This is a genomic window from Paenibacillus sp. MMS18-CY102, from assembly GCF_009789195.1.
Classification (GTDB): Bacteria; Bacillota; Bacilli; order Paenibacillales; family Paenibacillaceae; genus Paenibacillus_T.
In genome coordinates this window covers 1-57671 of the sequence record NZ_WSTC01000017.1, presented here as the reverse complement: position 1 = coordinate 57671, position 57671 = coordinate 1, and the positions used below count along the sequence as shown (strand labels likewise).

Below are 57671 nucleotides of genomic sequence, written 5' to 3'. Positions count from 1 at the left end.
TTCGATCCAGTTGCTGGTCCCAATCGTTAATCGGATAGTAGCCGCTGGAGGAGATCACGTCGACGGCATCCCACCATTGCACATGGCTTTCTTGATATTTGTCGCAATTGTAAGTAACGATTCCGCTATATACCGCTCTAATCTTCTTAATCAATGCGCGCCATTCGGATTCCCTGCGGTCTGTCTGTACCATCTCGCAGCCGATGCACAGCATCTCGCAACCCATTTCTTCAGCAATTGCGGCGTAGTGCAGCATGAATGCCGTATAGGATGCGAACCACTCGGACCACTTCGGCTCACAAGGAACATCGTTGTCAAAAAAGTTAATATGGGCGCGCCATGTGCCATCTGTGCAATTAACGACAGGTTTAAGGCATACTTTTAGGCCGTGCCGCTTGGCTTCCGTTATCATGCTGCGTACTTCCGCGTCGGTTACGGTTGGTGCTTCTTGATAAGCGATATTCGTTGCTTGCGGATGCGCTTGCATGGCAGCAAATGTGATAGCCGTCCAATTCACGTTCAGGCGTTCCACCATGCGTGCCATCGATTGGCGTGCTTCATCGTTCCCCCAAGTGCCTCTAACGCCAGTCCAGCCCCATGTCATCCCACCGATAAAATGATCCAGCTTGCTCATAAACATTAAACATCTCTCCATTACTCATAATGAAATGCTAAGGTGAATGCAAACTTAATTGAAGTTAGCATAACAAAATATTGTTTTGTTATCATAAGTAAACATCATGGCACATCGTTTGGCAATAGGATCGGCATAAAAAAATAATGTAAGCGAATAAATGAGGTGAGGCAGCAGGAGGATTACATATATAAATGATTTATTGGCAATTTACAGCGCTTACACAAAAACTTGTTGGTGAAATATTAGATTTGAACCAAAAGGTAAATTGAAGACTAGAAAACAAAATACAGACCATTTTTTCTGTTTCGATTAGGTTATATACTCGAAATGCAAGCGGTAACAAAACGAAAAGAGGGGGATAAATAAGTGAAGAAATCATTATCGTTATTTCTAGTTAGTGTTATTATGCTAACAATGTTAGTGGCGTGTGGCGGAAAAGATAATGCAAACAATGAAGTTAAGCCTGCTGACGATGGCAAAGCGCCGGTGACAGAAGCAACGAACAACACGGGCGGGGAAGAGATCAAAGGCAAAGTCACCTTCCTGACGCAGCGCACGGACATGGTCGGAAAAGAGTTTAAGGAATACAAAAAACGTTTCGAAGAAAAGTACCCAGGCGTAGAGATTCAATTCGAAGCCGTGCTCGATTACGAGAAAACGTCGAAAGTACGGATCGCTTCCGGCAAATATCCAGACGTTATTCTGATCGGCCCTGGCATCGCAAACTCGGAATTCCCGAAATATTTTGCGCCACTTGATGATATTCCGTTTTCCGGCGACATTCGCTTCAAGGACCTGAAAGCGTTTGAAGGCAAAATGTATGGCGTTTCGTCGGGCAACAGCACGGTAGGCATCGTGTATAACAAAAAAGCGTTTGCTAAAGCAGGCATCACGGCAATTCCTAAAACGCTTGACGAGTTTTATGCAGCAGCGCAAAAGCTGAAGGACGCGGGCATCATTCCGCTGGCTTCGAACTTCAAAGATAAATGGCCGCTGGATGCATGGGTATACGACGTGCCGACGATGATTGGCGGCGCTTCGGACCACCAAAACAAACGTGCCGAAACCGACACGCCTTACACGATGGATGGCGTATACGGCCAATCATGGTCCATTCTTCGTACGCTGCACGAGAAAGACTTGCTGGAGAAGGACATCAATTCGTCGAACTGGGAAAAATCGAAAAAAGATGTTGCGCAAGGCAAGTTCGGCATGTACCTGCTTGGCAACTGGGTCATTAACCAAGTTATCGAGAATGGCGCAGCGTCCGAAGATATCGGCTTCTTCCCATTCCCTGTCGACAACTCGGGCTCACTTAAGGCTCCATTGAATCCGGACTGGTTCTATGCAGTTAACAAAGACGGCAATGTTCCAGCGGCTAAAGCATTCGTGAAATGGATGGTTGAGGAATCCGGTTATGAGGACTTTGCAGGCTTTATTCCGACTCTGGCGGCCAAAGAATCGAAGCTGCCACAACTCGCTGAGTTCAACAGCTATAACCCGCAATTTATCGAGCTTGGCGCATCGAACGACTTGGCGACTTCGATCCAAAACGCGGCGCAAATTGATCAAGGCAAATTCCTGCAAGAGTTCGTGCTGGCGAAAGACCCGCAAACGGTTCTGGACAAGCTGAACAAGCAATGGGCGAAAGCAAAAAGCTCGGTAAGCAAGTAACGCAAGCTGTATCCCACGCTTTGAAACGGGCGCTCTGCTGGAGCGTCCGTTCCCAAGGCGCGGTACTGTCGAGGAGAGATATCTAGAGATTTAGGAGAGGATGGGATCCCATGCTCAGCAGGCTTCCTTTTGAAACGCAAAAAAGAATTATTATTATCTCGTTTATCGCACTGCCCCTTCTCCTGCTGCTGACGTTCTCCTATTATCCAGCGCTTGAGCTTATTCGGCTTAGCTTTACGAACTGGGATGGCATGAGCCAGGAGAAAGATTGGATCGGGTTCTCCAATTATCGTGAAGTGTTTACTAATCCCGAAATTTTTGGCGTTTTTAAACATAATGTCGCTTACTTCGTTGTAGGGGTTGTCCAAAATATCGCAGCGATCTATTTTGCAATCGTATTGAACGGCAAGCTCAAAGGGCGTTATTTTTTCCGTCTGCTGTTATTTCTTCCGTATATATTGAATGGCGTTGCAGTCGCTTATTTGTTCGGTTATGTATTCGATACGACCGACGGATCGCTTAACTTTTTGTTAGGAAAGCTTGGGCTTGGTTCGGAAACGAGCTGGCTCGGTTCGGAATCGTTTGTAAACTACACGTTGGCTTCTATCGGCTTCTGGCGGTTTATGGGCTTTAATATGGTTATCTATCTAGCGGCGCTTCAGTCAATTCCGGCTGACCTGTACGAAGCAGCGTCGATCGACGGCGCGAACAATTGGCAAAAATTCCGTTTCATTACCGTGCCTAACATTTATAAAATCATTGAGCTGAACCTGTTCCTGACCGTTACGGGCGCATTGGAAGTATTTGATCTTCCATTCGTATTAACGAACGGTGGGCCGGCAGGGGCGAGCGAAACCTTTGTTATGAAAATTATCGAGACCGCCTTCCAGTTTAACAACTACGGGCTAGCATCGGCCATGAGTGTGGTCTTGTTGATAGCAGTTGTCGCCGTGTTGTCCATTCAGCGGTATTTCTTGAATAGAGGGAGAGGCTAGCGATGGCGAAAGCAAATCCGATTTGGATCGGCATCAAATATATCTCGTTAATCATCGCAGCGTTCGTGGTATTGTTCCCGCCGTATATCATCGTGGCGAATGCGTTTAAGACCCCGGATGAGTATTTGGCGAAGCCAACGATGTCAATGCCGGACAGCTTTTTGCATCTTCACAACTTTGCGGATGCATTCGTGCAAGCGGATATGGGCCGTGCGTTCGGGAATACACTTGTTATAGTTGGCGTAACGCTAATCCTGAACGTATTGATTGGGGCTTCCTTCTGTTATGCCGTAACCCGCTTTAAATTTAAGCTGCAAGGCCCATTAGTAGGGCTGTTCCTGTTCGCGACGATCATCCCCCAAATCACGACGCAGGTCATTAACTACAAAACGATTCAAGGTCTCGGGCTGACGAATCATCTCATGGGCCCAACCTTGCTGTACGTTGGTGCGGATATTTTGCAGATTTACATCTATATGCAGTTTATTCGCAACATTCCCTATGACTTAGATGAAGCAGCGATGATGGAAGGCGCTTCGTTGTTCAAAATCTTTTATGCGGTCATATTGCCACTGCTTGGCCCGGCGACAGCGACGATCGTTATTTTGAAGACGATCTCCATTTATAATGACATGTTCACGCCATTCCTGTACTTGACCAAGCCGGAGCTTGTCGTCGTATCGACATCGCTTATGCGCTTCTTCGGCTCGAACAGCGGGAATTGGCAAATGGTCTCCGCGGCAATTCTGATCATTATGATTCCAACCGCAATAATGTATCTGTTCCTGCAACGGTACATTTTCGCGGGTGTCACGAATGGGGCTGTAAAGTAACGTTTAATGAAAGCTTTTGCCAGGTTTCGACCTGGCGAAAGCTTTTTTTGATTTAATTAGCGTGTTAGTGTGAATTGTTAGGTGAAAACGAGCGCCAGATAATAACGAATGAGTGCATAGGGTATGTAAATGTCGTATAATGTAGAAGTTATTTGCCACAACAATTGGCCGGAAGGAATGGCGTGATGGAAGCGAGACAGTGGTCAAAAATGATAAGGTCCACGTTTAGTGACATGCCGATGGAGCGCAAGCTGTTGATTGTGTTTTTAGGCGTCATTTCATTGCCCCTGACCTTTATCGGCTATATATCTTATTCGAATTACACGAATTCAATTGAGCGAACGACGGTATCGTATTCGACGAATTTGCAGGAAGCGATGATGGAGCGGGTCGATGATTATATCGAAGATATGATGCGCATCTCATCGATTCCCGCCTATCAAGCTGAGATTAAACAAAACCTGATTCGGTCCAACAACTATTACGAACAGCGAATGACAGCTCAATCTACGCCAGGGATGGAGCCTGTCCCTGACGATTTTAATCAATTGTTATCGATTCAACGGGGCATCCAATCCTCGGTCAAATTTATTAATAACATCAAGCGGGGAGCGAACGTTGTCTATATTTTTGATAAGTATGGCAACGGATATTTCTCGACTGAGGCAGGCGCTGTCCGGTTGGATTTGGAGAAGAGCTATCAGCAATGGCGGGCAAAATCGGAGCAATCTGGCGGAGAAGCGTTATTATTCGGTACGGAAACCTATACGAGCAATCTTAATAGTGCCAGAAGCGCCTTTACGGTCGTCCGCAAAATCGTAGATGAAGCCTCGTTGCAGCCTATCGGGCTTATCGCAGTTGATGCAGACATTCGGGTAATTGAGGATCAAATGATTGATTTGGACAAGCTGACGCATGGCAAATCGTTTATTATCGATGTTCATGGCGGGGTAATCTACGATAGCGATAAGCGCCAATTAGCGAAGCAGATCGATAGCCCTGTCGTGCGACAAGCAGGCGGCACCAACGGCAGTTTTTATCATACGGTTGATGGGCAAAAGCAGCTCGTCATCTATACAACATCGCCCAATACCAATTGGAAGCTGTTTATTCTTATCCCCGAGCGGGAATTGAACAAGGATTCGATTCGAATTCGGAATGCGACTTGGGCGGCTACTTTTGTAACGATCGGAATTGCGTTACTCATCTCCATTCTGTTGTCTTTTGCCTTAACGAAGCCGCTGCGCAAAATGATGCGGCTGATGCGATCCGTTCAAGAAGGGAATTTCAAGGTGCAGTTTCCAGTGAAACGCCGGGACGAAATCGGGCAGTTAGGCCATCAATTTAACCGAATGATTGTCCGAATCGATCAATTAATTCAGGACATCTATGAGATGGAGACGAAGAAGAACGAGGCGGAGATGCATGCGCTGCAAAATCAGATCAACCCTCATTTCATGTACAACACGCTCGAAACGATCCGAATGGTAGCTGAGCTTAATGACGATGATGCGGCGGCGGATATGTTATCGGTATTTGGCAAGCTGCTTCGTTACAGCATCGGCGATGTGCGGGAGAAGACGACCGTTGCGGCGGAATTGGAGCATGTTCGAAACTATGTCGAGATGCTCAACTATCGGTATCCGAATCGGTTTGACCTGCGGATGCATGCAGATCCAGCGCATGAAGGCGTTCTTACGCTTAAGCTGCTGCTTCAGCCAATTGTGGAAAATGCGATATACCACGGCCTGGACGACCGTAAGGCGCAGATGCGAATCTCCATCCTTATCGAGAGTACCGAACGCTACTTATTGGTGCGTGTCGTGGATAACGGGCTGGGCATGGCAGCAGAAACGCGCGAACGGCTCAACCGTTCCTTCTCAGGTCTTAATGGCAGTGGCAGCGGGGAGAAGCGTGGCGGGATTGGTTTGAAAAATGTAAATGAACGGATCAAGCTTCACTACGGCCACAGCTACGGCATGGAAGCGCTAGAAGGAGAAGAAGGCGGTACGGAAATCATCCTCCGCTTGCCGCTTCCTCATTCTGATAACGGCACGCTGTCCAATAATGGGGGGAAGACGAGTGACTAAAAAAGTAACGATGCAGCAAATTGCGGACCATCTCGGCGTATCGAAATATGTGATTTCCAAAGCGCTCTCCGGCAAAAAAGGCGTTAGCGGCGCAACGAGAGACCGCGTGATCCAGACGGCTTCCCAACTCGGCTATTTCTCGCAAACTAGCGGATATGTGAAGCCGATCAAGAGCGGCCGTCCTGAGGAAGCGCCAGATGAATCGGAAGTGAAGCAATCGATGTTTGTGCTCATGCCGAATATACGTTTCCAAACGAAGGACTCCGAGTATTGGGGCAAAATACTGGATGGCATCACAAAACGATTGGAAGATAAAGGGATTGGCATGTTCATCGTGATGGAGCAAAATGTTGAAAGCTTTCTCCACCTGTTGAATCCAGAAGGCATTATGGGGTTAATCGGCGTGGGTGAGATCGCTACGCCTATGCTGCTCGAAATTCATCGATTGGGCGTTCCGATGGTTTTGGTCGACCATGAAGACCCGCTTATTCCTTCTGATACTGTCTTTGCTAACAATTATGATTGTATGTATCGTCTGGCCAAACATCTGATCGGTGTCGGGCACCGCAACATTAGCTTTATTGGCAATAGCCGTTATTCGAGAAGCTTCTTCGACCGTTGGAACGGGTTTAGAAACGCGATGGAAGAGTTCGGCCTGTGGATAAAGGATGAGCATCTGACGGCCTTGGACAATATGGAGCATTACGATGAGCCAATTAAAGCTTGGGCAATGCGCAAGAAGAAGCTGGGAACGCTGCCGACGGCTGTTGTCTGTGCGAATGACTCACTGGCAATGGACGCTGCAAGAGCATTTCGGGAATTAGATATCGACGTGCCCGGCGAGATTTCAATTACAGGTTTTGATAATATTGATACGCGCCATCATTCCCCGTCTTTAACGACAGTGAACGTGCCCAAAGAAACGCTAGGTGCGCGCGCAGTCGATAAGGTGCTTGAACGAATCAATTATCCGAAGGAGCCGTTCGAGAAAATATTAATCAGTGGAGAAATGGTTTATCGCGATTCCATTGGTTCAGCCAATCGGCAGCCCCGCGTAGACTCGTAACGACTTGCTCCGAAGAAGGAGTGCGATGCCATGAAAGTGATGATCGTAGATGATGAAGAAATGATCCGGCTTGGGCTGGAGAAGATATTGTGCAAGCTGCATCCAAACCTAACCGTTGCCGGTTCATTTAGTAACGGCGCAGTTGCATGGGATAACTTTAATAGGCTGCATAGCGAAGGATTGGATCTTGTTATTACGGATATCAAAATGCCCTTTATGGACGGCATTAAGCTCATAGAGAAGATTAGGGAAGTTGCGCTCGATGTTCAAATTATCGTGTTGAGCGGTTTTGAAGAGTTCGAGTATGCAAGAGCTGCAGTGCGCTTCGGCGTGAAGGACTATTTGTTAAAGCCGGTCGATAAAGCGCAACTGCAAGGGCTGCTTACAGAAATTGATCGCTTGCGAAATAAAACATTGACGCCTAAGCAGGATGATGCCGCTGCGCCAATGGAAGACCGTGAGCATCATGCAGTGGAGCAGGTTAAGCAAGAGCTGGAGAAATCGTATGATCAGCCATTCGAGCTGGAGAAGCTCGCAATATCGGTAGGGATGAATGGCAGCTATCTGAGCAGGCTGTTTCGTTCCAAGACGAATATGACGATGACGGATTATATTATCCAGCTTCGCATCGAGAAAGCGAAAGAGCTGCTGATCGGCAATCCTGCGCTGCGGAATTACGAAATTTCGCAGATGGTCGGTTATCATGATCCTGTCTACTTCAATAAGCTATTTAAGAAAACGGTAGGCGTTACCCCGAAGGATTACAAGGAAGGAAAGCGTTAAGTTACGGATGCTGCTGGATGCTAGGCGGTTAACTAGGCCATTTTGCTTAAGTGCGCGTGGCGTGAGTTTGATCGTGGTGATCTATTGCCGATGGGCGAACCCATCGGTTATACTTTAGTACAACTTGTCTGACAACCTGATATTAAAGCTGCTGATCATGTAGCCAAGCGGGGTGCGCTATGAAAGTATCATTGTTCATTACATGTTTAAGCGATGCCATTTATCCGAATGTTGGGGAAGCCATGGTTCGCCTGCTGGCCGAATACGGCGTTCAACTGGATTTTCCCCAAGTGCAAACCTGCTGCGGGCAACCAGCATTTAATAGCGGCTACTGGGATGATGCGAGGAAAACCGCTACAACGATTATTAAGGCGTTTGAGGATTGTGATTTTGTTATCTCGCCATCAGGCTCCTGTACCGGCATGATCCATCATTATCCGAAGCTGTTCGAGCATGATGCCCAGATGCTGGAGAAAGCGAAGCAATTGCAAAGGAAAAGCTACGAGTTCACGCAATTTATCGTGCAAGTGCTCGGGATTACCGATCTTGGGGCATCATTTCCCCATAAAGTTACGTATCACCCGTCTTGCCATGGCAGCCGGTTACTGGGCGTGAAGGACGAACCGCTTGCCCTTATGGAAAACGTGCGGGGGCTAGAGTTGGTGCCCCTTCCTTTTGCCGAGGATTGCTGTGGTTTCGGAGGGACGTTCGCGGTGAAGATGTCACATATTTCAGGTGCGATGGTAACGGAAAAGGCCGACCATGTGCTAGAGACGGAAGCGGAAGTGTTAGTTGGCCTCGATATGGCCTGCCTCATGAATATTGGCGGCAATTTGCGGTACCGCAACAAGCCGGTACGCATTATGCATCTCGCTGAGCTTCTATATGAAGGGGTGAAAAACACGTGAGCGGAATGCAACCGAATGCGAAGGGCTCGACGGTTAAAGAGCGTGCAGAGCTGGCGCTGAATGATGACTTTCTGCGCAAGGCGGTTAAATTTACGACGGAGCGGCTTCGTTCCGGCAAAAAATCAGCAGCCGAGGAGCATGGGAATTGGGAGGAATGGCGGGAGCGCGGCAGGCAAATTCGCTTGCATACGATCGCACATCTCGACTATTACTTGAATTTGTTTGCTGACAATGCGCGGGCGAACGGCGTCCATGTCCATTTTGCGGAGACGGATGTAGAAGCAGTGAAAATTTCTTTAGCGATCGCTCAGCAGAAACAGTCGAAGTCGGTTGTGAAGTCCAAATCGATGGTGACCGAAGAGCTGCATCTGAACCATGCCTTGGCGGGCATCGGAGTTGAGGCGATTGAGACTGATCTTGGCGAATACATCATTCAGCTTGCCGGAGAAACGCCTTCCCATATTATCATTCCGGCGATTCATAAGAACCGGTACCAGATCGCAGAGCTGCTCTCCGCAGATGCGGGCGAAGCGCTGGCGCCAGATACGCAGATTTTAGCTGGCTTCGTTCGGAAGAAGCTGCGCGAGAAGTTTCTGGAAGCGGACATCGGCATGACGGGCTGCAATTTTGCAATAGCAGAGACGGGTTCCATGGTACTATTCGAAAATGAAGGAAACGCGCGAATGGTCACGACCGTCCCGCGGACGCAAATCACGCTGATGGGGATGGAGCGGATCATTCCTTCGTTCGAAGACCTTGAAGTAATGGCGACGCTGCTGCCGCGCTCTGCGACAGGCCAGAAGCTTACGGTCTATATGTCTGGCATCACGGGCCCTCGTCGGGAAGCGGATGCGGATGGTCCCGATGAGATGCACATCATCATTGTTGATAATGGGCGATCCAACCAATTAGGCGATCCGGAATTCCAAGAGCTGCTTAATTGCATACGCTGCGGCGCCTGCTTGAATGCTTGCCCGGTCTATCGGCATATTGGCGGACATGCTTACGGCGGCACGTATAGCGGGCCGATTGGAGCTGTATTGACGCCAGCACTGCAGAAAAATGTTGCGGAGTGGGACGATATCGCGAATGCTTCGAGCTTATGCGGCGCTTGTTACGAAGCATGCCCGGTCAAAATTCCGCTCCATGATATGCTCGTATACTTGCGCAGGCGGAAGGTAGAGGCTGGCCATGGCAATATGCTGGAGTCTGTCGGCATGAAAGGCTTTTCGGCTGTCATGGGCAATTCCAAAATGATGCGCGGTGCTTTGCGGATCGGCCAGCTCGGCCAGAAGCTCGTCGTTCGCGACGGGGCGATTCGGTCGAAGCTTGGGCCGTTGAAAGGCTGGAACAGCTATCGGGTAGCGCCGAGCTTGCCGAAGCAGGGCTTCCGTGACCGCTGGACGGAGATGGAACGGGATGGATTGGCGAACGCCAAGCCAATGGCAGCATCGATGAAAGCCCGAATGGAAACGATTTTGCAAGAGCGGAAGGAAGGGGACGGAGGAAATGGCGGGCACGCATGACGAATGGCTGGAACAGATGGAAACAGCTTCGCGTGCCAAGCAGCAGGCGTTTATTGATGGGCTTGCAGCGAAGTTGAAGCGGCCGCGCATTGTCGAACCGCCGCACCATCCGTTTCGGGGCGCTCCTGATTTTTGGCGCAGCTTCGAGTGGCCGATAGAGGAGCGGATTGATCGGTTTGGGGCGAATTTTCGAGCAGCGGGCGGTTATGTTGAGCGTCTGGCTGATTTGGAGGAAGCCAAGCGGTTTATCGCAGATAAAGCTGCGGAACTGGGTGCGCGGCATGTCGTGCGCCAACGGCAGCCTGAGCTGGATGCGATGGGACTAGAGGAAGCGCTGCCACAAGCGCAAGTAAAAGTGTGGAATAGCGATGGGGAAGATGATTGGTTAGCGCGAGCGGCCGAAGCGGATTTTGGCATCGTCGCTGCTGATTACGCGGTCGCTTACACAGGCTCACTCGCTGTGTTATCATCGAAGGACAAAGGGCGATCGGTTAGCTTGCTGCCCACTGTTCTGTTCGCCCTTATTTCGATTGAACGGTTGAAAACGCGCATAGGCGAGCCGTTGAAGGAGTTGGATAGGATCGGACGGGAGCAGTTGCCAGCAGGCATCCATTTTATTTCAGGACCGAGCCGCTCGGCAGACATCGAGAATGACCTAACGATTGGCGTTCATGGGCCTGGCATTGTGTATGCACTAATTATCGGGTAATTCAGCTGTAAAGCTGGCGGAATAGGAGAATTAGGTATGGATGTTGCGAAGCTGGATAAACGCAATCATTATGAGGAAATTGCGGAGCAGATTAGAACGCTTATTGAGAGCGGCAAGCTGAAGGTTGGCGATAAGCTCCCTTCGACCAAAGAGATGTCAGAGCGATTTGGGGTTGGGCGGTCAACGATGCGTGAAGCGCTAAGCGGCCTGAAAGCGATGGGCTTAATCGAAATTAGGCAAGGGGGTGGCTGCACAGTCGTGCGGACTCAGCCGTTGGCTGAATCATCGGGGCTTACGCCTACGCCTACGCTGCTAGACGGCACCTCACTGTTAGAACTGCTGGAAGCGCGGCAATCGTTAGAAGTATCCTATGCAGCAATAGCTGCCAGCAAGCGGAGCGAATCCGATGTTGAGCAGCTTCGCCTTATTATTGCACACATGGTGGAAGCCGCAGGGGATGAGGAGGCCGGCGAAAAGCTTGATGTTGCTTTTCATCAGGCGATCGCCCATGCAACGGGCAATTCTGTCATGATGCGGCTATTCGAAACGATTATGCAGCAGACAGAGACGGCGATTCGCGCCGTTCGCCGTATAGAAATGTACACGAATAAATCCGTAGCAGACCAGTTGCTGTGCGAGCACAACATTATATGTGAGGCGATTGCTGCTGGCGATGGGGAGCTTGCCGCATCAGCAATGCAAGAGCATTTGCAGCATGTCGCACGAATTGTTTCCAAACATACGGCGTAGCTGGATAACTAACTTGCGTTGATTAAGGAAAGCGAAGAGACCATAACCTTGCCTAATTGTGCAAGGTTATGGTCTCTTCCTGTCTGGATGCCCTCAGATGGCGCGGAATGCATAGAGCCGTCCTTGGGCATTCGTGTTGTTGCTGCCATCCGTTGCCCATGCAGACTCATATTCGCCTGCGAAGGAATAGCCGCAATCCCTAACCGTTCGGGTAATAGGGGCCAGGTCAGGCGATTGTTCTTCAAAGGTAAGCACGAGCAATCCGCCGGTTTTGAGTGTTCGGCGAAATTCCAGCAATGCCTCTCTTGCATCTGTCTGTTCGAGTGCTTCAATAACGGATAAGCAGAATACGGTATCGAACTTTTCATCTTCATAAGGCAATTGGGTAATGTCCGCCCGGATGAATCGAAGCGCATCGCGCTCCAATCGCTCCTGCACTGCTAGAGCATCAAGAGCGGGTTCATCGTCCGGCTGCATTTGCTCGAAAACGGATTGCAAGGAAACGATTCGAGGGCTGTGGCGGGATTCGTAATCAAGCGTGTTAGAACGAATAATGCCGCGGCTAAGCGAGGAATCCAAGACGACACGGTCAGGATGAACAAAAAGGCCCGACCAAGCCCATTCATCGGACCGGGTCCACCAAGCTGTTGGCACTTTAAAAACAAATGGGCGGTTCGCGGTGTCGGAATCGACTTGCTCCTCGTCTACCCAACGTGCTTTCCAATTGTGATCAGCATTCATGTTCGGCTTGATCCTCCTTCATCGCCGCCAGTGGAAATCGGTAGGCGTACTATTACGATATGTTTGATTGTTTTCGTCTTATGCAATAATACTGACAATCCGTCGTCAACTTTGCTGATATATGCTTAGAATCGAGAATGGATACCAGAGGGAGTGGGGAAGCAAGATGAAAGCAATGAAAACATTAGTGGGTAAAGTTGCAGTCGTAGCAGGCGCTACCCGAGGAGCTGGGCGTGCCATAGCAGTATCGTTAGGAGAGAGAGGGGCATGAAGCACGAAGCGCCGGCTAGGCAAAAGGCGGCGAGTGAAGTATAGTTAGTCTAATTGCGCGAACAAACCTGTGCGTAAAGGAGGAAGAGACCGGTGACGGCGAATCGTAAACCGTGCCCGCCAAGTTTCCGTACATTTGGCCTTGCCATACAGGCGCTTGCCGTACTCGCCAGCAATGAGCAAACATGCCCAAGCTGTACAATAGCGGATCAATTGCAATCAGAAGCGACGCTGCTTCGCAAAATATTAGCGACATTAGCGCGAGCGCAGCTGATTGAAACAAGAGAAGGGCGAGATGGCGGATATCGGCTGCTGCGTGCAGCGGATCAAATTACGTTAGCAGAAGTTTATCAAGTGCTGCAGATTAGCGAAGAGCTGGGGCGGAACATGGAAGAGGCAACAGGGCCACATCCCTACGGGATCACAATGAAGGGCGCTTTTGCCGGCTTATTGGCCGAATTAGACGAAAGTATGTTGAGGGTGCTAGAGAAGCATACTATTGCTGAATATATCGTTAGGCACTAGGGTTTTTAGCGCCAATCTGCGGCATAGGCGTGTGCTATTGACAGCATCTTTTGTTTGGACTATACTGTGTACAGAAATGAACAGTTAAATCACGTTTTTTTAAAGTTAACTGAGCGAATTTATACACAGATTATTGGAGGGATTATTAATGAGTGCAAACCAAGCTGTGAAACAAGATTTTATGACGATTATTAGTGAACGCCATTCCGTTCGTAAGTATGACCCAACTGTGAAAATTTCCCGTGAAGAGCTGACAACGATGCTGCAAGAAGCAACGCTGGCACCTTCTTCGAGCAATATGCAGCCATGGCGCTTCCTGGTCATCGAAGACCAGAAGCTGAAGGAAGAGCTTCTTCCAATTGCATTCAACCAACAACAAGTGGTTGATGCGTCGCATGTGATCGCCGTTCTGGCTGACAAAGAGTCGTACCGTCTAGCCGAGACGATCTATGATCGCGCTGAGCAAGCGGGCGTTATGGATAGCGTAACGAAACAACGTATGCTTGGCAACATCACAGGTGAGCAATCCCCGTACCGCAAAGAAGCGATCGCTAAGGACATCGGCCTTGTTGACGCGGGTTTAATTTCGATGCAGCTGATGCTCGTAGCTAAAGCTCATGGCTATGACACAGTTCCAATGGGTGGCTTCGTTAAATCGCAATTTAACGAGAAGTTCGCGGTGCCAGATCGTTATGAGACGGTAATGCTCATTGCGATCGGCAAAGCAGCTGTTCAAGCTCATGCATCGGTTCGTTTGACAGTTGACGAAGTAACATTCTGGAACAGCCTGACTTAATCCATTCTTTTCGAAAAGAAAGAACTTCTTTCTATAGATTAGAAGCCACAGGGACGTAGCATCATGCTTCGTCCCTGTGGCTTTTTGAGCTGTTAACTTTCAACAGGTTGATAAACTGAACCGGTGAACAGCCATAAGCCGCTCTTTACATCCTCGATCAAAAAGAAGAATGGACGGTCAATTCGCATATCGAACGGTTCAGGCAATGGTGTGGCTGCACCAGCCTCTCCCACAGCGATCGAAGTTACTGCTGCTGCCTCCGTTCCTTGTTCCGCTACCTCAATAATACTTTTGTGAATAACGCTATCGATGTATAGGCCAGGTACTCCTGTAATGCCAGATAGGTCAGCGTCTGCGGGAGAGAATGCAGCATGGATCCCCAGCGCCTCCAGCGATTGATTAAGTGAAGAAGCATACTCAATTTTAAATTTCGGAAGATGAACAGCCCCGTACTCCCGTTCCCAACGTTTTCCAAGCGGCAGCTTTCCTTCTGTTATTTGTTTCTCGATTTCAGCTAATGGGGTTTTCGGGCCGGGCAACACGATAAGCATTGACATCTGTCCTTCGCCATATGGCAGGCGGATAGCTTCATAACCTTCTCCTCTTGTATGCTCATATCTTCCGGATTGATTCATGTAGGAGGCGGTTGCCGTACGGCCGCTGCCCATATGGAAGGGAGCTTCTTTCGTTAAGGTTTTTTCGAAGGGAGTTTGCCACTCGCCTTTGAAGTAGATGGCATTAAGCAACATCATGACAACGCTAGGGTCAATGGCATTAGGGTCAAGCAGGGTAGGAATCATGCCATTCGTATGTTTGGATACCCAGTTGTTTATTTGGTTGGCAGTGTCTTCTGCATTCGTCCAATCCACCTCACTTGCTTGGGCATCATAACTGTTTTGCAAGGCTTGTTGAAAAGGCTTTTGAATTTTCATTTTAGGCTTTAACCACATCGAGTTAGCAAGTTGCAAGTCAATGCCGGTGCCAGGCTGTACTTGCAAATCGAGTATTTGGCTGTAACTCGAATTAATCGCATTCAGCGTATGTTTCGTCCAACCCATCGTTGCGGCAATTTCTCTCTGTGTAGCGCCGTTGGCGCCATTGTAGGCCATTGCTATAGCAGTTGAGATGCTGAGCGGACAAATAAACAGATTTTGCTCTTGATTAGCTTGTGCCAACTGTTCATGCAATCGGATGCCGAATTGATTCGACGCTTGAACTAGGGAAGAATCAATGTTGGTTGCAATGGCATCTCGTTGATTGTTTGACAGTGCGTTTATCCTGGCATTAGCACCATTGCTGTCACTCTTGCCACAGCCGCTTGGCAGTAACATTGCTATACATGCGAATGCGGCTATCCATCCCCTCAAGCGTTTCGTTCCCATATCGAGTGTCCCCCTGCTTTTTATTCTGATTTTCCTTCAAGATGGAACTATACATTCAAACGCTCAGCTGTAAGAAAATGTTGCTTAGAAACGTTTTGAAATCGATTGCAACCGATGCTATTCCATACGTATAATAGATTTTGTGGGCAGATGGACCGAATAGGCTGGTTTACATATAATAAATTCAATATGGCATAGGAGCAGTGATGATCGCATGGCATACGAAGTAACGGAAGGGTTATTTAATGGAGAGAAGGCGATATGGCTCCGAGCGGGCAAATACGAAGCCGCATTACTGCCTGAAATCGGCGCCAACCTCATCGCATTTCGCGATATAGAAGCAGGATATAAGTTTTTGCGTGAGCCAGCAGAGCAAGAGATGGACCTATTCCGCGAAAGCCCGGCTGTATACGGCATCCCGGTGCTTTTCCCGCCGAATCGTTATAGGGATGGCAAGTTTGAGGTGGCGGGCATCAAGTATGAGCTGCCTGTGAATGAGGCGTCCACAGGCAACCACCTGCACGGCTTTTTCTACGATAAACCATGGACAGTCGTGGAGAAGGGGACAAATGGGCAGGAGAGCTTCGTTGTTGTCAGTTATCTGGTTGATGAGAACGATTCAATTTACCAATACTTGCCACACCGTTTCGAAATCCGTCTCCGTTACTGCTTGTCGTCCGAGGGCCTTACCCAAACAAGCACCGTCACGAATTTAGGCAACAAAGTGATGCCTAATATGCTTGGATTCCATACAGCTTTGAATGCGCCTTTCTCATCAGAGAGCAAGCGCGAAGACGTAACGGCACATGTTACGACAGGCGTAAGGTGGGAGCTGGATGAGCGGATGCTGCCAACGGGCAGAACGATTCCGATGACGCCACTTGAGCAAGCGATGAAATCGCCAGAAGGCGGCTGGCCATATGCGGAAGCGTTAGATAATCATTATTCAGCTGAGCCAGTGAATGGCCGCAATTTGGCTGAAATTGTGGATCATCGCCTTGGACTAAAGCTTGTTTACGATGCCGGGACGAAATATAAGCAATGGATGGTTTGGAACAATAAAGCATCCGCTGGCTATATTTGCCCCGAGCCTCAAATTAATATGGTAGATGCGCCGAACGTGAATCTTCCAGATGAGACCAAAGGCTTAGTTGTTTTGCGTCCAGGAGAAGCGTGGAGCGAAACGAGTCGTTTTTATGTGGAGCGGGCATAGCGAAGCTTGTCGCAAATAAGCAGAAAAAAAGCAAGCAAATCGCATGCGCGAATGCTTGCTTTTTCCGTTATTTAACGTGTTTCTTCTATTATAATGGTGCTTCGTGCAGCTACCTTAATTTGTTTGTTTGCCAACTGGCCGCTCAACAATTCGACACCTTGTACGTCTCCAAGTTCAATCGTTTGCGCAGTGTCATGATGGTTCAAGATAAATACATAAGATTGGTTGTTTTTGGTTCTGCGTGTCGTTTCGATGCCCGATTTCGCTGGCACAATCGACAAAATTCCGTGCTTTTCGCAAATTTGCCCAAGCAATCCTTGCAGGAAGGCTGGCTCCGGGCTGGAGGCTACGTACCACGCTTCGCCTTGGCCGAACCGATTGCGGGTAACGACAGGCATTCCAGCGTAGAAATCTTGGCCGTACTCGGCAATAATGTCAGCTCCCTCTGTATGGAGAAGGTCACATAACAATCCACACGAATAGCTGCCAGCCAATGTGCCTAATGGAGCTTTCATCACGATCTCATTCCGCTGTTCTGGATATAGGGCATCGATTTCTTCAACCCAAATGCCAAGCATGTTGCGCAGCTCGCCAGGGTATCCGCCAAGCGTTACGATATCATTTTCATTGACGATGCCACTGAAGAAGGTTGTGATAAACGTGCCGCCGGCTTGGGTGAAGCGCTCCAGCTTCGCAGCTAATCCAGGCTTCACCATATATAGCACAGGTGCGATAAGCACGTCATATTGGCTGAAATCTGCATCAAGGCCGACCAGATCAGCTGCTATATTTTGCTGATAGAGCGCATCGTAATACTTGTGCACTTCGTCCGTATATTGGAGTGCAGCGGATGGGCCGCTGGAGTATTCGGTCGCCCACCAATTGTCCCAATCAAATAAAAGGCCGACCTTCGCATCGCTGCGTGCATCTAGCAGTTTATCGCCAAGTTGCTGAAGCTCGCTCCCTAACTGTGCGCATTCACGGAAGACGCGTGTGTGCTCATGTCCAGCATGCTCGATTAGTGCGCCGTGATACTTCTCGCAAGCGCCTATCGAGCGGCGAAGCTGAAAGAACATGACGCTATCTGCGCCATGAGCAACTGCTTGATAACTCCATAGCGCCATGACGCCGGGCCGCTTCAACGAGTTGTACGCTTGCCAATTTTGCTGGCTTGGCGTCTGCTCCATGAGCAGGAACGGTTGGCCTTCTTTTAGTCCGCGCATTAGGCCATGCATCATTGCCGTATAGCTTACGGGCGTATCGGCTGAAGGGTAGTTGTCCCACGAGACGATGTCCATATATTTGGCCCATTTAAAATAATCAAGCGGCTTGTAGGCGCCCATCAAATTTGTGGTGACCGGAATGTTAGGCGTATGTTTCTTCAATTCCGCATATTCTAGCCTATAGCAGTCAAGCATGCTGTCTGAGTTGAAACGTGTGTAATCGAGCGAAATGCCTTGGAAGCAGGTATGCCGGTTGGACCATTGCTCGCTAAGCATATTCGGCGGAACAATTTCTTCCCAATCATAGAAGGTATGGCCCCAAAATCGTGTATTCCATTGCTCATTAAGCTTGTCCAGTGTGCCGTATTTGTTACGCAGCCAACTGCGGAAAGCTGCAGCGCAATTGTCGCAATAACATTCACCGCCATACTCATTGGAAATATGCCAAAGCAATAACGAAGGATGGTTCTTATAGCGCTCCGCGATTTTTGCTGCTAATTTTGTCGAATACGTGCGATAAGCAAGGCTGTTCGGGCATGAGTTGTGCCGTCCGCCGAATTTGCGCTTGCGGCCTTCGAAGTCGGTGCGCAAGATGCCAGGATATTTGCGCGCCATCCATGCGGGATGGGCGCCAGTGCTGGTTGCAAGGCAAGCGTGGATGCCATTGTCTTGTAGCATCGCCATTATTTCATCTAAAGTGGAGAAATCATACGTTTCCTCGTCGGGCTGCAGCATCGCCCATGAGAATACGTTCACGGTAACGATATCCATGCCCGCCAGACGGATCATCCGCATATCTTCTGGCCACACGCTCTTGTCCCATTGCTCAGGATTATAATCGCCGCCATATAAGATTTTGGTTAGTTTTGACGAAACCAAACCATCAGCTCCTTAGTCGTTATATGTGTATTCTACAGCAATAAACTGGCGTCATACATATAACAATCAAAGGGTACCATATAATAATACGGAACATTAGGATAGCTGAAAGCTGCTTATCTGCGCCCGACTTCTGGCCATATATCTGTAATTTCAACACGCAGTTCGGAGGCAATCAGCTCTGCAGTCAAGCGCTGTGGTTTCGTGATTTTGCCATTGCGAAGCTTAGAGATGGTTTGGATCGATATGCCAGTCGATAATGATAGTTGGCTTGTCGAAATATCTCGTTTCGCCATCCATATTTTGAGTTTCATGCCAGGTTGCCCCGAGTCATTCGCTTCCTTCAGATCCCAGACAGAAAACGCATATTCTTGAATTGCGCCGAATCCGTCGAATATAGGACAAATTGTAGCACGCATCTCCAGCCCGCTTATGTCCTCGAAGCTAATCGTACGTACGACAATATCGCATGAATTGCTCTCTGTGCTTGCGGTGGATAACTGCGTTTTAATCATCTCGTGCTCATTCGGATCCAAGAAGTCGAAGATCGACTGGTGCAAGGGCGAATGGTCTACGTTAGAAAGCGGCGAGTAGTTTTGGTGAAACTTGCGCACGATATATTCATTATCGCAAATGCCGATGTTAAGCGCTTTTTTAACCGTGGATTGTTGTTCTAGCCATTTGTCCGCACTCATATCCTTGGCAATAATCAAATAATAGGTGCGGCCGCTGTCTTCTTCACCCAAATAGGGAAGCGGCTTAGTTTCCATCGTAATGGATTTGGTGTTGCCAAAACTAGGCTGGAGTGTCGTTTCAATAATCCCATTGGCCAGGGCAGGCTGCTTGTTGCTATAAAGCCTTGGGAAAAGCTGTCGAATCTGCATCGCCTGCAATCTATCGATCTCGTAACCGGTCATTCGTATAAAAGCAGGGTTGGCTTCGGTTATCGTAAGGGAACGGCCGGACCGTCGAACGACGGCTAGTGGCTGCTCAATCGTGTCGAAAATATGCCGAAATATGTCCTACCATTCCTCTCTGAATTTATTTCTATCAAGGTTCAAGTATAGGCTTATTGGACCTTACGGACAATGATTCTTTTTAGCTAAAATGGTAATTGATTTGTTTCGTAAAGGGGTTGATGATTTAAAAAATTAAACCCGCCCATAGATAAACGACGATAACTTGCCAAAAGGGCCCAATCACCGGATGACACGGCCACTTTCGTCTCTGAGCGTGCTTTATCGTCGTAAGCTTTACCGATAAGATAGGATATACCCATGGGACAATACGTCCCCGGCGAGCCATCAGGGGGTCAGACATCATGAATGAATTGAATGAATTAACATGCATTATCGAAGGTTGCAGCAAGACAGTTAAGGCAAAAGGATTGTGTGCCATGCATCATCAACGCATGCTGCGGCACGGCGATCCGCAAATTGTGAAGACCCGAAGCGCCAAGCAGCCCGTCCGGTGCAATTGGATCGGTTGTGTGCGCTCAGCAATCAGTAAGGGGTGGTGTTCCAAACATTATTACATCAATCGAACATATGGGGGAGATAGTCGTAAGCAAAATTAACGGTTATGTTATGTGAACGTTAATTATATGTTAGATAGGGGTAAATAAAGTTAACTTAAATTATGAAAATGGGGTTTCAAATTTTCAACGTTCTTGTATAATGGGTTTAATTAACGCCGACAGGGGGTGTGACCTTTGCCGAGACTAGCTGCGCCGCCTTATGGCATTACGATGCATGACTTGTATTTGTACAATGAAGGTGCGTTGTATCAAAGCTATCGGACATTCGGTGCCCACCGAATGAAGTGGAAAAGAAAGCTCGGTGTACGTTTCACCGTATGGGCTCCCAATGCAGTCAGCGTTAGAGTAGCGGGTGACTTTAACGATTGGGATGGGACGAATGATGAGTTGGAGAAATTCGGAACATCCGGCGTATGGTCAGGGTTTGTGCCTGGCCTCAAAGAAGGCGCAAGATACAAGTATGAGATCATTGCTTCTGATGGAACCAAATTGCTCAAAGCCGATCCCTATGCTTTCGGTGCTGAATTAAGGCCAAATACCGCATCAATCGTTACAGACCTGAACGGGTACGAATGGAACGACTCAGCATGGATGGACAATAAGCGAAGCACCTTCGATCGACCGCTCCTCATTTATGAAGTGCATGCCGGCTCCTGGAAAATCCATGGCAAGGAGCAATTCCTCTCCTACACCGAGCTGGCCGACCAATTAGTCGACTATGCAGCTTCAATGGGCTACACCCATATTGAGCTGATGCCGCTCGCCGAGCATCCTTTTGATCGGTCATGGGGTTACCAGATTACCGGGTTCTACGCTGCTACCAGCCGATATGGCTCGCCGAAGCAGTTGATGCATTTCATTGATCGTTGTCATCAAATGGGCTTAGGCGTCATCCTCGATTGGGTGCCGGGCCATTTTGTCAAAGATGAACATGGGCTGCGTGAATTCGATGGGACACCGCTTTACGAAGGGCCGAACTGGCGCAAAGCCGAAAAGCCGTTATGGGGCACGTTGTCCTTTGATTTTGGCAGAAGCGAGGTTGTCGGCTATCTTGTATCGAATGCGTTGTTCTGGTTAGATTATTTCCACATTGACGGCTTGCGAGTGGATGCTGTCGCTCACATGGTGGATCTCCACATGGATAAACCGCCCGATTATTGCACACTTAACCCCTATGGCGGCAAAGAAGACCTGGACGCTCTCCGGTTTCTGCGCACGCTGAACGAAGTTGTCTTTCACTACTATCCCGAGACGCTAATGATTGCCGAAGACTCCTCTGCCCAACCGGCTGTCACATCGCCTACCTACCTCGGCGGACTCGGATTCAACTACAAATGGAATATGGGCTGGATGAACGACATCCTGCGCTATATGCGCCTTGATCCAGCTGAACGCAAACATCACCATAATCTCATCACGTTCTCACTCCTATATGCATTCTCCGAAAACTATGTTTTGCCGCTCTCGCATGACGAAGTCGTGCATGGCAAACGTTCTTTACTCCACAAAATGCCTGGCTCCTATGAAGATAAATTCGCACAGTTACGGTTGTTATATGGATATTGGATTGCTCACCCCGGGAAAAAGCTGCTTTTCATGGGCAGTGAATGGGGGCAATTCGACGAATGGAAAGATCTCGACCAGCTCGATTGGATGATCTTGGATTACCCGTTGCACGCAAGCATGCATCGTTATGTTCGGCGGCTGAACGGCGTTTATCGCTCAACTCCATCGTTATGGGAACGCGATCAAGCTCCTGATAGCTTCCGTTGGATCGATGTACATAACACAGAACAAAGCGTTATCTGCTTTGAACGCCGCGGCAGAGAGTGGGATGAGATTTCTGTTATCATCTGTAACTTCTCTAGCAATGATTATGGGCACTACCGGATCGGCGTTCCTGAAGAAGGTTACTATGAATTAGCGATTCATAGCGGCGAAGATGGATCAGAAGATGGCGGCACGACGTCAGCCTGGGCAGTGCATAGCGATCCGATCCCGTACCATGGCCGCGAGCAAAGCATTGAATTCCGGCTTATGCCGTTTTCATTTTTATTGTTCACCTACGAGGGCGAGAGGTAACAACATATTTTAACTGGGGGTTGATGTCTATGGGGCGTAAAGAAATGGTCGCCATGCTGCTCGCCGGGGGAGAAGGAAAGAGACTCGGTGTACTGACGAAAGACTTGGCAAAGCCGGCCGTTTACTTTGGCGGGAAATATCGCATTATTGATTTCACGCTAAGCAATTGCGCTCATTCAGGCATAGACACTGTAGGGGTGTTAACACAATATCAGCCACTGGTGTTAAACCGGTATCTTGGTATTGGGAGCCCGTGGGGACTTGACCGCCGTGATGGCGGAATGGCTGTACTGCCGCCGTTCGTGAAGCAAAAGGGCGGCGTTTGGTACAAGGGAACAGCTAACGCAATCTATCAAAATATGGGCTTCATCGACCGTTCTGATCCGGATTATGTTCTCATTATTTCAGGTGATCACATCTACAAGATGGATTACGAGAAAATGCTTGCGCATCACAAAAAGACTGGCGCGGATGTGACGATCGCCGGCTTAGAAGTGCCTTGGAAGGAAGCGAGCCGATTTGGCATCATGCACGCTGATGATGAAGACCGGATCACGGCGTTTGAGGAAAAACCGAAGGTGCCGACAAGCAACACGGCGTCGATGGGAATCTATATATTCTCCTGGCCTGTCCTACAGCGTTATCTGATTCGCGACGAGGCGAATCGCCATTCGACGAACGATTTTGGCAAAGATATATTGCCTGCGATGTTAAGGGACGGCATGAATATGTTCGTCTATCCGTTCCGTGGCTACTGGAAGGATGTTGGCACGATCGAGAGCTTATGGGAAGCGAATATGGATTTGCTGGATGATCGGCCGCCGCTCGATCTCACGGATCCGGAATGGCGCATCTACTCCGTCAGCCCGAATCGTCCTGCTCAATATATAGCGCCTCAAGCTTCTGTTGTCTCATCCATCGTAACAGAGGGATGCTTGATTGAAGGCGAAGTGAACCGATCCGTTATTTTCTATGGTGTCCACGCGGCTAGGGACAGCGTCATACGTGAATCAGTCGTCATGCCGAATGCGAAGATCGGTGTCGGTGCGCGGTTGTACCGAACGATTGTTGGAGATGGGGCGGTCATTGCGGACGGCGTAACGATCGGCCACCCGGACCAGGCTTCCATTACGGTCGTAGGAAGCGATGAATTCATTTCTAACTACAAAGCGCTGCTGGAGGTGGAGCCTTCATGAAAAATAAAGTAATGGGCGTCATTAACTTGATCCATGAGCCAGACGAATTGGAAATATTAACGGCTGGCCGTTGCCCGGCTACCGTCCCGTTCGGCGGACGTTACCGCTTGATCGATTTTATGCTGTCCAACATGGTGAACAGCGGGATTTCCCGAGTAGCCGTGTTTGCGCATACCAAATATCGGTCGCTGATGGATCATCTTGGCTCCGGCAAGCATTGGGATTTGCACAATCGGCAGAGCGGGCTCTTTATTCTGCCGCCTTCCTCCGATGACCAACAGGAGCTGCGCCGCGGTGACCTTTATCATATGTTCCAAAATCGGGATTATTTCACGCGCAGCCAACAGGAATTTGTTGTTATTTCGCGCAGTCACGTCATTTGCAATATTGACTTGAGGCCTGTTATCGACTTCCACGAACGCCAAGACGCTGACATTACCGTCGTATGCAAACGGCAAACGGATTTGATTCCGGGCAAAAGCCGCAAAGTGGAGCTCAATAGCGCAGGGCGAGTAATTGGCATGCAGGATCATTATGGCCGAATGAACAGTGATCTGCTCTCTACCGAAATCTATGTGATGCGTCGTGAGTTTCTTATGGAGCTCGTTGAAACATCACTGGCACAAGGGCAAGAGCATCTCGTTCGCCATGCGATTATGTCCCGGCTGGACCGGCTAAATGTTTATGGATATTTGTTCGAAGGGTATCTCGGCATGGTTAATACGCTAGACAGCTACTATTGGAACAACATGCAAATGCTCCGTTCCGATGTGTGGAAAGAGGTATTCTTCCGTCCGGGCCCGATCTACACGAAAGTGAAGGATGAGCCTCCTGCAAGGTATTTGGAAGGGGCGAAGGTAACGGGTTCGCTAATCGCCAACGGCTGCGTAGTCGAAGGCATGGTCATAAACAGTGTGTTGTTCCGCGGGGTTAAGGTGCGTAAAGGCGCAATAATTCGCAACAGCATTGTGATGCAGAACGGCATAATTGGCGAGAACAGCGTCTTGGATTATGCAATATTGGATAAGGATGTCGTCATCGATCAAGGGCGCGATATTCGCGGTGCGGCAGGTTCGCCGTTTCTAGCGGGCAAGCGCAAAGTTATTTAAAGCAGAGAGGGGGAAGTGCAGTGAACGTATTGTTTGCCACTTCGGAGGCTGTGCCTTTGGCTAAATCCGGCGGGTTAGGCGATGTAGCTGGCGCATTGCCTAAGGCACTTAACGAACGGGGAGCCGATACGCGTGTCGTGCTTCCCAAGTACGCGGATATTCCTTTGGCTTATCTTGAACGGTTCGAGACGATTCACACTTTTTCGTTCCGTTTCGGTTGGCGCCATCAATATTGCGGCTTGCTGCGCGGTGAAATCGATGGGGTTATTTTCTACCTCATCGATAATGAGCAGTACTTCTTGCGAGGCGGTTTGTACGGGTATGATGATGACCCGGAACGATTCGTTTTCTTCAACTTTGCAATAGCGGAATGCTTGCCTCATCTTGGCTTCGTGCCAGATGTGATTCACTGCCATGACTGGCAGACGGCGTTGCTTCCGTTTCTGCTCAAGACCCGTTATGCCTATGATCCATTATGCCGGTCCGTCCGTACGGTATTTACGATTCATAACCTTAGGTACCAGGGCGTATTTGGCCAAAAGCTGCTTCAGGATCTCGTCGGGATGGACGATTTTTGGTTTTGGACAAGCGGCCTCGAGTTTTATGGTGCGGCCAACTGCATGAAAGCAGGGCTTCAATATGCGGACAAGCTGACGACCGTAAGCGAGACATACGCGCAAGAAATCCAAACCGAATATTGGGGCGAGCGGCTCGATGGCGTGATTCGCTGGCGTGCCTCGGATCTTCACGGCATCCTTAACGGCATTGATACAGACAGCTTTGATCCGATGAATGACCCTGCGGTACATACCCCGTATAGGGGCTCGATTAGCCGCAAACGCAAAAATAAACTAATCCTGCAGCGTGAATTAGGCTTGCCCGAATCAGAATCAACGCCGGTAATCGGGGTTGTGACGAGGCTTGTGGAACAAAAAGGGATCGATCTGATCGATCGCGTGCTGGGCGATTTGTTGGATGAAGGGATACAGCTTGTGTTTCTTGGTGCAGGGGATTACCGGTATGAGGAAATGCTGCGTGGCGCTGCAGCTTGGAGGCCGGAGCAGCTCGCCGTTCGGCTAGGTTACGATGATGGGTTGGCTAGGCGCATATATGCGGGATCGGACATGTTCCTGATGCCGTCATTGTTCGAACCATGCGGGTTGAGCCAATTGATCTCGCTCCGCTATCGTACCGTTCCGATCGTAAGGGAAACCGGAGGGCTGCGTGACACGGTACAGCCATACGACGAATATACGAAAACAGGAAACGGTTTCACATTCGCCAACTACAATGCGCATGATATGCTTCATACCGTACGCCGGGCGGTGCAGCTGTACCGCGAGGATGAGGAAGCATGGAAGGCGATCGTAGCTAATGGTGCGAAAGAAGATTACAGCTGGAGCCGTTCAGCAAAGTCGTATATGTCCCTCTACGAAGAACTTCTGCCTTTGCGAAAGGAGACAGAACAATGGCCCGTCACCTCGTAATCGGAAATGGCAAGATGCTTCTTAACATCGACAACCATTGTTTTATTCGGGATATTTACTATCCTTTCGTTGGACAGCTTAACCATGTGGGGGGCCAGACCTGCCGTTTCGGCATCTGGGCTTCCGGCCGGTTCGTATGGTTGGACGACCCAGGCTGGAAATTCGAGCTTGAATACATCGAAGGCTCTCTCGTTACGAACGTCATTGCAAGGCATGAAGCGTTAGGCGTTCAACTCCACATCAATGATGGCATTCATCAGCGTGAATGTATTTATATTAAACGTGTGGTCGTCCGCAATCTTGCGGGCGAACCACGCGAATTCCGCCTATTTTTCCACCAGGACCTTATGATCGACGGCTCAGAGGTAGGGGATACGGCCGCTTATTATCCAGAGAACCATACGCTTCTCCACTATAAGCGTTCGTCCTACTTTATGTTTAACGGCTTCTCTGACGAGGGTGGCATTATGCAGTATTCGACCGGTATCAAACGTTTTCATTCGGCTGAAGGCACATGGCGGGATGCAGAGGATGGCGTGTTGATGGGCAATGCTATTGCGCAGGGCTCAGTTGACAGTACGCTTAGCTTCCGAACTGTCGTGCCGCCAGGCGGAGAGAAGACGGTCTATTACTGGATGTCAATCGGCAAGAGCTTGGAGGAAGTAAAGGAATTAAACCAGTATGTGCAGGAGAACCATCCGGAAAAGCTGCTTAGCCGAATCGTAATCTACTGGAAGCATTGGCTGAATCGTGCGGACAAAGATATGGGCGACCTGCCTGCCGAAGTTGTAAGCAGCTTCAGGCAGAGCCTGCTTATGGTACGGACACAGACGGATGAGAATGGCGCCATCATTGCGGCGAATGATACCGATATTTTGCAATACAATCGGGATCATTATAGCTATATGTGGCCACGTGACGGCGCGTTAATCGCGGAGGCGATGTCGGCTGCAGGCTTCCAAAGCGTGATTGCCCCGTTTTTCCATTTTTGTGCGCAGGCGTTGGCACCAGAAGGATATTTGTACCATAAGTACAACCCTGATGGAACGGTTGGATCTAGCTGGCATCCTTATATCGTCCAAGGGAGCCGGAGGCTGCCGATCCAAGAAGACGAGACGGCGCTCGTCCTGTTTGCGTTATGGAAGGATTACACGAGGCATCAGGTCATTGAGCTGCCGCAGTCGCTATATTCGAACCTGATTCGCAAATCAGCCCATTTTCTAACGGAATATATGGAGCACAGCCTGTCGCTGCCTAGACCGAGTTATGATCTGTGGGAGGAGCGCTACGGGATCTGGACGTATACGGCCTCTTCGGTGTATGGCGGATTGATGGCGGCAGCCTTTTTTACAGAGCTATTCGGGGACTATGAACGCAGCGACCATTACCGGGATACGGCGCAGTCGATTAAACGCGGCATTCTCACCCATCTGTGGGACGAAGAATCCGGGCGGTTCGCACGGGGCCTCGTCCAGAAGGACAACCGCTGGGTTAAGGATATGACGCTAGAGAGCAGCCTGTTTGCCATTTGGGAGTTCGGTGTTCTGCCGGTCGATGACGAGCGGGTTGTGCGGACGATGCAGGCCATTAAGGAAGGGCTGAGCATACGGACGCAAGTAGGCGGCATTGCCCGTTATACGAACGATTATTACTTCCAGCAATCTGGCGATATCGAGAAAGTGCCGGGCAATCCATGGATTATATGTACATTGTGGGTAGCTAACTATGAGATCGAAGCCGCGCAAAGCCTTGAAGATTTGGAAGGGCCATGCCGGACGCTGCAATGGGTAGTGGAGCACGCGCTTCAGAGCGGCGTGCTGCCTGAGCAGCTTAATCCGTACGATGGAGCGCCGTTGTCGGTAGCGCCGCTGACATGGTCGCATGCCACGTTCGTTCAGAGCGTGACGAAGTATGCGCGAAAATACAGGTCGCTAAAAGGTTAGCCAAAAGCCGTTTCTGCTGCTGATGATTCAGTTGCAGAAACGGCTTTTATTTTGGGGAAAAGTGGTATGGGAATTGAGCTGGCAAACGGTAGAGCTGTGCCGGATGGATATGCAATAATAAGGAGGACAACGGGTTGCAAGCTTTGCTTGCTTGCGAATGGAGGCAATAACAATGGGACTAGCGCTCGAGGTAAAGAATGCAACAGAGCAGGATCTGCCTGCCATTGTGGAAATTTATAACTCGACGGTCGCGAGCCGGATGGTGACGGCGGATTTGGAGCCCGTGACGGTCGAAAGCCGGATGAAATGGTTTCATGAAAGGGATTGGCAAACGCGCCCGATCTGGGTAGCGCGCCAAAGCGGCCAAATCGTCGGCTGGGTCAGTTTTCAGCCGTATTATGCGCGTGAGGCTTATCGTGCAACGGCTGAACTGAGCATATATATTGGACCGGATTACCGGGGAACAGGAATTGGCGGAGCGCTGCTGCAGGAGGCGATTCGTGGTTGTGCGAAGCTGGGCATTAAGACGCTGATCGGGCTCGTATTCGGGCATAATGCCCCAAGCCTTCGCCTGCTCGCCAAATTCGGTTTCGAGCAATGGGGGCTCCTTCCAGGAGCATGCGAACTCGATGGCGTAGAACGGGATGTCGTGTTAATGGGGCGTAAAGTGTAGCGGCATCATCCGTTTGGGCAGCTAATCAAAGAACAAGGGCTTCCGCCGCGCCGTAGCGCAAGCGGAAGCCCTTGTTCGCTTTAGTGGATGTTAATCGGCTTAGAACCAGCCAGCGCGAAGAACGATTACGAGAAGAATATAGAGAACGAGAATAACGCCGATGCTAGTGCAAATTGTGCCCACTCCGCCAAGACCGCCGTATCCGTGTCCCGTAGCGCCTGCAACAGGGTATCCCATAGTTCATGACCTCCTAATTGGTACTGTGTGGTGATTGATGTCTCATATCACATTGTTAATATATGTAGATGCAGGGCATATGTTATGGACGTTTATACCGGTTTTTGCGGAATTGAGCATTCGCCTAGATGGGAACGCCATGCGATTAAAGGCCATTATGTCCTGGCATGCCAAAAGCCGGCTTGATGCCAGTAGAGCCGGCTTTTGCGTTTATGGGCAAGCAGGAGGAAGCGGACGCCTGCCTGCAAATTGGCGGATATGTTTGATTCGGGATTCCGCCCGATGGGTTTTCTGGCAGCCGACAACAATTTGGGAAGCTGCGCCGGCACTCGTAATGGTTATGCAGCCGACCGACAAGAGCGGGCAGGCGTTGAACCGTTCCATTTCCACCTTGCTGTCATCATCATTGGCATCGTAGAGCACGGGCAACGGCCGGTCGAAGATCGTATAGGATTCGAAAAACACGTCGCCAGCGTATGGATGATCCTCCTGCCGCTGTACAGCGAGGCCTACAAGCATGGCTTTGGAGTCCACGCGATCACCGATTTGCAAGACGCCAGCCTGCGCGATTGTATTAATATCGATTCCACCGACTTCGTATGTGCGGCCGGAGCAACATTGCGGTTCCGGAAAGGCCGGATCAGGCAGTTCAATATTCAAATAAATAATTGGCATGCTAATAAATCCCGAGCATTATAATGCAATCGTAACGGGTTCTGACTCAAGCGCTCCGAATTGCGGCTCTCCGATCGCATTATCTGCACCCTCAGGCAATTGAAGCGGTGCAATTGGGCCGACGACGACGGATTCTGGCGGCGTATCGAACATCGAGTAGAGCGACACGGTTTCCGTATCGCCAACTTGAAGCATGGATGAACTGGATACGCCTAGCACCTCAATGGAGCCTACGCACACTTCGTGGTTAATGACATACATTTTCATACGGTATTAACGCCTCCTGCTTGGGGCCCTCCACCTGATAACTTCATTAAGTACTGGCGGAAAGCCATTTCGATATCGCGGATTGCCTTCGTCGTTACCTGCTCTTCGATGGCGTTGCCATCTTGTTCATTGTCATCTTGGCCCTTGGTCACTTGCTGCATATAATATTGAATCCGCTGTGGCATTTGCTTACGAATGTCTTCGATGACGATACGTCGGTGGTAGGGGTCAAGCGGCAAGTCTTGCTCCATCTCCAATGCACTTAAGCGGATTGGGGCTGTCTGGTCCAGATAGTCGTTTACTCGTGACTGGATGGCAGGAAAGGGTGGAGGTGGCTTCATCACGCCTGGGGGAGCAGTTGGAAATACGTTCGGCGTCTTTTGGCTCGGCCCTTCGCCATTCCCGTCATTGCCGGCTTGCCCGCTAGCTATTCCTTTCTTGGCTTGTTGAACGATCAGTTGATCGATATCGCTATCACTGCCGTCCGACGGCGGCTGAATGCCGATATTGAGCGTGCCGTCCAACTTCTCGACCTTGAGCTGGTCAAAATGGTATTCCAACTTCTCGATATTGTAAGTCGGCTTCCCTTCAACAGCCCTTAGCTGTGCATGCATAGCTTCCATTCTGGCATTTAGCATCGCGATCTGCTCCTGCTGTTGCTTGAACATTAGCTGCACTTGCTGCACCCATGAAGGCCAACCCGGCCAGCTCGCTGGCTGTTGCTGATCGGGTGAAATCGCGGGCTGAGGCTGCCGTGGCGGATAACCGTTATCGGGGATGGTCATTCATGAGCACCTCGCTTATGGGATCGAATTAATTCGGATTTGGGAGCGGGACGAAAGACAACGGATTCTCTTCGCCTAATTGAGGTGCAGGCCCAGAAAAACCGCCGGAGTTATACAGCTGGGATAGGGAGCGAATGGAGCCAGCGCTGCCGACTTGCAGCACCGAGCTATTGGAGACGCTATCCACGCGGAGCTGATTAATCGTAATTTGTTGATAAACCGTCCAGTTGCTCATATGACATTTACGCCGTTTCCAACTTCGTTTGTTGTATTGTCTTGAACGTCTGGATCGATTGTATTCGTCGCGCTGAGCGCATTATTGGAGTTAGCCAAACCGCCTGTTAGGAAAGAGCCCGCACCAGCATACGTTTTGGAAGCGCTGGAAGGCGACAATTGCACCGCATCTCCGAATTGGATGATCGCGCTGGAGCCGACGCTTGTAATATTGACGAAGCCCACGACAGAAGGCATACGTTCTCCAACCTCCTTCACAAAAGTCGTTCGATATACCGCTATCGTATGCGTGAAGCGTACATTGGTTCCGCTCCTGCCCATACGATTATTGTCACCGATGTACCAGATGCGGGCGCTGTGGCATATGATAATGCATAGTGTTGGTGATGCTGGCGTCGAGCGAGGAAGGAGAGGTGCATTGTGTCGAGGTGGGATGAACTTGAACGATGGATGCAAGAGCAGCAGCTTCCTCGCGGCTTCGAAGCGTTGAAAAATACAGGATGGATTGAACGGTATGTGAAAACAATGATGACCAAAGCGATGCCTGAGCAAATGGCACAGACGGTGCAGGCATCACAGCAGGGGCATAGCCGTGCAGAAACGTTCGAAACCCATCATTTTATTGTTGTGAAATGGCCGCTCCCTCAAGGGGCCCATCCTTCTTCGCTTCGGCTGCTCGTTCGAGAGGACCGTATTCGCATTGAGGGCTTGCCTAGCGGAGAGAAGGAGACGGTAAAACTGCCGAAGCCTATCCTTCCGCGCGTGTGCAAAGCATTGTGCCAAGATGGCATCTTGCAGGTGAAGCTGCGCAAAAGGCCAGTAAACCGGCAATATTACGAGACGACAATCCGTTATTAACGAACATTTGTCATCATTTTGACGCACAAGCCTACTGGAAACGTTATCTTCATTCCTATATAATGTAGCGAGGCGGATTTTGTAAGGGGCATGCCCTTCTAATTCGCTGTTTACATACGTATTGACTATCATTGGCTATCTAGCTTGAGTGACCAATCATCGCATAAGATACAGGGGGTTCCTTCATGACGCTAGTAGATGTCAGCAGCGTGTCTCCGGCTCTGTTTGTACTTGGTGCCGTATTCATTTTGCTCATTTTCTCTTTGCTCAGCCTAGGCATTGTAAAAATGTTTCAGCTCCGGTTCCGTTCGGGCTGGTACTCGTTCGGCGGCGCGGTTGTTAGCGCAGTTGTTTTTGCAGTTATTTTAAACCGATGGTTTGTTTGACGCGAAGTTAGGATGACCATCACCAATTTCCGCTAGCGGAATTGCCGGGATCGGCACTTCGTGCTAGCGGTTCTTTTATATCAGGCGTCAATTTGCAGCATACTTTAGGAGGTTGTCATCGATGTGGAGTGGCATTTGGTTTTTAACGAACATGGTTTTCGTCGCAAGCATTATCGCTTTTTTATTCGCCCATCGCTCCGTTTCGGAGGCTAGAAGGACTGATCCTTCACCGGCAAGGCTTCGCAAGCTGTCACGCGTGCGGCTCGCGCTTGGCGTAGGCAGCATTGTCATGTTTTTTGTCATGGCAGGTTGTTTTATGATTAACATGAGAGTCAATGGCTAAATGAGCTGAACTTCCTATTTTCGTATAAATTGGGAGTTAAATGTGTACAAAACGTGACAAAACACCGTTTGAACGCAACCTTTCCCTGTTGTCTTACGTCCAATGGGCATAAGCGCTTATCGCTGGCTGATTGTCGAAGCGATGAAGCAGCAAGCAGTGAAAAAGGAGTCGTTGTATTGAAAACGTTCAAACGGTTGTTGCTCATGTCCTTGCTCTTATCTTTATTTGTTTCTGTTAATGCGATCCCTGCGCCAGTGGTAAAGGCCGAAGGTGTTCCCACCGATATGATTACGATGAATAAGAATAGTAAAATTATCGTTCATAATGGCGTCAGCACGACAGCGGCCCAGCCATTAACCTTTATTAAAGGGGTCTCGTATATCCCGCTGAAAGCGATCGCTGTCGAGTACGGCTACAAAGTGACATACGATGTGGTTAAGAAAGAATTTATCGCAAAACTGGACAGCACAGAGCTGCGGTTAAAAGCGAATTCATCAACGCTCATGCAAAATGGATCCAAAATCACGATGTCCGGTCCAGCCATTAACCAAGCAGGCTCGTTCATGGTGCCGGTCAAAGCATGGGCTAATCTGACGGGAAGCAAATTGACGCTGTCAGGCACTGTGATGAATCTGACGTGGTCGACTTTGCCTAAAGCAGCCTCTGCCGCATTCGAGGTTGCTGCGCCAACCGTCATTTATGCGGGGCAAACGACCGTGCAATATGTTGACAAGTCGTTCGTTCCCGATGGCTCGGGCATTATTAACGAAGAATGGATTGGCCGAATGGATGTTTTCCCGGAACCAGGAACGTATACGGTTACGCACCGCATTCAAGATGGCAACGGCGTATGGAGCGAGCCTTACACGGTTACGATCGAAGTGAAAGCGCCGAACCAACCGCCAGTAGCTGACTTCTCGATTGAGAAGCCGGTTTATCGCATAGGCGAGAATGTCATTTATACGGACCGCAGTACGGATGATGAGAATGCGATCACGAAGACGACTTGGACTGGCAATAACACGGCGTTCTTCGAAGCAGGCGATTATCCGGTTACGCTGGAAGTGCAGGATAACTACGGTTTGACTTCGACTGTGACCAAAATTGTTTCGATATCCAATGAAGTATTGTATACGCGAGACCAGTATTCGATGCTGTTCACGCCAGTAGGCGCTAACATGGCGATAAACGGCACTAAAGTTAAAGATTATCCAGCGCTTACGTCCAATCCAGTATCGGAGCCTGCCCAGATGGTGCGCAGCAACAGCCCGGAGACATGGACGACGGAAGGCATCGCTTATGATGACCAGCTGCTGGGTGAAATTCGTTTCATGTTCCACAACCAGAACAATATCGGCGTTCCAGTCAAAATGTACTTGTTGGCGACGAACCTTGGCGATAAGACAGCGAATGTAGGTGTCGGCGCAACTGGCATTGGCGGCCCGAACCCGCAGGTGGCGGCAACAGGCAAAATGTCCGCTGCACGTTATCTGGCTGCGCTTAATGCTAAGCCTGCAACGTCTTGGACGACTGTTAAGCCAGGCGAGACCAAAGATGTGCTTCCGATCATCTCCAAAGCGCCGATTAAACAAGATGATGTATTCTCGGCCTTTGCTGATTTAGTTACGGATCAACGTTTGCAATTCCAGATCGTCGTTGTGCAAGATGGCAAAGATCCGGTCTTGACGTTGCCTAGCTTGTCTTACCTCACACGCGACACCCATGTTCGCGGCACGTTTAATGGCTCGAACCGGACGATTGAGCTGACTAGCACGATTGGGCATGAGCCGCAGCGATTGGTTATCGGTGATGGCAAGCTGGATACATTCATGGATGGGTATGATGGTTTGACAGGCAATTTGGAAGTGAACAGAGGCAACTTCGGCGTTCTGTACAAGCTGAAGCTGCCTCATGTCGCGGCACGTACGCTGATCTCAGTTAACCCGCGTGGCGGATATTATATGGGGGCATTCCTGGTGAATGGAAACCTCGTGACGCTGCCTACGAACGGCACGACGGTGAAGGATGCGAATGAAGCCGGTGTTCTGTACCGTACAGGAGAATCCGAAGAATCGGTTGAGATTGTATTCACCATTGCACCAGGCGGTAATTTGCCTATCGCAATGCTATTCACGCCACTGCCAGAAATTCGCTGGTAGGGAGATGGAATTAAGGCCGTACCGGCCCTGGAGACAGATTGTGTCCAGGGCTGGTACGGCCTGATTGTTTTGGATAGCCGATGGTCAATTTGACGGTTTGTTTGTTTTCGGGCATGATGGATGGAAGGAGAGGAGGGGGATCCGCTATGATGATCAAAGTGCTGCAGGCGCCTGTTCGCTTCTATCGGCGCGCGATCTCGCCGCTCAAGCCGCCAAGCTGCCGTTATTATCCGACTTGCTCTTCCTACGCCTTGGAGGCGCTTGAGAAGCATGGCGCAGCGCGCGGCTCATGGCTTGCCGTGAAGCGGATTTGCCGTTGCCATCCGTTTCATCCGGGAGGATACGACCCTGTGCCAGAGCCTCAATCGAAGACATCATCTTGACACCGGCTAGTCTGGTTCGGTATATTCTGTCATAAGGAAAGTAAGTTTCGTAAGCACATCAACATATCACGAACCGATGAACGGATAAGTATGGGAAGCGACCATTCCAGAGAGCCGGAGCTGCTGTGAACCGGTATGGAGCGCATTCAGAAAATGGTCCGGGAGGATCCGCGATCGAGCAGGCTGAGCATAAACGGAGTGCAGGATGTCGTTTGGGCTGGGCGGTAAGAAGCGGCGCTTCGTTCCGCGTTACGGAACATGCTGTCTGCACGGACGGCGAATGAAGCTTCTAATGGCGGTGCTGTACTTGGGCAGCCGTCTATTCGGAAGGAATTTGGGTGGTACCGCGTGAGTGAGAGCTCTCGTCCCATGTTGGACGGGGGTTTTTTGTCGTCTTTTCAGGCAATAACTTCATTTTAAAGGAGCGAATTTGAATGAGTGAATCGAATAAGTCGTTTTATATTTCTACGCCAATCTACTACCCGAGCGATAAGCTCCACATTGGACATGCCTATACGACGGTAGCGGGCGATGCAATGGCACGTTATAAGCGCCTTCGCGGCTATGATGTCCATTATTTGACCGGAACGGACGAGCATGGGCAGAAGATCGAGCGCAAAGCGCAAGAGAGTGGCAAGACGCCACAGCAATTCGTTGATGGCATCGTCGTGGGCATTAAGGATTTGTGGAAAAAGCTTGATATTTCCAATGATGATTTTATCCGGACGACGGAAGATCGCCACAAGCAAGTCGTTGAGCGCATTTTCACGAAGCTAGTGGAGCAAGGGGACATTTACAAAGGGGAATACGAAGGCTGGTACTGTACGCCATGCGAGTCGTTCTTCTTGGAGCGCCAGCTTAATGATGGTAAATGCCCGGATTGCGGCCGCCCGGTCGAGCTGGTGAAAGAAGAAAGCTACTTCTTACGCATGAGCAAATATGCAGACCGTTTGCTCCAATATTACGAGGAGAACCCGGAGTTCATCCAGCCTGAGTCCCGCAAGAACGAAATGATCAATAACTTCATTAAGCCAGGGCTTGAGGATCTCGCCGTATCGCGGACGACATTTGAATGGGGCATTAAAGTGCCAGGCGATCCAAAGCATGTCGTGTATGTATGGATCGACGCGTTGACCAATTACATTACAGCACTTGGCTACGACACATCGGAGGACGGGCTGTACCGCAAATTCTGGCCTGCTGATGTGCATCTGGTCGGCAAAGAAATCGTACGCTTCCATACGATCTATTGGCCGACTATGCTGATGGCTCTTGATTTGCCGTTGCCGAAAAAAGTGTTCGCGCACGGCTGGTGGTTGACGAAGGAAGGCAAAATGTCCAAATCCAAAGGGACGGTCCTCGATCCAGTCAAGCTGATCGACCGTTATGGCCTGGACGTGCTTCGCTATTTCCTGCTCCGTGAGGTGCCATTTGGCTCAGATGGAACGTTTACGCCAGAAAGCTTCGTTGAGCGGACGAACTTTGATCTAGCGAACGATCTAGGCAACTTGCTGAATCGTACGGTTGCAATGATTGGCAAATATTTTGATGGCGCTATTCCTGCATACGCTGGCGACGTGACTGCATTCGATGCCCCGCTTCGCCAGCAATCAATTGAGTCGATCGAGGCGATCGAAGCGGCGATGGAAAAAATGGAGTTTTCCGTCGCGTTGGCTGCGCTATGGCAATTGGTTAGCCGCACAAACAAATATATCGATGAAACACAGCCGTGGGTGCTGGCGAAGGATGAAGCGAAGCAAGCGGAACTGGCTTCCTCGATGTATCACTTGGCAGAGTCGCTGCGCATCGTGTCGATCGTGCTTCAGCCGTTCTTAACGAATGCGCCGCGTGCGATGTGGGCGCAGCTCGGTATTGAAGCGGGCGAGCTAACGACTTGGGAGAGCGCCAAAGCATTTGGCACGCTGCCGGGTGGCACGCGTGTGAGCAAAGCGGAGCCGATGTTCCCGCGTTTGGACCAAGCGGAAGAAATTGCGTTCATCATCGCTTCGATGAGCGGAGGAACGGAGCCGGCTGCAGCAGAAGCGGCATCGGCACCAGAAGCATCCGCACCAGCAGAACGGCCGGCTGCGCCGGAACAAGCAGAAGAAATCAGCATTGATGATTTTGCTAAAGTCGAGCTCCGCGTTGCGGAAGTTATCGCAGCCGAACCAGTGGCAAAAGCCGATAAGCTGCTGAAGCTGCAGCTGGATCTTGGCTTTGAGACGAGACAAGTCGTTTCTGGCATCGCGAAGTACTACACGCCAGAGCAAATGGTCGGACGCAAAGTCATTTGCGTAACGAACCTGAAGCCAGTTAAGCTACGAGGCGAGCTGTCGCAAGGGATGATCCTTGCTGCGTCGGAAGGCGATCAGCTCACGCTGGCAACAGTGCCGGACAATATGCCTAACGGCGCGAAGGTGAAGTAATATAGGGCAGAAAAACTTGCCCTAAAAGGCCAGCTAGCGCGCCGGAGCGCGAATAGAATAGGGCAGAAAAATCTGCCCTAAAGGGCTGGTCAGCGCGCCGGCCCTAACCAGTCCCAACAGTTTGAGAGAGCCCACACGGCTCTCTTTTTTTATGCCTGCTGTGGACAATTGAATAGTTTGCTGCGTTTGTTCCGATAGTGGTAATAGCATATGAAAGTCTTTATCGTAATTTCTCCGATTAATGTTGACAGTGCCTAATAAGCCCCCCTATAATGGCTAAAGCGAGTAATTGTTATTATTACGATTAAGAGCGAAGCGATTGCAAATAGACTTTGGGATAGGGAAATGGGGAGAACGGATGATTAGTTTGAAAAAATGGGACATGCGGCGCAAGGGAATGCACATATGGTTGATAGGAGCAGTACTAGCCGTGTTGCTGGCTGGTTGCGGCAATCAATCGAATGCGAAGTTAGCGGAAGATAAGACGAATGTAGTGACTAGCTTCTATCCGCTCTATTATTTGGCTAGCGAGATCGGCGGGAAGGATACGAATGTGATTAACTTAATTCCTGCTGGCGTGGAGCCGCATGAGTGGAGCCCGAAGAGCCGTGACCTCGACATTACGTCCAAAGCGCAGCTGCTGCTCTATAATGGTGCGGGCCTTGAAGGCTGGATCGAAGATTTTCTGCAAGGGCTCCCGAAGAGCAGCAAGCTGATTACAGGCCAAGCAAGTGATGGCATTGAGCTGCTGCAAGGCGAGGGCGATGAGCGAAGCTTGGACCCGCATACATGGGTAAGCCCTAAATCGATGCTCCAGATGGCAGGCAACGTAAAACAGCTGCTCATTCAAGTAGACCCGGCACATCAAGCCGACTACGCTGCCAATTACGAGGCTTTGATTACAAAGTTGAAGGCATTAGATGAGCGGTTCACGTCTAAGCTCGCGGCAGTAAGCCATCGTGATATCGTCGTTTCCCATCAAGCTTTCGGTTACTTGGCGCGAGATTACGGCCTTAAACAGGTACCGATTATGGGCCTGTCGCCTGATGCAGAGCCACGGGCTAAAGATTTGCTCGACATTACGAAGTTCGTCAAGGCGAACGGCGTCAAATATATTTTCTTCGAAGAACTCGTCTCCAGCACCCTTGCAGATACGTTAGCCCGTGAGGCGAAGGTCGATACGATGGTGCTCAATCCGATTGAAGGCTTGACCCCGGACCAAGAGAAGAAGGGTGACGATTATGTTACATTAATGGATTCGAATTTGCAAAATCTGCTCAAGGCATTACAATAGCTTTAGTATTGTTACGTAAAGGAGGGCTGCTCATGCCAGATCAATTAGCCATTGAGCGCCAGCAGGCGTCATCAAACACAAACTGCCATGCCGATATTATTACCATTAAAGATATCGCATTCTCATATGAATCCCAACAAGTGATGGAGAAGGTATCGTTCTCTGTGCAGCAGCGCGATTTTACAGGGCTAATCGGGTCGAACGGCGCAGGAAAGACAACCTTGCTGCGAATGATCGTTGGGCTGTTGAAGCCTGCATCGGGCTCCATTTCATTGTTCGGCACGCCGATTGCACAGTTCAAGGATTGGCACCGAATCGGGTATGTCCCGCAGAAGAATTCATTTAATCCACTATTTCCCGCCACCGTGCGGGAAGTTGTGCTGTCTGGCTTATATGGGCGGAACAAGCAATTTCGCCGCCTGACGAAAGCTGACCAGACAAAGGCGGATGAGGCGCTGCACGCAATGGGCATCGAAGATCTGGCCGCTAAGCGAATCGGCCAACTGTCCGGCGGCCAACAGCAACGTGTTTTTTTGGCGAGAGCTTTAATTAATAATCCGGAGCTGCTTATTCTCGATGAGCCGACGGTCGGGATCGACTCGGAGACACAGGCAGGGTTTTTCCATCTCATCAAGCATATGCATCAGCACCATCACATGACGTTCCTCATGGTTTCGCATGACATGGATATGATTCGAGGGTATTTGGGGGAGAAGCCTGCCCGCGAGTGTGGCAAGCTTAAGTTTTATGTCCGCCATTCCCATGATGCTGAGGATTGTGGCGAGACGAATATTGCCCACGGCCTTCAAGGGTTAAGGGAAGTGTTGGAGAGAGAGAAAGAGGGCGTAACCATTGGAAATCTTAACAACTGAGTTTTTTCAACGCGCACTTATTGGCGGTTTATTAATTGGGGTAACAGGCCCGTTAATGGGGCTGTTTCTCGTTTTGCGCAGGTTATCGATGATCGGGGACACGCTCGCGCATGTGTCGATTGCAGGCGTAGCGTTAGGGTTTCTGATCGGTGTGTACCCCATTGCAGTCGGGCTGATATTCGCACTGGCCGCTTCCTTCGCGATTGAGAAGCTGCGTAAAGCCTATAAGACGTACGCCGAGCTTTCAATTGCGATTATTATGTCAGGCGGAGTCGCGCTCGCCTCGTTGTTTTTTACACTGGGCATGGGGTTCAACGTCAACGTCTCCAGTTATTTATTCGGCAGCATCTACACACTCGATAACATGGATCTCATCGTTATTGGCGCAGTGACCGTTGTCGTGCTCGTGCTACTGCGCTTGCATGTGAAAGAGTTATTCCTGCTTACTTTCGATGAGGATGCGGCTGCTGTTAATGGGTTGCCCGTACGGTATTACAACTTGATGATGAGTGTGCTCACTGCATTAGTCATCAGTGCCTCGATCAAAATCGTTGGTGCTCTGCTCATATCTGCGCTGTTAACAATTCCGGCTGCATGCAGCCTTGTAGCAGCCCGCAGCTTCCGGCAATCCGTATTTATCGTTGTAATCGTTGCAGAGATCGCGGTCATTGCTGGCTTGTTAATTGCTGGCGTGTGGAATCTTGCGCCAGGGGCGACCATCGTTTTGCTGCTCATTGCGATTCTGCTTGTGATGCTGCTGGGCAGAACCCGTTTTCGTACAAGCGGGTAACTGTAGCAGTGAGCGCAAGGCCAGAGACTGGAGGGAATGGAATTGACGGACGTTAATACAGGGCTTGCTTTCGCAGCAGGGATCGCATCGTTTATCTCGCCTTGCTGCTTGCCCTTATATCCATCGTATTTATCCTACATAACAGGCGTATCCGTTACCGATCTCAAATCAAGCGAGAAAAGCGGCAGCGTGCGTTGGCGTACAATGACGCATACCTTTTTCTTCCTGCTTGGATTTTCAGTCGTGTTTTACACGCTTGGTTACGGAACGAATCGTTTTGCAGATTTCTTCAGTGAGTATGAGTCATTGATTCGCCAGCTGTCAGCGATTCTTATTATTTTGATGGGCCTGTTCTTAATCGGGCTGTTCCAGCCGCAGGCGCTCATGAAAGACCGTAAGCTGCATCTGCGGCTGAAAAAACCGAGCTATATCGGGGCGTTTATTTTCGGAATCGGATTCTCAGCCGGCTGGTCACCATGTATGGGGCCGGTTCTGACCGCTATTCTGGCGCTTGCCGCATCTTCTCCAGGCACTTGGTTCCAAATGACAACGGCATACGCACTTGGCTTTGCCATTCCATTCTTTGTGCTAGCCTTCTTCGTCGGCTCGACGAGATGGGTGTTAAAGTATTCCGATAAGCTGATGAAGCTCGGTGGAGCCGTTATGATTCTGATGGGCATTTTATTGTTCACGGACCGTATGACGGAGATTACGATCTGGCTGAACATGATTACGCCGGATTGGATGAAGATTTAACGTTTTACGTAAAATAATCGATCGTCGATTCAGGGAAATGCTCGAAGATGCGCTCCGATAAATACATGCGGAGCGCATCTGCTTGTTCATCGGGATAAACGTATTTCCCTTGTCCCCAGCGTCCCCATTTATACTTGCGCTTCTCGATATCCATCTCTAGCTTTGTTTTCGGATATCGCCGCTCTATTACATTTTTGGCTGTCTTCGTGAATCGATGCTGAATGAGTTCAAACGTTAAGTTCTGCTTGGCCTCGGGTGGAAGTGCCGATGCCAGCTGTTCAATAAGCTCGCCGTAACCTTCTTCCCAGCCATCATGCCAAATAATGGGCGCGATAATGAATCCGAGAGGATAACCGGCGCGCGCTACCTTGCCCGCCGCTTCGATGCGCTCCTCGAATCGCGACGTATTCGGCTCAAAATGGCGAATGACATATTTGCTGTTCACGCTGAAACGGATGCGGGTGTGGCCATTGTGCTTGGCATCCAATAAGGAGTCAACGTGATGAAATTTCGTTACGAACCGAAGCCTTCCGTATTCCTGATCGGCCATGAACTCGATGAGTTCGCGCAAGCTGCCGCTAATCGGCTCTAGCCCGACGGGATCAGAGGTACAGGCTGCTTCGAACCGCGTGATTTCTGGCTTGCGTTCCTCGATGTAGCCTCGAGCGGCATCCATAATGTCGTCGGTGTTCACATAGATGCGAATGTAAGGCTTTGCCCCAAGCGTCGTCTGCAAATAACAATAATGGCAATGGCCCATACAGCCTGTCGCGATCGGAATGGCATACTCAGCAGAGGGCTTGGACGTATCAAACTTTAATGTTTTGCGGATACCTACGACCAATGTCCGTTTCGCCATTTTATACTGCTCAAGTTCTGTATCGCCAGGCAAATTCGTGATGCGATTATGGCTGGAAGTCATCCGGTAAGGGATTCCTTCCTGTTGCGCCCAGTCCCAGATGCGCCTGCCTTTTGGATAGTCGAGCGCCTTTGGTTCAAAGTAAATCAGATCGGGAATAAAGGACGGTTTTGGCTTAGGTTTCGTAGCCGGCGGCGCAGGCCGGTCTAGCACGGTTGTACCCATTAGGCAGCCTCCTTGCTTAATTAAAATGAAATCAGTCCATTGCTACACTGGTTAGTGTGCGGTGTTCAGCTAGGGGCCAAACCTGTGAACAGAAGGTAACATTTGGGTTTCTCGCAGTGACGATGCGGTTGCAGTTGCGTGGTGAACGTTGTATGATACTAGGAGCAGCGCCGTGAGACAAGGTGCACATTGGAAGTTAGGGGGTTCTCCAGTGCCGACACCGAGCATGGAAGATTATTTGGAGCGGATATACAAGCTGATAGACGAGAAGGGCTATGCGCGTGTTTCTGATATTGCGGAAGGGCTTGAGGTACATCCGTCATCTGTGACGAAGATGATCCAGAAGCTCGATAAGGACAACTATCTGATTTATGAGAAATATCGCGGGCTTGTGTTGACGAACAAAGGCAAGAAAATGGGCAAGAGGCTCGTTGATCGACATCAGCTATTGGAATCGTTTCTAGAGATTATTGGTGTACAGGAAGAGAACATATATCGTGATGTTGAAGGGATCGAGCATCATTTGAGCTGGGACTCCATCACATGCATTGAGACGCTTGTGGAGTATTTTCGGCATGATAGCACCAGGCTTGAAGAGTTCAGAGCGATTCGAAGCCAGATGGATAACGAATAAGGAAATGAACATAGAAAAGGCTGCTTTCTTCCGCGTATGCGAGAGAAAGCAGCCTTTTCGCTGCGCTCGTTATTTAGTGGTAACGAGGAAAATGATCATCATCCTTGCCGCCCTCGATTACTTTGAAAGGGACGGTTTTGCTGCTGCGCGAACGAGGCTTGGCAGCGTTGCGTGAAGGCCTGCCTGCCTGCTTGCGCCCATTGCTTGCGCGATAGGCACGGGCACGGCCACCAGGCGGATATTTATAAAGCACAAATACAGCGCCCAGCACGATGACTGGGATCAGAACCGCACTCCATTGGCCCGTTCGCATAATTTGGGAAATCATTTGAACGAGGCCTAAGACGATTAAAGCCGCCACGACGATGCCCCACGCTGCATCCTTATTCCGCCGTACCATCCTCATCACCCTTTCTGGTGCCAAATCAACATCATTCGAACGTTATGATGCCTTGATGCTGGACTGCTCCATCTGGCGGTCGAGCTCGCGCATCCGATTGAAGGAAGCGATCGAGACAGCAACCTGATCGTCAGTCGGCTCCTTGGTCGTAAGCTTCTGAAGCCACAAGCCAGGGTAGCCGAGGAAACGCAGAACAGGAACTTCCCTTAATGCGTTCGTGAAGCGAAGCACTTCGTACGAAACGCCAAGAACAACTGGCAATAGCAGCAAGCGCAAGTAGATGCGCTCCCACATCGAATCCCAATGGAAGAAGGAGTATACGATTACCCCAACGAGTATGGAAAATACGATGAAGCTGCTGCCGCAGCGATAATGCAGCGTGTTAAACCGTTGGACATTTTTGACTGTCAATTCGACGCCTGCCTCATAAGCGCTAATGACCTTATGCTCTGCGCCATGGTATTGGAAGAGCCGTTTTACGATTGGCGTTAATGAAATAGCGTAAAGATAGCAGAGCAGGAAGACGATTTTGATAAGGCCCTCAATAAGGTTGTGTAATAGTATATTCTCGAATGCTTGCCCAAATAGCAACTGTTCAACCATCGCAGGCACGAGAGTGAAAATTGCCTTGCCTACGACGAAGGAGATGATGCCGGCAACGGCCACTCCGACGATTGCGCTAAGGCTTAGCCCGGATTTCTTAGGCTTGTCCGCTGCGCTTATTGCAGCATCTCCGCCCGCAGGTTCTGGCTCTAGCTCATCGGCTGCGTAGGTTTCTACGGAGAAGTTCAAATGCTGGGAGCCTTTTGCACTGGACTCCAGTATGCCGACGACTCCGCGAACGAGTGGAATGCGTTTTAATGGTTTTATCCAATTTTTCGTTGTGCGTGGAACTTCGTAATAAACGATTTCTTGATTGGTTTTGCGGCGGACAGCCGTGACGTTCACATGCTTTCCTGCGAACATAACGCCTTCAATGACGGCTTGTCCCCCGTAGATACTGTTTGATTGCGGCAAAAGGAGTTCACCTTCCTTGTTTATGCATAGAGCCTGCTTTTCATGCGGCTTTCTCTATTGTACTTCATTAAACCGCCGTTTGCCACCGTACACCCGGCGTTGCGGTTACCGATGGGATGAACTTGCCATACTAGTGAAGGATACCTGCACATACAAGTACAAGGAAATGAAAGGGCGTGAGGCGCGTATGCCACGACAACAGAAACATGCAGTAATATGGAGCCCGCAAGCCAATACGGAGAAACAACAAGCAAGAGGGCATGCAAGCGATAGCCGCAGCAATCCGAACGATTCAAGCAAAAAGCATACGAATCCAGTTGCTTTTTGTTTGTCGCTTGGTTTCTTTGCAGGATTATTGTGGGGTGTAGTACGCGGGTTATCGTATTGGCTCCAATTTACTAAAGTTATTCCGGGCATGCTGGCCGAGCCATTTTTCAAACATAGCTTTCTAGATACCGGGTGGGGCTACGCTGCTGGCATCGCGGTATTCATCGTGTTTAGCATGATTGCTTCGCTGCTCTATTACGCATTGTTCGGAAGGCTGGCCGGGCCCTATATGGGCATCATTTATGGATTGCTCTGGTGGGTCGCTATTTTTGCTGTGGCCGGACCTGTGATGAAAATGACGCCTGCGTTATCAGTCATCGGGTGGGATACGCTTCTAACCGAGTTGTGCGTGTTCACGCTGTGGGGGGTATTTATCGGCTATTCCATCGCATTTGAATTTACGGATGAAGCTTCGCGAGAGCCGATTGGTTCCAAAGCTAGCCAGAGCAAAGCGTAACGATTCGGCTGGCTGCGCAGGAAACTCTTCTCAAACGGCTAAAGCCTGTGGTAAAATGCTAATGGACTTTTGCGCGGGAGAGAGCGGCAATTGCCGCAAGGAGGTGCAGCATGCGCAAAATAATCGTGCTTAACGGCCCGAACCTTAATATGCTGGGCGTTAGGGAGCCAGGCATCTATGGAACGGACACGCTGCCGGCGATCGAACAGCGCGTTCGCGCGCTAGGGGAAGAGCTGGGCTTAGCCATTGATTTTTATCAATCGAATCATGAAGGTGCGCTTATCGACAAGATTCATGAAGCTTTCGGCCATGCGGATGGTTTTCTGATCAACCCAGGTGCGCTCACCCATTACAGCTACGCGCTGCGTGATGCGCTGAGTACCGTTGCTTTGCCGGTTGTAGAAGTGCATCTGTCTAACATTCACAAGCGCGAGGAGTTCCGGCATCACTCGGTCATCGCACCAGTGGCAGTTGGGCAAATCGCAGGGTTCGGGGCAGACAGCTACCTGTTGGGGCTGCGTGCGCTCGCTTCCTATTTGGAACGGGCTTAACGAAAGCAAGCAAGCATTCGCTTGAATGTGCGAGGAGGCTTAACTTAGATGGCAAACACAAGAGTGGACCGCCTGCGCGAGAAGCTGGCGGAATCAGGCCTTGAGGCCATGTTGGTGACATATTCGCACAATCGCAAATATTTGAGCGGATTTACCGGATCGTCCGGTATGCTGCTCGTAACAGCGCACGATATTTGGCTGCTGACTGACTTCCGGTATGTGACGCAAGCAACCGATCAGGCGAAGGGCATCACGATCGTAGAGCATGCGGCCAAGCCGGTTGAAACGGTTCGTGATTTGCTCGCGTCGAAGCAGCTCAACGAGGTTGCTTTTGAGCAGGAGCATGTTACATACGCTGACTTCGCAGAATGGACCAAACAGTTAGGCGCTATAGCGCTTCGCCCGGTGTCCGGTTTAGTCGAAGGCATTCGGATGATTAAGGATGGGAACGAGATTGCCATTATGCAAGAAGCTGCCCAGCTTGCGGACCGCACCTATGCGTTCGCCCTTGGCATTATTCGGCCAGGCATCTCGGAGCTCGAGGTCGGCCTTGAGATGGAAACCTTCATGCGCAAAGGCGGCGCCTCTGGCCCTTCATTCGAGACAATCGTCGCATCAGGTGAACGTTCGGCATTGCCGCATGGCGTAGCCAGTGAACGCATCATTGGAACCGACGAGTTCGTGAAGCTTGATTTTGGCGCGTATTACAAAGGATACTGCTCCGACATCACGCGCACCGTCGTCGTGGGCCGTGCAACGGACCGCCATCGCGAGATATACAACATCGTATTAGAAGCCCAGCTTTATGCACTGGCGCATATTCGCCCAGGCATGACAGGAAGGGAAGCGGATGCGTTATCTCGTGATATTATCGCCAAATATGGCTACGGCGACCGATTTGGGCATAGCCTTGGCCATGGGCTCGGCCTTGAAATACATGAAGCGCCGCGGCTTTCGAAGTTAAGCGATACGATTTTAACACCCGGCATGACGGTAACGGTCGAACCGGGCATTTACCTCCCAGGATTTGGGGGCGTACGCATTGAGGACGACATCGTTATTACGGAATCCGGGATTAAAATATTGACATCGTCACCGAAGGAACTCACCGAGTTGCGCGTTTAATTATGACGCGTTAAATCATGTGAATCGCCGGAGATGAGGAGCAACAATAGCAGGAACTGCTCCAGGCAACAAGCCGGACAGGCTTCGCTTATTATTAGGAGGGACATAAGCTGTGATCTCAGTTAACGATTTTAAAACAGGCCTTACCGTCGAAGTGGAAGGCGATATTTTCACGGTAATCGAGTTCCAACACGTAAAACCAGGCAAAGGCGCGGCATTCGTACGCTCCAAGCTCAAAAACCTTCGTAACGGCAACACGGTAGAGAGAACGTTCCGTGCTGGCGAAAACATTGGCCGTGCGCAGATCGATAACCGTGCCGTTCAATACCTGTACAACTCGGGCTCCGAGTACACGTTCATGGACAACGAAACGTTTGACCAATTCAACCTTGAGAAGGATCAACTTGAGTGGGAACTCAACTTCCTCAAAGAAAACATGACGGTAAACATCGCTAGCTACAACGGCGAAATTATCGGTATCACGATGCCTACGAGCGTAGAGCTCAAAGTTATCGAAACCGAGCCAGGCATCAAAGGCAACACGGCGACGAACGCTACGAAAGCAGCGAAGGTCGAAACGGGCCATAGCGTGCAAGTTCCGATGTTCATCAACGAAGGCGATGCCCTGCTGATCGATACGCGTGACGGCAAATATATTTCCCGCGCATAGTCGGCCACACAAGCGATTCGGATATTTCCGGGTCGCTTTTTTGATTTCTGCATAATTTATAGAACAGCAGTACCCGAATGGCCTACTGATATGCTATAATATTGTCTTGTATGCTAATGTCAAGGTTGGGAGTGAATCAGCTTTGTCGTTGATTGTGATGAAATTCGGCGGAAGCTCCGTCGGTACACCAGAACGAATGCAGCGGGTTGCACAGCGAATTATTCAAACGAAGGAAGCGGGTAACCGCGTAGTCGTCGTTGTCTCTGCTATGGGAGATACGACGGATGATCTTATTGATCAATCGAAGCTACTGAACCCAAACCCGCCAGCTCGCGAAATGGATATGCTTTTGACGACGGGAGAACAGATCTCGGTTGCCCTGTTGTCAATGACTATACACCAGTTCGGCCACCAAGCGGTTTCGTACACGGGATGGCAAGCGGGGATTGTAACAGAAGCGGTACACGCAAAAGCACGCATTTCGGATATTCGCCCGGATCGGATTTTCAAATCGCTCGAGGACGGCCAGATTGTCATCGTAGCCGGGTTCCAAGGAATGTCTGAAGAAGGCGAGATTACGACGCTCGGTCGCGGCGGGTCGGACACGACAGCTGTTGCCTTAGCGGCTGCAATCAAAGCCGATGTTTGTGAGATTTTCACAGATGTTGACGGCATTTATTCCACAGACCCGCGTGTCGTGAAATGTGCCCGCAAGCTGAATGAAATCTCGTATGATGAAATGTTGGAGCTGGCGCATCTTGGTGCTGCGGTATTGCATCCGCGCGCAGTTGAGTATGCGAAGCACAACAATGTGAAGCTTGTTGTTCGCAGCAGCTTCAACCAGAACGAAGGAACGACGGTGAAGGAGGTAGCGGTCATGGAGCAAGGCGTGGTCGTAAGTGGAATTGCTTTTGACAAGAACGTTGCGCGCATTAGTATTCTAGGTGTCGAAGACGTGCCAGGAGTACTCGCAAAAGTATTCGGAGCACTCGCTAATAACGGTATCGACGTTGATATTATCGTTCAGAGCGGCGTTCAAGGAGGCAAAGCTGACTTCTCCTTCACGTTGTCTAGCGATGATGCCGAGAAAGCGATCGAAGTTATCGAAAGCATTAGCGGCGAAGTGCCATATCGTGAGACGACTTCGGAAGTTAACCTAGTGAAAGTATCGATCGTCGGTGCTGGCATGGTGAGCAATCCTGGAGTGGCAGCTACGATGTTTGACTCGATCTCGAAGCTGGGCGTAAGCATTAAGATGGTGAGCACGTCGGAGATCAAATGCTCCTGCGTGATCGCTGGCGATAAGCTCAATGATGTTGTGCGTGAATTGCATACGGCATACGGCTTAGATACAGCTGAGCAAGTATTCGTAGGCGGACCGCAAGACCGTCGTTAAGTTACGATTGATGAAGAAGCAGCCCTGTTTAGCGGGGCTGTTTTTTTGTAGGCTTGTTTATAGGTCTTTTGGACTATTGTAGGGTTGTGCGCAACATGCTAATCTGGTGAAGCAGCGATAAGAAACCGGTTTCCTAAAATATACATAAGGAGGGGAAGGCAGTTATTTGATCGTTAACCGCACGGAATGTCGGTTTTTCGCTACATTATGAAAGCGCTTAAATTAGAGAGAAAAGAGGGGAGGTTTATCATTTTGTTTACGGGGCCCAAATCGAACAAGAGATCAAGAAAGATCATCACGATGGGACTTTTCGCTCTGCTTTCGGTGCAATCGTTTGCGTTTGGGGTAACTGCGCCTAGTGCGCATGCGGAGATTGCTGCCTCGCACGTGTACCACAATCATATGCCTAACTTCTGGCCGTACTATGATACTACCGGTTATTCTTCAGCCGCTGTAGGTGCGCCGATCAGGTATATGTATGATGGACAAGTTATTGATTTGAAGAAGAATCCGCCAGCCAACTACCCGTATTATTTGCCGAATGGCAGCCCAATGCCGCATGACGATCTCGTCAGCTACTATTCGCATCATGCGAAGACAGGCGCGTATCTGTCATGGCCGTGGAGCGTAGCGACTACGCTTAAGCAAAATTATCCACAGGCTCAGATGCAGGTGACCATGTCCGGCTCAGCGGTAACCAACGTCAACGATCTGGTATCGCATGGCGGGATTGCGGCGTACTCCAATACGAATTGGGCAACGCCTTGGAAGACAGCGTATGAAACGCTGAAGACGACGCTTGGCAACAGAACGATGGATATGATCCATTTTGCCGGCCACCACTCGATGGGGCCGCTAGTTGGCAACGACTACATGCTAAAGGATCTCATCTATCAGAATGTCGTGTTCGCACAGCCTAATTTCTTAGGCAACTCGTTCCAATCGTCCAAAGGGTATTTCCCGACTGAGCTTGGCTTCTCGGAGCGGATTATTCCGGTGCTTGAGAAGATGGGCATCCAATGGTCGGTAATCGGCAATAACCATTTCTCGCGGACGCTTAAGGATTATCCGTATTTGAACGATCCGGGTGTAGATACGATGGTATCGCCGCCTAACCGTGCAGACCTGCAAAACGTAAGCACAGTAGGCTCGTGGATCTCACAGCCGATGTTCAACGAGGCACAGGTTGTGCGCAATAAGTTCCCATTTGCTTCGACTCCGCACTGGGTGAAGTACGTAAACCCAACGACAGGCGCAGAGTCCAAAATCGTCGGCGTACCTGTTGCACAGGCTGAATCATGGGAAGAAGGCTATCAAGGTTCTGCAACAGCCAAGGATCTCAAGGCGTACGAAGGCATTTCGTCGCAAAAGCAGTTCTTCGTCATTGCACATGACGGCGACAATGCTAGCGGACGTGCAGGTTCCGAGGAAACATGGCGCAATGCAGGCAATGTTACTTACGCTGACAGCGGCGTGAAAGGCATGGGTATCGATGAGTACCTGCGCAATAATACGCCTGCGGCTAATGATGTGGTGCACGTTCAGGATGGCTCATGGATCGATACGCGTGACTCCTCTTCTGATCCACAGTGGCATCACTGGAAGCTGCCATTCGGCATTTGGAAAGGGCAATTCGCTGATTTCAACCGAGTCAACGGAACGACATATGAACCGAAGAAGAACATCAATGGTGAGCAAGATGGCATGACGGTATCGTTCGAGTATGGTTACCACTACTTGGAACGCAACTTTGCATTGCTGCAAGCTGCTCTCAACTACGCGCAAACAGCAGAGCAAATTTGGCTGGGAGACCATCCGAACTATTGGCAGCCGACAACCGCGCTTGATAAACAAGTTGCTCCTGCAGGCAACCAGTTGAACCCATGGATGTTGTCATTCCCGACAAAGGGCGATGCTAGCCGTGATTATGCAGGCGGCGCGAACCCTGCCGAATTGTCGTGGTACTTCCTCATTCCAGCAATGGATTCGGGATTCGGTTATTACGACGAGAATGTGGACGATTCGGTTAAACCGACGCTTTCATTCAATCAATCTTTGTTCTTCTCGAAGCCTTATGTACAACAACAGCTGGCTAAAGATGCAACTGGGCCATCGGTCTGGTGGCCACAGCGTTGGCCGTACAATCCAGGCAGCGTGAACAAGGACAAGTCGGAAGGCTGGACGGCGCAGTACTTCGACAATACTTTTGCAATCTATACGTACGCGTACGATGTAAATGGTGTCAATGACATTAAACTCAAAGTGCGCACGCATCGCGACAAAACGGCAGACACAGCGGACAACACGTTCCGCGTTTACAACCCAGCCCAATTAGCGGCTTCCGGCGTCAGCAGCATTGATCCGGCTAAAGTAAGCGATTGGACGAGCTACAGCATGAACCGCCGCGATATGAAACCGGATATGAACGGCGTAGCTTGGCAGCCTTCAACGACAGCTGTGCTTCAGAAGCTGAAGGCACAAGAAACAGGTGACCTGTACTATACGTATCTGAGCGATTACCGCGACCAACTCGTCGATTACTACATTGAGGCAGTAGATGCTAAAGGCAATGTGACGAAGAGCGATATTCAAACGGTATACGTTGGCGCAGGCACGTACAAAAACGAAGGCGGAAAAATCGTAGAAGACGTTAACGGAACGATCAAAGGCACTTATCCATTCCTGACGGATAAACCGATCGTACCGGATACGGAAGCTCCGACAGCACCAACGAACGTAACGTCGCCATCGCAATCCCGTACGACGATTACGCTTGCGTGGACACCTTCGACGGACAATAAGGGCGTAACAAGCTATGAAATTTCCCGCAACGGCGCAGTTGTCGGAACGAGCACTACACCGACATTTACCGATAGCGGATTGGCTTCGCTCACTTCCTATTCGTATGAAATCTCGGCGAAGGATGCGGCAGGCAATGTATCTGGCAAGAGCGCGCCTGTAGGCTTCTCGACGAACAATCAAAGCAATGAAGTAACCATCTATTACAAACCGGGTTATGCGGCGCCATACATTCACTACCGCCCAACTGGCGGTACGTGGACGACAGCTCCGGGCGTTGCAATGCCAGCGGCGGAGACGGCAGGTTACTTCAAGAAAACGATTGATTTGGGAACTGCGACAGGGCTTGAAGCCGTCTTTAACAATGGTTCTGGAACTTGGGACAACAATGGCGGCAAGAACTACACCTTTGGCCTGGGCACCTGGACATTCAGTGGAGGCACGATTACGGCAGGTGCGCCAACGCCTCCGGCTCCAACGGATACAGAAGCGCCAACGGTTCCGGCTGGCGTGACGGCAACGGCTGCACCGGCTGGAACGTCCGTACAGATTGGCTGGAGCGCTTCGACTGACAATGTTGGCGTTACAAGCTACGAAGTACTGCGTGATGGGGCTGTAATCGTACAGACGAATTCATTATCGTATACCGACAACGGACGTACGCCAGGCGCTACGCATGCGTACACGGTGCGTGCGGCAGACGCTGCAGGCAACAAATCCGCATCAAGCACGCCGGTTAGCGTAACGCTGCCAGTGCCAGCAGATACGGTGGCGCCAACGGTGCCTGCGGGTGTGACGGCTACGGCTGCAGTGACAGGAACGTCCGTGCAGATTGGTTGGAGCGCATCGACTGACAATGTTGGCGTTACCAGCTACGAAGTACTGCGTGATGGGGCTGTAATCGTACAGACGACTTCATTATCGTATACCGATAACGGACGTACGCCAGGCGCTACGCATGCCTACGCGGTGCGTGCAGCAGACGCTGCAGGCAACAAATCCGCATCAAGCACGCCGGTTAGCGTAACGCTGCCAGTGCCAGGTACGAACAAAGTAACCGTCTACTACAAGCCGGGCTATGGAACGCCTTATATCCACTACCGTCCGACGGGCGGAACATGGACGACTGCGCCAGGCGTACAGATGGCAGCAGCTGAAGTGTCAGGATATTTCAAGATTACGGTTGATATCGGATCGGCAACAGGACTAGAGGCGGTATTCAATAATGGTTCTGGAACCTGGGATAACAATGGGGGCAATAACTACAACTTCGGCATTGGCACTTGGACTTACAGTTCAGGCACGATCACAGCTGGAGTGCCAGTTACGCCACCGCCAGCTACACAGGGAGTTACGATTACGCTAACTGTGCCTGCGAATACGCCTGCGACAGCAGATGTCTATCTCTCGGGCAGCATGAACAGCTGGAATCCAATTGATCCAGCCTACAAGCTGACACGCGGCAGTGACGGCAAATATTCGATTATGTTGCCGATTTCAGCGGGAACTGCGCTCACGTACAAGTTTACGCGCGGAACTTGGAGCAACGTTGAAGTTGCCTCTAATGGAGCAGATATTGCGAACCGTGCTTATACCGTGCCATCAGGCGCTTCCACTTTGTCGTTAACTGTGCAGAAGTGGAAAGATCTTTGATTTTAGATTTAGATTATAGAAGCACTATTTAGGAGGTTATGTATTCATGCGTAAGACGAAGAGCAAAACGAAAAAGTCGATTTGGAAATTTTCCTTAATCGCATTGCTTGCAGCGTTTATGTTGACAGGAATCGTTCAGCCGCTGCCTGCGAAGCAAGCAGAAGCAGCTAAGATTGGCAATGGCCTTGACGAGAATGACACGATTTATCAAATTATGGTTGACCGTTTCTCGGACGGCGATACGTCTAATAATGCAACAGGTTCAGCTATTCGTTATGCTGAAAACTCTGACGAGGATTTCCGTTATATGAAAGGCGGAGACTGGCAAGGCGTTATTAACAAGCTTCCATATATCAAAAATATGGGATACACGGCGATCTGGATTTCGCCGATTGCCGAACCACAAATCACTAGCCGTGACAATAATGGTACAGGCCGCAATACGGCATACCACGGCTACAATGTAAAAGATCCGAACAAAGCGAACCCGTTCTTCGGCACGAAAGAAAAGCTGAAGGAGCTCGTAGACACAGCTCACAGCATGGGCATTAAAGTCATCATCGACGTCGTGCCAAACCATGTTGGCGATTACATGCTGAACACGAACAATTTCTACGACATTGCGGGCCTCCAGCCAGCAGCTCCGTTCAACAACCCATCGTGGTATCACCATAACGGCGATATTAACTGGTCGTTGGTTGATGGCAGCTATACGGCAGCAACGCAAGACTATCTCGAAAACCATGACTTGGCAGGATTGGACGATATCGACTTCGACAATGCACAAGCAAAGTCAGCAATGTTCGATTCGATTAAAGGCTGGTTCGACTATACGGGCGCAGACGGCGCGCGTGTCGATGCTGCGAAGCTGGTTAATCCTTCCGTTCTTCATGAACTGCAATCTTATCTGGGCGTGAACACGTTCGGCGAAAACTTTGACGGCAATGCAGAATTCGTTTCCCGCTGGGTAGGCAGCAATGCAGAGTGGGGCATGCTCGACTTCCCGATGTTCTTCTCTGTATTGAATTCATTCGCTTACGGCCAATCGTTCGAATCTAACGTTAAGAGCACATTGGCACAGGATTTCCGCTATAACGGCTCCGAGAACCACATGGTAACGTTCATCGATAACCATGACCGCAACCGTTTCTTGACTGAAGCTGGCGGCAGTGTTCAGAAGCTGCAAAATGCACTTGCATTCATCTTCACGATGCGCGGTTTGCCAGTTGTCTTCCAAGGCACAGAGCAAAACAAAGGCAATGGCAACGACCAAATTATGACGGGCGGCATCGCTGATACATGGAACCGCTGGTCGATGGTGAAGCGCGACAGCAACGGCAATGTGATCCAGGACTATTTCAACCAAAATACAGACACGTATCAATTTGTTGCTAAACTGAATGGCATTCGTAAAAATTATGCAGCGCTTCGTACGGGCAAACAACGCGAAATGTGGGCAGCACAAAATCTGTATGCATTCTCCCGCCGCGTTGATTCCGGTACGAATGCAGGACAAGAAGTAATCGGCGTATTCAGCAATGCATCTTCCGGCACGCAAACGGTTACGATCCCGCTTCGTACAGAGAGCACGCTGGCAGTTGGTACGGTATTAACGAACCAATTGGGTACAGATACGGTAACCGTTCAATCGGGCGGTGTAACAGGCAAGCAAATTACAGTATCCGTTGGTGCAAACTCTTCCAAAATTTATGCAATTCAACAAACGGTAGTCGATACAGAAGCGCCTTCGATTCCGACGGGATTGACGGCTGGTACGGTAACTAGCTCGTCCGCTACGATCACATGGACAGCTTCGACAGACAATGTAAATGTAACGGGTTACGAAATTTACCGTGATGGTGTGTTGAAAGGAACTTCGGCGACACCTTCGTACACGGACAATACGGTACAAGCTAGCACTTCCTATTCTTATACGGTGAAGGCATTCGATGCTGCTGGTAACAAATCGGCATTGAGCACAATTTTGCCGATAACGACACCAGTAGCTGGCACGAATTCGGTAACCGTTTATTACAAACAAGGTTACACAACACCGTTCATTCACTACCGTCCAGTAGGCGGCACTTGGACGACGGCGCCAGGCGTAGCAATGCCTGCATCGGAAGTTGCTGGCTACAACAAGTTTACGGTTAACGTTGGCGATGCTACACAATTGGAAGCAGTATTCAATAACGGCAGCGGCACGTGGGATAACAATGGCGGATTGAATTACAAATTTAACCTCGGTACGTGGACGTTCAATGCAGGCGCGATTACAGCTGGAGGCCCAACTGGCGGAGATCCAACAGCGCCAACGACACCAACGAACGTTACAGCAGGCACGGTGACGGCAACGTCTGTGCCACTGACGTGGACAGCATCGACTGACAATGTTGGCGTTACAGGTTATGAGGTTTATCGCGACGGCGTTCTCAAGGGAACGACAGCAACGACAAGCTACACGGATACAACAGCTGTAGCGAATACGACGTATGTCTATACGGTAAAAGCTTATGACGCAGCAGGCAACAAATCCACTGCCAGCACAGGCTTGCCGGTAACTACGCCTAGCGGTGTAGATACGCAAGCGCCAACTTCGCCGATTAACGTAACGGCAGGAACGGTAACGGCAACGTCTGTACCACTGACGTGGACGGCATCTTCGGATAATGTTGGCGTAACAGGTTATGAGGTTTATCGTGACGGTGTTCTCAAGGGAACTTCGGCAACGGCAAGCTACACGGATCAAACGGTAGCGGCGAATACAACGTATGTTTACACCGTTAAAGCGTATGATGCAGCAGGCAACAAATCGACGGCTAGCACGGGCCTGACGGTAACAACACCACAGGCTGGCACAAATTCTGTAACAATCTATTACAAAAACACAAACTTCACGAACAAGTATATCCATTACAGCTTGAATGGCACGACGACTTGGACGACAGCACCAGGTGTAGCTATGACAGCATCATCCTATGCAGGCTACAGTGTTGCGACGATTGACTTGGGTGCAGCAACTGGCTTAAAAGCTGCGTTCAATAACGGATCCGGATCGTGGGATAGCAACAACTCTGCGAACTACTCGTTCGGTGTTGGCACCTACACGCTCGTGAATGGTTCGATCTCGACAGGCGTACCGCAAGCGGATAGCTTGACGATTACACTGTCGGTGCCAGCAAATACGCCTGCTAACGCTGATGTTTACATCGCAAGCACGTTAAACGCTTGGAATGCTGCTGATGTTAACTACAAGATGACGCGCAATGCAAACGGAACGTATTCGATTACGCTTCCACTTGCAGCAGGCACGGCAGTTTCTTACAAATTCACGCGTGGCGCATGGACGAACGTAGAAATCAACTCCAATGGCAGTGATATCGCGAACCGTTCCATTACGACTAGCGGCGGAGCGCAAACGTTGAACCTGACTGTTCAACGCTGGAAAGACCTATAAAAAAACCGAATCGCATCTTGCGTTCGGCATGAAAGCCAAGGGCTGCTCCATGATGGAGCAGCCCTTGATTAAGGAGGCTGCCCAGAACATGATATGCTCCCTATACGGTAGACAGGTGAAATAATAAAACCTGTGTTGCCGTATAGGGAGCATTTTTCATGTCAAAAAAAGAACATACCGCCTCAGATAAATTCGCTATCGTTCAGAAGATCGAGGATGGTTGTATAGGCGTTAAAGAGGCGGTTAGAAAGTTCGGTATCAGCAAAACAACTCTTGCCAAATGGCGTCGTCGTTATCGCGTGTACGGCTATGAGGGATTAGAGCCCCGTATCCATAATCGCAGTTATTCCGCTGAGCTTAAACTTCAAGCCGTCAAGGATCATCTTGAGGGGGGATTATCGCAATATCAGGTAATCGACAAATATAAGATTGCCAGCCGATGTCAACTTGCGAGCTGGGTTAAGAAGTATAATGGTCATAGCAGCTTAAATGCTTATACAGGGGGATCACCGGCTATGACAAAAGGACGCTCAACAACATACCAGGAGAGGATTGACATTGTTCTGTATTGTCTTGCAAACGAGCAGGACTACAAGAAAGCGGCGAATC

53 protein-coding genes and 1 pseudogene (1 of these 54 running past the window's edge) are annotated in these 57671 nt (G+C 50.0%); 40 read left to right on the top strand and 14 right to left on the bottom strand.

Annotated elements, in window-relative coordinates:
- A protein-coding gene (locus tag GON22_RS14330; RefSeq protein WP_202113245.1) for a glycoside hydrolase family 113 crosses the window boundary here: on the bottom strand, positions 1-634 show its 5' portion. Its footprint begins 335 nt before the window's first position; 634 of the gene's 969 nt are visible here — the first part of the coding sequence; it begins with the start codon at positions 632-634; its stop codon lies beyond the left edge, outside the window.
- A 369-nt stretch (positions 635-1003) separates the two neighbouring features.
- On the opposite strand from GON22_RS14330, the gene GON22_RS14325 reads away from it, so the two are divergent.
- From GON22_RS14325 to GON22_RS14280, 10 genes are all read left to right on the top strand, one after another.
- Entirely contained in the window at positions 1004-2311 is a 1308-nt protein-coding gene (locus GON22_RS14325) for an extracellular solute-binding protein (RefSeq protein ID WP_160396782.1), read from the top strand.
- A gap of 110 nt (positions 2312-2421) precedes the next feature.
- Positions 2422-3306 (top strand): carbohydrate ABC transporter permease, encoded by an 885-nt coding sequence (locus GON22_RS14320; protein WP_160396781.1) that lies wholly within the window; start codon positions 2422-2424, stop codon positions 3304-3306.
- 2 nt (positions 3307-3308) lie between these two features.
- The gene (locus GON22_RS14315) at positions 3309-4139 is read left to right on the top strand and encodes a carbohydrate ABC transporter permease (RefSeq protein WP_160396780.1); all 831 of its coding nucleotides are present in this window, start codon (positions 3309-3311) and stop codon (positions 4137-4139) included.
- A 185-nt stretch (positions 4140-4324) separates the two neighbouring features.
- Entirely contained in the window at positions 4325-6229 is a 1905-nt protein-coding gene (locus GON22_RS14310; protein WP_160396779.1) for a cache domain-containing sensor histidine kinase, read from the top strand.
- Positions 6222-7295: a substrate-binding domain-containing protein gene (locus tag GON22_RS14305; protein ID WP_160396778.1), complete on the top strand. Its 1074-nt coding sequence runs from the start codon at positions 6222-6224 to the stop codon at positions 7293-7295. The genes GON22_RS14310 and GON22_RS14305 overlap by 8 nt, the downstream gene beginning before the upstream one ends.
- Positions 7296-7325: 30 nt before the next feature.
- Positions 7326-8078 (top strand): response regulator transcription factor, encoded by a 753-nt coding sequence (locus tag GON22_RS14300; RefSeq protein WP_160396777.1) that lies wholly within the window; start codon positions 7326-7328, stop codon positions 8076-8078.
- A gap of 179 nt (positions 8079-8257) precedes the next feature.
- Positions 8258-8986, top strand: a complete 729-nt coding sequence (locus GON22_RS14295) for a (Fe-S)-binding protein (protein ID WP_160396776.1) — start codon at positions 8258-8260, stop codon at positions 8984-8986.
- A 5-nt stretch (positions 8987-8991) separates the two neighbouring features.
- Positions 8992-10512, top strand: a complete 1521-nt coding sequence (locus tag GON22_RS14290) for a LutB/LldF family L-lactate oxidation iron-sulfur protein (protein ID WP_160396847.1) — start codon at positions 8992-8994, stop codon at positions 10510-10512.
- Positions 10496-11221, top strand: a complete 726-nt coding sequence (locus GON22_RS14285) for a LutC/YkgG family protein (protein ID WP_160396775.1) — start codon at positions 10496-10498, stop codon at positions 11219-11221. Before GON22_RS14290 ends, GON22_RS14285 begins: the two co-directional genes overlap by 17 nt.
- Positions 11222-11257: 36 nt before the next feature.
- Positions 11258-11971: a FadR/GntR family transcriptional regulator gene (locus tag GON22_RS14280; RefSeq protein WP_160396774.1), complete on the top strand. Its 714-nt coding sequence runs from the start codon at positions 11258-11260 to the stop codon at positions 11969-11971.
- Between the two features lie 93 nt (positions 11972-12064).
- Here GON22_RS14280 and GON22_RS14275 read toward each other — a convergent pair whose 3' ends face one another.
- Positions 12065-12712, bottom strand: coding sequence for a class I SAM-dependent methyltransferase (locus GON22_RS14275; protein WP_160396773.1), 648 nt, complete (start codon positions 12710-12712; stop codon positions 12065-12067).
- 175 nt (positions 12713-12887) lie between these two features.
- On the opposite strand from GON22_RS14275, the pseudogene GON22_RS14270 reads away from it, so the two are divergent.
- The 3 genes and pseudogenes from GON22_RS14270 to GON22_RS14260 all read left to right on the top strand — a co-directional run.
- A pseudogene (locus GON22_RS14270) lies at positions 12888-12980 on the top strand (short-chain dehydrogenase); the annotation flags it as partial.
- 95 nt (positions 12981-13075) lie between these two features.
- On the top strand, positions 13076-13507 hold the full coding sequence (locus tag GON22_RS14265; RefSeq protein ID WP_160396772.1) for an Rrf2 family transcriptional regulator: 432 nt from the start codon (positions 13076-13078) through the stop codon (positions 13505-13507).
- 148 nt (positions 13508-13655) lie between these two features.
- Entirely contained in the window at positions 13656-14303 is a 648-nt protein-coding gene (locus GON22_RS14260; RefSeq protein ID WP_160396771.1) for a nitroreductase family protein, read from the top strand.
- Positions 14304-14395: 92 nt separating this feature from the next.
- Here GON22_RS14260 and GON22_RS14255 read toward each other — a convergent pair whose 3' ends face one another.
- On the bottom strand, positions 14396-15685 hold the full coding sequence (locus GON22_RS14255; protein WP_160396770.1) for a serpin family protein: 1290 nt from the start codon (positions 15683-15685) through the stop codon (positions 14396-14398).
- Positions 15686-15899: 214 nt separating this feature from the next.
- Between GON22_RS14255 and GON22_RS14250 the strand changes: the two genes are divergently transcribed.
- Positions 15900-16898 carry an aldose 1-epimerase gene (locus tag GON22_RS14250; RefSeq protein ID WP_160396769.1) on the top strand — a complete coding sequence of 333 codons (999 nt, stop codon included), beginning with the start codon at positions 15900-15902 and terminating at the stop codon, positions 16896-16898.
- 71 nt (positions 16899-16969) lie between these two features.
- Here GON22_RS14250 and GON22_RS14245 read toward each other — a convergent pair whose 3' ends face one another.
- Positions 16970-19000, bottom strand: coding sequence for a beta-galactosidase (locus tag GON22_RS14245; protein ID WP_160396768.1), 2031 nt, complete (start codon positions 18998-19000; stop codon positions 16970-16972).
- Positions 19001-19116: 116 nt separating this feature from the next.
- Positions 19117-20007: a helix-turn-helix domain-containing protein gene (locus tag GON22_RS26575; RefSeq protein WP_336604314.1), complete on the bottom strand. Its 891-nt coding sequence runs from the start codon at positions 20005-20007 to the stop codon at positions 19117-19119.
- A gap of 314 nt (positions 20008-20321) precedes the next feature.
- On the opposite strand from GON22_RS26575, the gene GON22_RS14235 reads away from it, so the two are divergent.
- The 7 genes from GON22_RS14235 to GON22_RS14205 all read left to right on the top strand — a co-directional run bounded on the left by GON22_RS14235 (position 20322) and on the right by GON22_RS14205 (position 29027).
- A complete protein-coding gene (locus GON22_RS14235) occupies positions 20322-20576 on the top strand; it encodes a hypothetical protein (RefSeq protein WP_160396766.1) in 255 nt (84 codons plus the stop codon).
- Positions 20577-20711: 135 nt separating this feature from the next.
- Positions 20712-22619, top strand: a complete 1908-nt coding sequence (gene glgB, locus GON22_RS14230; protein WP_160396765.1) for a 1,4-alpha-glucan branching protein GlgB — start codon at positions 20712-20714, stop codon at positions 22617-22619.
- A 29-nt stretch (positions 22620-22648) separates the two neighbouring features.
- Positions 22649-23815, top strand: a complete 1167-nt coding sequence (locus GON22_RS14225; protein WP_160396764.1) for a glucose-1-phosphate adenylyltransferase — start codon at positions 22649-22651, stop codon at positions 23813-23815.
- Positions 23812-24924 (top strand): glucose-1-phosphate adenylyltransferase subunit GlgD, encoded by a 1113-nt coding sequence (glgD, locus tag GON22_RS14220; protein WP_160396763.1) that lies wholly within the window; start codon positions 23812-23814, stop codon positions 24922-24924. Before GON22_RS14225 ends, glgD begins: the two co-directional genes overlap by 4 nt.
- A 20-nt stretch (positions 24925-24944) precedes the next feature.
- Positions 24945-26411: a glycogen synthase GlgA gene (gene glgA / locus GON22_RS14215; protein ID WP_160396762.1), complete on the top strand. Its 1467-nt coding sequence runs from the start codon at positions 24945-24947 to the stop codon at positions 26409-26411.
- On the top strand, positions 26393-28354 hold the full coding sequence (locus GON22_RS14210; RefSeq protein WP_160396761.1) for a glycoside hydrolase family 15 protein: 1962 nt from the start codon (positions 26393-26395) through the stop codon (positions 28352-28354). Before glgA ends, GON22_RS14210 begins: the two co-directional genes overlap by 19 nt.
- Positions 28355-28526: 172 nt before the next feature.
- Positions 28527-29027, top strand: a complete 501-nt coding sequence (locus tag GON22_RS14205; RefSeq protein WP_160396760.1) for a GNAT family N-acetyltransferase — start codon at positions 28527-28529, stop codon at positions 29025-29027.
- A gap of 99 nt (positions 29028-29126) precedes the next feature.
- Here GON22_RS14205 and GON22_RS14200 read toward each other — a convergent pair whose 3' ends face one another.
- From GON22_RS14200 to GON22_RS14175, 6 genes are all read right to left on the bottom strand, one after another.
- Positions 29127-29264, bottom strand: coding sequence for a sporulation protein YjcZ (locus tag GON22_RS14200; protein ID WP_160396759.1), 138 nt, complete (start codon positions 29262-29264; stop codon positions 29127-29129).
- 210 nt (positions 29265-29474) lie between these two features.
- Complete coding sequence (locus tag GON22_RS14195; protein ID WP_160396758.1) at positions 29475-29939, bottom strand: spore germination protein GerPE; 465 nt, start codon at positions 29937-29939, stop codon at positions 29475-29477.
- Between the two features lie 18 nt (positions 29940-29957).
- Positions 29958-30206 (bottom strand): hypothetical protein, encoded by a 249-nt coding sequence (locus GON22_RS14190; protein WP_160396757.1) that lies wholly within the window; start codon positions 30204-30206, stop codon positions 29958-29960.
- Entirely contained in the window at positions 30203-30991 is a 789-nt protein-coding gene (gene gerPC / locus GON22_RS14185) for a spore germination protein GerPC (protein WP_160396756.1), read from the bottom strand. Before gerPC ends, GON22_RS14190 begins: the two co-directional genes overlap by 4 nt.
- 28 nt (positions 30992-31019) lie before the next feature.
- Positions 31020-31226, bottom strand: coding sequence for a spore germination protein GerPB (locus GON22_RS14180; RefSeq protein ID WP_160396755.1), 207 nt, complete (start codon positions 31224-31226; stop codon positions 31020-31022).
- Positions 31223-31462 (bottom strand): spore germination protein, encoded by a 240-nt coding sequence (locus GON22_RS14175; RefSeq protein ID WP_160396754.1) that lies wholly within the window; start codon positions 31460-31462, stop codon positions 31223-31225. The genes GON22_RS14180 and GON22_RS14175 overlap by 4 nt, the downstream gene beginning before the upstream one ends.
- 183 nt (positions 31463-31645) lie before the next feature.
- On the opposite strand from GON22_RS14175, the gene GON22_RS14170 reads away from it, so the two are divergent.
- The 10 genes from GON22_RS14170 (at position 31646) to GON22_RS14125 (ending at position 41492) form a co-directional block, all read left to right on the top strand.
- On the top strand, positions 31646-32083 hold the full coding sequence (locus tag GON22_RS14170; protein WP_336604312.1) for an Hsp20/alpha crystallin family protein: 438 nt from the start codon (positions 31646-31648) through the stop codon (positions 32081-32083).
- A 185-nt stretch (positions 32084-32268) separates the two neighbouring features.
- The gene (locus GON22_RS14165) at positions 32269-32469 is read left to right on the top strand and encodes a hypothetical protein (protein ID WP_160396753.1); all 201 of its coding nucleotides are present in this window, start codon (positions 32269-32271) and stop codon (positions 32467-32469) included.
- A gap of 121 nt (positions 32470-32590) precedes the next feature.
- On the top strand, positions 32591-32812 hold the full coding sequence (locus tag GON22_RS14160) for a hypothetical protein (RefSeq protein WP_160396752.1): 222 nt from the start codon (positions 32591-32593) through the stop codon (positions 32810-32812).
- 176 nt (positions 32813-32988) lie between these two features.
- A complete protein-coding gene (locus tag GON22_RS14155) occupies positions 32989-34971 on the top strand; it encodes a stalk domain-containing protein (RefSeq protein WP_160396751.1) in 1983 nt (660 codons plus the stop codon).
- A gap of 149 nt (positions 34972-35120) precedes the next feature.
- Complete coding sequence (gene yidD / locus GON22_RS14150; RefSeq protein ID WP_160396845.1) at positions 35121-35354, top strand: membrane protein insertion efficiency factor YidD; 234 nt, start codon at positions 35121-35123, stop codon at positions 35352-35354.
- A 434-nt stretch (positions 35355-35788) separates the two neighbouring features.
- Positions 35789-37780, top strand: coding sequence for a methionine--tRNA ligase (gene metG / locus GON22_RS14145; protein WP_160396750.1), 1992 nt, complete (start codon positions 35789-35791; stop codon positions 37778-37780).
- 358 nt (positions 37781-38138) lie between these two features.
- Complete coding sequence (locus GON22_RS14140) at positions 38139-39074, top strand: metal ABC transporter solute-binding protein, Zn/Mn family (RefSeq protein ID WP_160396749.1); 936 nt, start codon at positions 38139-38141, stop codon at positions 39072-39074.
- A 32-nt stretch (positions 39075-39106) separates the two neighbouring features.
- Complete coding sequence (locus GON22_RS14135) at positions 39107-39946, top strand: metal ABC transporter ATP-binding protein (protein WP_160396748.1); 840 nt, start codon at positions 39107-39109, stop codon at positions 39944-39946.
- Positions 39927-40736, top strand: coding sequence for a metal ABC transporter permease (locus GON22_RS14130; protein WP_160396747.1), 810 nt, complete (start codon positions 39927-39929; stop codon positions 40734-40736). Before GON22_RS14135 ends, GON22_RS14130 begins: the two co-directional genes overlap by 20 nt.
- Positions 40737-40778: 42 nt before the next feature.
- Positions 40779-41492, top strand: coding sequence for a cytochrome c biogenesis CcdA family protein (locus tag GON22_RS14125; protein WP_160396746.1), 714 nt, complete (start codon positions 40779-40781; stop codon positions 41490-41492).
- 4 nt (positions 41493-41496) lie between these two features.
- Here the strand turns inward: GON22_RS14125 and splB are convergent, their stop codons facing one another.
- Positions 41497-42576 (bottom strand): spore photoproduct lyase, encoded by a 1080-nt coding sequence (gene splB, locus GON22_RS14120; protein WP_160396745.1) that lies wholly within the window; start codon positions 42574-42576, stop codon positions 41497-41499.
- A 211-nt stretch (positions 42577-42787) separates the two neighbouring features.
- Here splB and mntR point away from each other — a divergent pair, with 211 nt between their 5' ends.
- Positions 42788-43210, top strand: a complete 423-nt coding sequence (gene mntR / locus GON22_RS14115; protein ID WP_160396744.1) for a transcriptional regulator MntR — start codon at positions 42788-42790, stop codon at positions 43208-43210.
- Positions 43211-43283: 73 nt separating this feature from the next.
- Here mntR and GON22_RS14110 read toward each other — a convergent pair whose 3' ends face one another.
- Both GON22_RS14110 and GON22_RS14105 read right to left on the bottom strand, forming a co-directional pair.
- On the bottom strand, positions 43284-43610 hold the full coding sequence (locus GON22_RS14110; protein WP_237179161.1) for a hypothetical protein: 327 nt from the start codon (positions 43608-43610) through the stop codon (positions 43284-43286).
- 42 nt (positions 43611-43652) lie between these two features.
- The gene (locus GON22_RS14105) at positions 43653-44627 is read right to left on the bottom strand and encodes a DUF1385 domain-containing protein (protein WP_160396742.1); all 975 of its coding nucleotides are present in this window, start codon (positions 44625-44627) and stop codon (positions 43653-43655) included.
- 187 nt (positions 44628-44814) lie between these two features.
- Here GON22_RS14105 and GON22_RS14100 point away from each other — a divergent pair, with 187 nt between their 5' ends.
- From GON22_RS14100 to GON22_RS14065, 8 genes are all read left to right on the top strand, one after another.
- Positions 44815-45411, top strand: a complete 597-nt coding sequence (locus GON22_RS14100) for a YqhR family membrane protein (protein ID WP_160396741.1) — start codon at positions 44815-44817, stop codon at positions 45409-45411.
- A 110-nt stretch (positions 45412-45521) separates the two neighbouring features.
- A complete protein-coding gene (gene aroQ / locus GON22_RS14095; protein ID WP_160396740.1) occupies positions 45522-45962 on the top strand; it encodes a type II 3-dehydroquinate dehydratase in 441 nt (146 codons plus the stop codon).
- 48 nt (positions 45963-46010) lie between these two features.
- The gene (locus GON22_RS14090; RefSeq protein WP_160396739.1) at positions 46011-47087 is read left to right on the top strand and encodes a M24 family metallopeptidase; all 1077 of its coding nucleotides are present in this window, start codon (positions 46011-46013) and stop codon (positions 47085-47087) included.
- Positions 47088-47199: 112 nt separating this feature from the next.
- A complete protein-coding gene (gene efp / locus GON22_RS14085) occupies positions 47200-47757 on the top strand; it encodes an elongation factor P (protein WP_160396738.1) in 558 nt (185 codons plus the stop codon).
- Positions 47758-47899: 142 nt separating this feature from the next.
- Positions 47900-49153 (top strand): aspartate kinase, encoded by a 1254-nt coding sequence (locus GON22_RS14080; protein WP_160396737.1) that lies wholly within the window; start codon positions 47900-47902, stop codon positions 49151-49153.
- 300 nt (positions 49154-49453) lie between these two features.
- Positions 49454-53605 carry a carbohydrate binding domain-containing protein gene (locus GON22_RS26570; RefSeq protein ID WP_336604311.1) on the top strand — a complete coding sequence of 1384 codons (4152 nt, stop codon included), beginning with the start codon at positions 49454-49456 and terminating at the stop codon, positions 53603-53605.
- A 46-nt stretch (positions 53606-53651) separates the two neighbouring features.
- Positions 53652-57062 (top strand): carbohydrate binding domain-containing protein, encoded by a 3411-nt coding sequence (locus tag GON22_RS14070; protein WP_160396735.1) that lies wholly within the window; start codon positions 53652-53654, stop codon positions 57060-57062.
- 158 nt (positions 57063-57220) lie between these two features.
- Positions 57221-57671 (top strand): helix-turn-helix domain-containing protein (locus GON22_RS14065; protein WP_160396734.1); only part of this gene is annotated, 451 nt, incomplete at its 3' end.

Coding starts and splice junctions, on each gene's coding strand:
- GON22_RS14320 (WP_160396781.1), top strand. CDS start 2,422: ATGCTCAGCAGGCTTCCTTTTGAAACGCAAAAAAGAATTATTATTATC.
- GON22_RS14315 (WP_160396780.1), top strand. CDS start 3,309: ATGGCGAAAGCAAATCCGATTTGGATCGGCATCAAATATATCTCGTTA.
- GON22_RS14310 (WP_160396779.1), top strand. CDS start 4,325: ATGGAAGCGAGACAGTGGTCAAAAATGATAAGGTCCACGTTTAGTGAC.
- GON22_RS14300 (WP_160396777.1), top strand. CDS start 7,326: ATGAAAGTGATGATCGTAGATGATGAAGAAATGATCCGGCTTGGGCTG.
- GON22_RS14295 (WP_160396776.1), top strand. CDS start 8,258: ATGAAAGTATCATTGTTCATTACATGTTTAAGCGATGCCATTTATCCG.
- GON22_RS14290 (WP_160396847.1), top strand. CDS start 8,992: ATGCAACCGAATGCGAAGGGCTCGACGGTTAAAGAGCGTGCAGAGCTG.
- GON22_RS14285 (WP_160396775.1), top strand. CDS start 10,496: ATGGCGGGCACGCATGACGAATGGCTGGAACAGATGGAAACAGCTTCG.
- GON22_RS14280 (WP_160396774.1), top strand. CDS start 11,258: ATGGATGTTGCGAAGCTGGATAAACGCAATCATTATGAGGAAATTGCG.
- GON22_RS14275 (WP_160396773.1), bottom strand. CDS start 12,712: ATGAATGCTGATCACAATTGGAAAGCACGTTGGGTAGACGAGGAGCAA.
- GON22_RS14260 (WP_160396771.1), top strand. CDS start 13,656: ATGAGTGCAAACCAAGCTGTGAAACAAGATTTTATGACGATTATTAGT.
- GON22_RS14255 (WP_160396770.1), bottom strand. CDS start 15,685: ATGGGAACGAAACGCTTGAGGGGATGGATAGCCGCATTCGCATGTATA.
- GON22_RS14250 (WP_160396769.1), top strand. CDS start 15,900: ATGGCATACGAAGTAACGGAAGGGTTATTTAATGGAGAGAAGGCGATA.
- GON22_RS14235 (WP_160396766.1), top strand. CDS start 20,322: ATGAATGAATTGAATGAATTAACATGCATTATCGAAGGTTGCAGCAAG.
- GON22_RS14225 (WP_160396764.1), top strand. CDS start 22,649: ATGGGGCGTAAAGAAATGGTCGCCATGCTGCTCGCCGGGGGAGAAGGA.
- glgD (WP_160396763.1), top strand. CDS start 23,812: ATGAAAAATAAAGTAATGGGCGTCATTAACTTGATCCATGAGCCAGAC.
- GON22_RS14210 (WP_160396761.1), top strand. CDS start 26,393: ATGGCCCGTCACCTCGTAATCGGAAATGGCAAGATGCTTCTTAACATC.
- GON22_RS14205 (WP_160396760.1), top strand. CDS start 28,527: ATGGGACTAGCGCTCGAGGTAAAGAATGCAACAGAGCAGGATCTGCCT.
- GON22_RS14200 (WP_160396759.1), bottom strand. CDS start 29,264: ATGGGATACCCTGTTGCAGGCGCTACGGGACACGGATACGGCGGTCTT.
- GON22_RS14195 (WP_160396758.1), bottom strand. CDS start 29,939: ATGCCAATTATTTATTTGAATATTGAACTGCCTGATCCGGCCTTTCCG.
- GON22_RS14190 (WP_160396757.1), bottom strand. CDS start 30,206: ATGAAAATGTATGTCATTAACCACGAAGTGTGCGTAGGCTCCATTGAG.
- gerPC (WP_160396756.1), bottom strand. CDS start 30,991: ATGACCATCCCCGATAACGGTTATCCGCCACGGCAGCCTCAGCCCGCG.
- GON22_RS14180 (WP_160396755.1), bottom strand. CDS start 31,226: ATGAGCAACTGGACGGTTTATCAACAAATTACGATTAATCAGCTCCGC.
- GON22_RS14175 (WP_160396754.1), bottom strand. CDS start 31,462: ATGCCTTCTGTCGTGGGCTTCGTCAATATTACAAGCGTCGGCTCCAGC.
- GON22_RS14165 (WP_160396753.1), top strand. CDS start 32,269: ATGACGCTAGTAGATGTCAGCAGCGTGTCTCCGGCTCTGTTTGTACTT.
- GON22_RS14160 (WP_160396752.1), top strand. CDS start 32,591: ATGTGGAGTGGCATTTGGTTTTTAACGAACATGGTTTTCGTCGCAAGC.
- yidD (WP_160396845.1), top strand. CDS start 35,121: ATGATCAAAGTGCTGCAGGCGCCTGTTCGCTTCTATCGGCGCGCGATC.
- metG (WP_160396750.1), top strand. CDS start 35,789: ATGAGTGAATCGAATAAGTCGTTTTATATTTCTACGCCAATCTACTAC.
- GON22_RS14140 (WP_160396749.1), top strand. CDS start 38,139: ATGATTAGTTTGAAAAAATGGGACATGCGGCGCAAGGGAATGCACATA.
- GON22_RS14135 (WP_160396748.1), top strand. CDS start 39,107: ATGCCAGATCAATTAGCCATTGAGCGCCAGCAGGCGTCATCAAACACA.
- splB (WP_160396745.1), bottom strand. CDS start 42,576: ATGGGTACAACCGTGCTAGACCGGCCTGCGCCGCCGGCTACGAAACCT.
- GON22_RS14110 (WP_237179161.1), bottom strand. CDS start 43,610: ATGGTACGGCGGAATAAGGATGCAGCGTGGGGCATCGTCGTGGCGGCT.
- GON22_RS14100 (WP_160396741.1), top strand. CDS start 44,815: ATGCCACGACAACAGAAACATGCAGTAATATGGAGCCCGCAAGCCAAT.
- aroQ (WP_160396740.1), top strand. CDS start 45,522: ATGCGCAAAATAATCGTGCTTAACGGCCCGAACCTTAATATGCTGGGC.
- GON22_RS14090 (WP_160396739.1), top strand. CDS start 46,011: ATGGCAAACACAAGAGTGGACCGCCTGCGCGAGAAGCTGGCGGAATCA.
- GON22_RS26570 (WP_336604311.1), top strand. CDS start 49,454: ATGGGACTTTTCGCTCTGCTTTCGGTGCAATCGTTTGCGTTTGGGGTA.
- GON22_RS14070 (WP_160396735.1), top strand. CDS start 53,652: ATGCGTAAGACGAAGAGCAAAACGAAAAAGTCGATTTGGAAATTTTCC.